Source organism: Paenarthrobacter nitroguajacolicus (assembly GCF_051027655.1).
Classification (GTDB): Bacteria; Actinomycetota; Actinomycetes; order Actinomycetales; family Micrococcaceae; genus Arthrobacter; species Arthrobacter nitroguajacolicus.
The window spans coordinates 2,448,089-2,505,588 of record NZ_CP073234.1 but is presented as its reverse complement, the minus strand read 5'-3'; the positions used below and the strand labels follow the sequence as shown (position 1 = coordinate 2,505,588).

The following is a 57,500-nucleotide window of genomic DNA, read 5'->3' as shown; positions in this document are numbered from 1 at the left end:
GCTTCTTGTCCGAGACGGAACGCTCCCCCACTGCTGCAGGGGTCCAGGCGTTGAGGTCCTCTTCGCTGAATTCGGTCTTGGAAGGGCGGCGCTTCACGGAAATTCCCGTGACGCCCTCAGCAAGACGGCGAGTGACCAGCAGGAATCCGGTGTGGGCGACCATCCGGTGGTCCGGACGGACAGCAAGGCCCTCGAGGTGCCAGCCACGAACCATCGATTCCCACGCGTCCGGCTCGGTGAAGCGGCCGTCAGCGCGGATGGCTTCGGCAGTGCGGGACAACTGGGTGACTGTTGCTACGTAGTTGATCCAGACACCGCCTGGAGCCAGGACAGTAGCAACCGAGTCCAAGCACTCCCACGGCGCAAGCATGTCCAGCACGACCCGGTCCACGGACCCCGGGGCCTCGGCCTTGACTACCTCTTCCTGGAAATCTCCCAGGGAGATCTGCCACGCGGGGTGCGGTCCACCGAAGATGGTCTCAACGTTTCCCCTGGCGATGTCCGCGAACTCTTCGCGACGCTCGAAGGAGTGGAGGTAGCCGCCGTCGCCGACTGCGCGCAGCAGGGAGATGGAGAGTGCGCCGGAGCCAACGCCGGCTTCCACAACCCGCGCGCCCGGGAAGATATCGGCCATGGTGACGATCTGGCCTGCATCTTTGGGATAAACCACAGCGGCACCACGGGGCATGGACAGAACGAAGTCAGAGAGCAGCGGCCGCAAGGTCTGATACTGCTGGCCGACGTTGTTGCTAACCACCGAGCCATCCACCTTGCCGATGATTTCATCGTGGTTCAAGAAGCCGCGGTGCGTATGGAAGGCGCCGCCCACTTCCAAGGTGATGGTGTTCATGCGCCCACGCTCGTCCGTGAGCTGGACCCGCTCGCCCACACGGAAAGGCCCGCGGCGTCGTGCAGCGCCCGTCGGCTGGACTGTTGAGCCGGTACCGGGCTCGTCAGTGCCTGTGGTTGCTGCGGGGGCGGCGGTTTCGCTGCTCATGTGGTGTTCCTCGCTCCTGTACGGCTGGGCCGCGGTGTGTAACCGGCTGGTGGGCGCCAAAAATTCAATGGGTCTGTTTTGTATAACCGCCGGCATGTAACTCTACCGGCAAGGCAGTCAGGCGCGCCCGCTCTTGCGTGCTTCCTTACCTGTTATGGCCGTCACTACGGCCTGCTGGCGGAGCAGCCCGGTGACGATTCCGTTGTGATCAACCACAGCGTATTCGCCGCCCTCCAGGCGCGCCAAGTACTGGATCAGTTCCTGCCCCTTGGACCATTCGGGGACGTACGCCCCGGCGGCCAGGGCATGCGCCACTGCGGTGACAGGCGTCGTCGTGGCAGCTGCGGCTGGAACAGCGAGCGTTGCGCCGAAATCCACAACTCCCTGCGGTTTACCGTCGGGACCGCAAATCACGACGGCGGGACTTCCGGCGGGTGAAATGTCCAGGACGTCTGCCACTGAGGCCGAGTTCGGCACGCCCACTGCGGGCTCAGCCAACCCCGCGGCACTTACCAGGTACAGACGACTGCGGAGCTTTGCATGGTGGATGGAGCTCGAGGCGCCCATCCAGAGGAAGCCGCACACCAACACGGTAATCACAATGAAGGTGAGGTCCGGCCAAGCGCCGCTGATCAAGGGCAGGCCAATAAACCAAATGACCAGCACCACAACGATGATGCGCCCGGACCACCCTGCGGCAATGGTGCCCTTGTCCTGGCTGCCGGTCGCTTTCCATACAGCAGACTCCACCAAACGCCCGCCATCCAGTGGCATCCCAGGAAGTATGTTGAAGATGCCGATCAAGAGGTTTGCCCTCATCAGGATGTCACCCAGGGTCGCCGACACTCCGCTGAGCAAGTCGGCGGACATTACTGCCCACATGACCCCGGCGACGACGAAGTTGGAAACAGGCCCAGCCAGGGCGACGATGACGGACTTCCCCGGCGAAGCTGTGAAGTTCTCGAATTGAGTGTGTCCACCCCAAAGATTCAGAACGATCTTCTCGGTTGGCCATTTGAAGGCCTTTGCGCTGAGCGCATGTGCAAGTTCATGGATCAGGACGGAAATGGCGAGCAGCAGGGCAATGCACAGCGCCACAAGGTAGGCCCAGTTATTCAGATAGGGCATGTAGTCCATCAACACCGGCCCGTAAACGAACACCGTAAAGGCCGCGATGACAAACCACGAATATGCAAGGTAGACGGGAATGCCGGCGATTCGTCCGAGGGGAATGCCGTCCCTCTTTTTGGTTTGCGGGTGTTGCTGTATCGAGGGGCTGCTCACCTAGTTGGCCCCTTCAAACAGGTTGGCTGCGGCGAAACGGTCCGCCACGAGCTGCTGTAGATCGATTGCGGTACGGCCCACCAACGTGGGCCACGTGATCATCCGGGGGTCTTCCGGGAGGGGAACCTGATGGGGAATTCCCACTGTGACCACACCCGAAGCGATAGCGGCAGTGGCACCTGGGATGGAATCCTCCAAGGCGACGCAGTGGTCGATGGTGACGGACGGGTCGTTCAACCTGAGGCGTTCCACGGCGGTGAGGTAGGCCTCCGGGTGCGGCTTCCCGTTGGTGACGGTGTCACCTGTCACCATGAACTCGAAGTAGGGCTTGGGAAGGCTCTCCACCACCACTCCGGCCAAAGGACCCTCCGACATGGTCACCAGGGCGCAGCGGATGCCCGCCAAGTGGAGTTCATCCAGCAGTTCGCGTGCCCCGGGCCGCCATGGGACTTCTTTGCGGACCTGCTCGATGACTTGTTCGCTCAGCGTGTCCACGATGTCACGGGCTTCGAGCCTGACGCCCGCGGCCTGCAGGACGGCTGCCGAGTGAAGCAGGGACTGTCCCACCAATTGCATTGCCTGCTGGTGGGACCATGTGCCGCCGTGGGATTCCACCAGCGCGCGCTCCGCAGCGATCCAGTAGGGTTCCGTGTCCACGAGTGTGCCATCCATATCCCAGAGCACGGCTTTGAGGAGGGGCTGGCTGGGTAACGAATGCATGGTTTCCAGTCTACGTGGAACCTGGCGGGCGGCCGTTCGTCCGTTGCGCTGTGGGCGAATCCCGGACACGCTTCGGCGTGAAATGCCATGCATCCACGAGGGTCTTGGACGTAGGGTGAGTGGATGAACAGTGTGGACGGGACCCCCGAAGGACAGGACATCACCGCGGAGCCCGAGCGTTTCCTTAAGGAACCCGCGGACGGCCAACGTGTCACGGTGATGCTCGCCGCGTTTGAGGGCTGGAATGACGCCGGAGAGGCCGCTAGCGATGCCCTGCACTACTTGAACAAGCTCTGGGATGGCAAGAAGGTTGCCACTGTGGATGCCGAGGAGTACTACGACTTCCAGTTCACGCGGCCCACCGTGCGTCGCACGTCCTCAGGTGCCCGGAAGGTGAAATGGCCGTCGACCCGGATTTACAAGGCTGAAGTTCCGGACAGCAACGTTGACGTGGTCCTCGTGCTCGGTACCGAACCTTCATACCGCTGGCGCGCCTACACCACCGAATTACTGGTCCATGCCGAAGCGCTCAAGGTGGACTCCGTGATTTTGGTGGGCGCGCTGCTGGCCGATGTGCCCCACAGCCGTCCAATACCGGTCAGCACCACCACCGAGGACAGTTCCCTGCGGGAGCGCCTCAACCTGGAGGCCTCCCAGTACGAGGGGCCGGTGGGCATCGTGGGTGTGCTCGCAGAGTTCGCAATGCTGGCAGGGCTGCCCACGGTCTCCCTGTGGGCAGCAGTTCCGCATTACGTCGCCCAGCCGCCCTCCCCCAAGGCACAGCTCGCGATCCTGCACCGGATCGAGGATCTGCTGCAGGTTCCTTTGGACAGCCAGGCGTTGGCTGAAGAATCGGAGGCTTGGGAGCGTGGAGTGGATGAGCTCGCCACGGAGGACCCTGAAATTGCTGCCTATGTGCGGCAACTGGAAGAAGCGAAGGACACCGCTGATCTCCCGGAGGCGTCCGGTGAGTCAATCGCCCGCGAGTTTGAGCGGTACCTGAAGCGACGCGGTAAAGAGCGCCCCTAAGGGATCAGTGCCGGCAAAAACCAACAACGGCCCTGACCAGAGGTCAGGGCCGTTGATTGTCTTCTTGGGTAGCTTAGAGCTCAACGCCGAGCAAAGCATCAATGGCGTCGGTAACAAGGGCGGTATCCTGCTCCGACTTCTCAGCGGCAGTGCGAATCGCTTCCTTCGCCCAAGAGTCGACGGCTGTGATTGCGCCAGGAGCGTTGAGGTCGTTGGCAAGTTCATCGCGCATGGCCGATATCAGTCCTGCAGCGGATCCGGCCGGCGCGCAGTCCAAGGCAGCACGCCACTGTGTGAGCCGGTCCTTGGCTTCGGCGAACTCCGCATCGGTCCAGGACCAGTCCGAGCGGTAGTGGTGGGCAAGGATGGCAAGGCGGATGGCCGCCGGCTCCTCCCCTGCAGCGCGCAGCTTTGAGACAAGTACCAGGTTGCCCTTTGACTTGCTCATCTTCTCGCCGTCCAAGCCCACCATGCCGGCGTGTGAATAGTGGCGCGCCAGCGGAACGCCGGACAAGGAGTAGGCATGGCCTGCGCCCATTTCATGGTGCGGGAAGACCAGATCAGAGCCGCCGCCCTGAACAGTGAAGGGGGCGGGAAGGTACTTTTGCGCGATCACCGTACATTCGATGTGCCAACCCGGCCGGCCATCGCCCAAGGTAGCTCCGGGCCAGCTCGGTTCGCCGTCCCGTGCAACGCGCCAGAGCAAGGGATCGAGGGCATGGCGCTTGCCCGCCCTGGCGGGGTCGCCACCGCGCTCTGCGAACAGTTCCAGCATTTCCTTTTCGCCGAGGCCGGAGACATCGCCCAGTGTCCAGGCGTCTGTGGCGTCGGAGCGCTTGCCCGCCGTCTCGACGTCGTAGTAGACATCGCCGTCGGGCTCTTCTTCAGAACCGGCAACGCGATAAGCAATGCCGTCGGCAATAAGCTGCTCGATGGCGGGCACGATGTCCGGGATCGCCTCGACTGCGCCGACGTAGTGGTTCGGCGCGAGGACATTCAGGGCGTCCATGTCTGTCTGGAAAAGGTCGATCTGGCTCTGGGCCAAGTCACGCCAGTCCACGCCTGTTGCCGTGGCGCGCTCCAGGAGCGGATCATCGATGTCCGTGACGTTCTGGACGTAGGAGACCCGGACGCCGGCATCGCGCCAGGCACGGTTCAGGAGGTCGAATGCCACATAGCTGGCCGCGTGTCCCATGTGGGTAGCGTCATACGGCGTGATGCCACAGACGTACATTGACTGTTCCGGCTGTCTCTCGACGTCCACCACTCGGCCGATGGCTGTGTCGTACAGCCGTAGTTGCGGCATGCTGCCGGGCAGCTCAGGAACAGGGCGGGAGGTCCACGATTTCACGACTCAACCTTAGTGCTAGGCACTGATGACATTGAAACCGAGCAGGACATACAAAGCCAGGCCCAGGAGGATGCGGTACCAAACGAAGAGCCTGTAACTGCGGGTGGAGACAAACTTCAGGAACCAGCCAATGATGATGTAACCCACCACGAAAGCGATCACCGTGGCCAAGGCAGTCTCCGGGAGACCGTAGGGGCCAGCAAGGCCCTCGTTCGTCACCGTCTTATAAAGCTGGTAAAGGCCGCTGCCGAACACCGCGGGTATGGCCAGGAGGAAGGAGTACCGGGCAGCTGCTTCACGGGTGTAACCCATGAGGAGGCCGGCTGTGATGGTGCCGCCGGAGCGGGAAACGCCCGGGATCAACGCCATGGCTTGCGCGAAGCCGTAGAGGATACCGTGCTTATAGCTCAGTTGCGTGAGGTCCCTCTCTTGCCGGCCGATGGCATCGGCGACAGCGAGAATCATGCCGAAGACGATCAGCATGGTGGCAACGATCCACATACTACGTAACACTGACTCAATCTGGTCCTGGAACAGCAGGCCCAGGATGATGATGGGCAAGCTGCCCAGGATGACCAGCCAACCCATGCGGGCATCCGGATTGTTGCGCTCGACTTTGCCCGTGAGGGAGCCGAACCAAGCCCCGACGATCCGGACGATGTCCCGCCAGAAGTAGACGATCACAGCGGTTTCAGTTCCCAGCTGCGTAATGGCCGTGAAGGCTGCACCCGGATCTGCGGCATTCGGAAGGAACGAGCCGACAATGCGCAGGTGTGCGCTCGAGGAAATCGGGAGGAATTCGGTGAGGCCCTGCACCAGGCCCAGCAAGGCTGCTTCTATCCAGTTCACGTGAATAGACCCTACGTCATGAAGTCCGCAAACTCCCCGTAAGCTAACTGCTATGCAGCAGCGTTATGTCGGAAACAGTGGGTTCCGCGTGTCCTCTTTATCCCTTGGCACCATGTCCTGGGCCCAGGAAACCGACGAGCAGGACGCGGCTGAACTGCTCCATGAATTCGTTGCCGCTGGCGGCACTGTTGTAGACACGGCAGCGTCCTACGCGCAAGGCCGGGCAGAAGCCATGTTGGGATCCATGCTGGGCGACGTCGTGGCCCGTTCCGAAATTGTGATTTCCACTAAAGCCGGCGTGTCGTCCTCGGACTCCAGGCGCAGCGTCAACGCTTCCCGCGGCGCAATGCTCTCCGCACTTGATGCCAGCCTCGCCAGGCTTGGCACCGACTACATTGACATTTGGTTCGCCCACGAGTGGGATCCGAATGTTCCCTTGGACGAGACTCTTTCGGCTTTGGAACTTGCCCAGCGGAGCGGACGTGCCCGCTATGTGGGTATCTCCAATTACAACGGTTGGCAGACGGCCAAGGCAGCGGCCGTGGCCGGCTTCACCCTCGTGGCCAACCAGTCCGAATACTCCCTCGTCCACCGTAAAGCCGAGCAAGAACTCATCCCTGCGGTGGAAGACGCCGGCCTGGGGCTGATGGCGTGGGCGCCTCTGGGCCGTGGAGTACTCAGCGGCAAATACCGTGGCCAGATTCCTGCCGATTCCCGTGCCGCACAGAGTCGGTTGGCCGGTTATGTCGAGCCGTATCTCGAGTCGCGGCCATCCCGTGTGGTGGAGGCCGTGGCCATGGCCGCCCGCGGACTTGGCCGGACACCGATGGACGTGTCCCTCAGCTGGTTGCTCTCCCGGCCTGGCGTTGCCACAGCAATCGTCGGCCCCAGGAACTCCGTTCAGCTGAAGGAAGTACTGGACGCCCAATTGACGGCGCTGCCGGCTGAAATTGCGCGCGCTCTCGAGGACGTTTCAGCAGCGTGATTTCGGCCTATTGGCGGTCCAGAATGTCCAAAAGGTAACTGCCGTAGCCGCTCTTGGAGAGCTTGGCAGCCTGCTGGCGGAGCTCGTCATCCGTCAGGTAGCCCATCCGCCAAGCCACCTCCTCTGGAGCACCAATCTTCAATCCCTGTCGGTTTTCAGTGGTACGGACATAGTTTGAGGCGTCATTCAGGTCGCTGAAGGTACCGGTGTCCAGCCAAGCGGTTCCCCGCGGAAATTTCTGCACATGCAACCGGCCAAGCTCCATATATTTCCTGTTGATGTCCGTGATCTCCAGTTCCCCCCGTAGAGACGGTTGCAGCTCCTTGGCCATGGCCACCACGTTGTTGTCATAAAAGTAAAGCCCGGGAACGGCGAAATTGCTTTTGGGCACTGCGGGCTTTTCTTCGATGGAAACGGCCATGCCTTGGTCGTCGAACTCCACCACACCGTAGGCGGACGGGTCCTTGACCCAGTACCCGAAGATGGCTCCACCGTCCACATCGGCATAATGTCGTAGCTGGTTGCCCATGCCGGGGCCGTTGAAAATGTTGTCGCCAAGGATCAGCGCCACTTTGCCGCTACCGATATGCTGCTCCCCCAGAATGAATGCCTGGGCAAGCCCGTCCGGCGTCGGCTGCCGGGCATAGCTCAAATTAATGCCGAATTGGGAACCATTGCCCAACAGGTTTTCGAATTGAGGGCCATCCGTTGGTGTCGTGATGATTAGGATGTCGCGGATGCCGGCAAGCATCAAGGTGCACAGTGGGTAGTAGATCATTGGCTTGTCGAAGACGGGTACCAATTGCTTGCTTATTCCGAGCGTAATGGGATGGAGCCGGGATCCTGTTCCACCGGCCAGAATAATTCCGCGCATCTAACTGTCCTCTCCCGCTGCACATCGCCGTATTCGACGGTTACGCTATGGCCATGCAGAGAATCCTTGTCACCGGCGGGGCCGGATTCATCGGATGCAATTTCGTTCACTTCATCATGGAGCACACCCGTCTCCATGTCACTGTCTTGGACAAACTGACTTACGCGGGCAGCATTGAATCGCTGTCGGGACTACCCACAGACCGTTTTGAATTTTTCGAGGGTGACATTTGCGATGCTGCCGTGGTGGACGTATTGACATCCTCGGTGGATGCGGTTGTCCACTTTGCTGCCGAGTCGCACAACGACAACTCGTTGGACGAGCCCCGGCCTTTCCTGGACACTAACCTGCTCGGCACATTCACCCTCATCGAAGCGGCGCGAAAGCACGGTACCCGGTTCCATCACATCTCCACGGACGAGGTGTACGGAGATCTGGCCTTGGACGATCCTCAGCGGTTCACGGAAGACTCCACATACCGACCCACAAGTCCGTATTCCGCAACGAAAGCGGGCTCGGACATGTTGGTGCGCGCCTGGGTTCGCTCGTTCGGCCTCAAAGCGACCATCAGTAATTGTTCCAACAACTACGGTCCTTACCAGCATGTGGAGAAGTTCATTCCACGGCAGATCACGAACATCCTTGACGGTTTCCGACCCCGCCTCTACGGCAACGGGCGGAACGTCCGGGACTGGATCCACGTGGAGGACCACTCGTCCGCAATCTTGGCGATATTGGAAGGTGGCCGCTTGGGCGAAACCTACTTAATCGGCGCCGACGGCGAACGTTCCAACCGCGAGGTAGTTGAGATGTTGCTTACCCTCGTGGGGCAGCCCCGCGATGCTTATGACCTGGTGACCGACCGGCCCGGTCACGATCTCCGTTACGCCATCGATTCAAGCAAACTTCGACGCGAGCTCGGTTGGTCGCCCCGTTATTCGGACTTCGACGCCGGGCTGGCTGACACATTGCAGTGGTACAGGGACAACGAACACTGGTGGCGGCCGCAGAAGGCAGCCACGGAGTCCAAATACGCTGGACAGGGGCACTAAGGCGTGGAGCCGGGACGGCAGCTACGTTCGAGGACCACGCCCATCCCAGGCCTGCTGCTGTTTGAGCTGCCTGTTCACGGGGATGACAGGGGGTGGTTCAAAGAGAACTGGCACAGGACCAAGATGCTGGATGCCGGGCTGCCCGACTTCGGTCCGGTGCAGAACAACATTTCCTTCAACGCAGCGCGCGGTACGGTTCGGGGCATTCATGCTGAACCGTGGGACAAGTTCGTTTCCTTGGCCTCCGGTCGGATCTTCGGCGCGTGGGTTGACCTCCGCGTGGGCCAGACTTTTGGGACACTGTTTACCGCAGAGCTGACGCCTCAGGACGCCGTTTTTGTCCCCCGTGGCGTGGGCAACGCCTTCCAAACGCTGGATGACGACACGGCGTACACGTACCTGGTCAACGATCACTGGAGCGCGGAGGCACAGAAGGAGTACACGTTCCTCAACCTCGCCGATGAGGAAGTAGCCGTGCGGTGGCCAATCCCCTTGGAGAAGTCCATTGTGTCTGCACAGGACAGGAAGCATCCGCGGTTGGGTGACGTTGTTCCCATGCAGGAGCGGCGGACGCTGGTCCTTGGCGCGGACGGCCAGTTGGGTACAGCCCTCCGGCATGCTTTCTCCGGCGACGCCACGGCGGAGTTCGCCAGCCGGGCGCAATTCGACATCACCGTAGAGGACTCCTATGAGGCACTCAACTGGCGCAATTACTCCACGATCATCAACGCAGCCGCTTTCACCGCCGTCGATGCCGCCGAGACTCCGGAAGGCCGCGCAGCTGCCTGGAGCATCAACTCCGCTGCCGTTTCCCGCTTGGCGCGTACCGCCGTCGAGCATTCACTGACTCTGGTCCATGTATCCAGCGACTACGTTTTCGACGGAACAACAGAAGTGCATCACGAAGATGAAGTTCCCACCCCCCTGAGTGTCTATGGCCAAAGCAAGGCCGCCGGTGATCTTGCTGTGAGCACCGTACCGAAGCACTACACCGTGAGGACAAGCTGGGTAGTGGGCGACGGAAAGAACTTTGTTCGAACCATGGCTTCGTTGGCCGTCAAGGGGGCCGCGCCATCGGTGGTGGATGACCAACGGGGACGGTTGAGCTTCGCAGCTGACATCGCGGCGGGCATTCATCACCTGCTCCGAAGCAAGGCGCCCTACGGGACGTACAACCTCAGCAACAGCGGCGAAGCCAAGTCCTGGTATGAGGTGGCCCGCGACATCTACGGCTTACAGGGCGTCGATCCAGATCTTGTGCAACCCATCAGTACATCCGACTACGCGAAGCCAATCACTGCGCCGAGGCCACCAAGCAGCGTCCTGGACCTGAGCAGAATCCGCGCCACCGGTTTTGATCCGCCCGATGCGAGGGAGCGTCTGGTTGAGTACCTCCGACACTTGTACCCTCAGACACTGTCCTAAGCCCGCCGCAATGGTCCAAGGGTTTGGCGGGTTACGAATTCCTGATGCTGGTGCCATCCTTTAGGTACTCGTTATTGGGTTGCGGAAGAAGATGAAGCTATGAGGGTTCGCTACTTCACTACTGTGGCTGCGACGCTTGGTGCGCTGGTATTGGCAAGCACAATACCAGGCACTGTACGAGTGACGGCGATGCCTTCTCAGCCGAGTACGGTGATCAGGTCCGGGCAAACTGCCCTCTCTGAGCTTCCCAGGATCCCATGGGACGGCGGGCCGGCATACTGGAAGCAATTTGGCAAAGCAGCCGCAGCCGGATGGGACGACCCTTCCTTCTTCCCTATTGCAGTTTGGTATGGATCTCCAGGTAGCGACGCGCAACTGAAGTACGACAAGTCTCTGGGCATCAACACGTATGTTCAAGGCAACCCCGACGCATCCAGCGCTGACATCGCTGCCAACGGCATGTTCACCCTCTTCGCTCCGGATGATGCACCGGCCGACTGGGACCGACAGGTGGGTACTGTGGTGGACGATGAAGTGGACGGGAGGTACGACCCCGTCCCAGGGCTTGCTCGTATGAGGCAACTTGCATCCCAGCACGATCCGGCCAAGACGGGTAGGTTTACCTACGCAAACTGGACCGCAGGCATCATCACGTACGACGTGTCCATGCAGTACTCCACGGACTACTACAACACCGTGAATGTGAACTCGGTTGATCAATATTTCTACGCTGTCCCCCAGTGCGACTGGGGGGAAGGAGCGCTGAGGTGGCGGACTCCGAATGGGCAGAACCCGATCAATCCTTCAAACTGCCGCACTGCTTCAAGCTATGGGAAGATCATGTCCCTTCAGCAAGAGGTTAATGCAGCCCGTGGTGTGCAGGCCCCCTTGTGGGCACTTCCCACCGTTATCAGCACCGGTGGTTCGAAGGGCGGGTATCGGCAATTGAGCCCGGAACAGGTCGAGGCACAGGTGTGGGCCTCCATAATTCACGAGGCGCGTGGCATCGTGTGGTTCAGCCAGTCTCCGGACCAGCAAAACGTCAACGATTGCATCAGCGGGGATGCTTTCCAAGACGCCAGGATTCACAGTGCCGTCTGCCTGAGAGAACAAGTGGCCGCCGTTGGTGCCGTGAACAATGCGGTCAGATCCTACGCGCCGATCCTCAATACCCAGTCTTACGCCTGGGACTTCGGTACCGGCACGGACACCATGTTGAAAGTCAAGGATGCGCATGCCTTCATATTCGCCATGACCGATGACGGTGGTGTTGGCACTAGAGTGTTTACGCTTCCCGCCGGACTGTCCGGATCCACGGTTGAGGTGGTAAACGAAAACCGGTCAATACCCGTCCAACATGGACAATTCACGGATGCATTCCCGAACGAATACACCCATCATGTTTACCGCATAGCACTTTAGGGGAAAGCCGGGCGGGACCTGCCGGGTAGATGCATTCGAGACTCTGGCGGAGACCGAAAAAACGGCCTAAAGTAGGCCTACGGCAGCCTCTGGCAGGAGGCCGGGAGACAACTCAAGAAAACATGTCGCCGTGGCGGAGCTATTCCGCCACCCACGATCCTGGCAGTGCAGCAGCCACGGATCGTGGGCCACATGGTTATGTCTTGAGCTGGACCCGAGCCTGGAGCCGAGAATGCTGCTACCTAAGACCACGCCCACCCGAAACGCACTTCACCGGGTACTCCCCCAAACCTCGACTACACGTACCCTCGCTGGTGGCAGTCTCGTTTTCCACCGTCCTGCGAACACGTCTGAACGGAGTGGGGAGGCTGTCCCCGCCGCGTCACTTGTAAACCTGGGCGGCGTACCGGTGAAACTCATTGAGTTCGACACCGCGGTTCAACAAATCCTGGGCAGGGCAGTCGAGGCTGGTGCACCGCCCCTGGGTGTCTGCTCCGCAAACCTCGACCACATTCGCCATTTCGGGTCAGGAGGCCGCTGGACGAACACCCTGGACCATGCGGCGACCGTCGAATGGCTCACCCTCATAGACGGAGCGCCGTTGGCAACGGAGGCCCGTCGTCTAACGGGCAGGACGTGGCCGAGGCTGGCTGGCAGCGACCTCGTGGGACCGTTGCTGGATGAAGCGGGGCGGCGGGGGCTTAGCGTTGGTTTCCTTGGCGGGTCAGCAGAAGCCCACAACCTTATTCGAGAGAAGTTCGCTGTGGACCGGCCGAACCTTGCGGTGGCTGGTTGGTGGGCTCCAGCGCGGATCACGCTAACCGACGATGCGGCGTCCCGCCAACTTGCCATCGCGATTTCCGAGGCAGCTCCGGACATTCTGATCGTTGGATTGGGAAAACCCCGTCAGGAACTGTGGATTTCGGAGTACGGCCATTTGACCGGCGCCAAAGTACTGCTGGCCTTCGGTGCGGTAGTCGATTTTCTGGCTGGGCACGTACGGCGGGCTCCGTCCTGGGTCAGTTCCAACAGCCTGGAGTGGGCCTGGAGGCTGGCAATGGAACCGCGTAGGCTGTCCCGCCGATACCTCGTGGACGGGCCCGAAGCATATTTTCGGTTGCGCAGGGACAGTAGCTTGTCCGCCCCACCATGGACGCCGTCCAACCATCTTGCCCCCGTCGTCCCGGAGCGCGAGCCCAGCAGCGCTCCGGGTACCTTTGTGCCTGCAAGTGCCACCGCTGATGTCGCCATCGTCATTGTCACTTACAACAATGCAGACGACGTAGGACCGTTGATCCTGGGCCTGCGGAAAGAAGCCGTGAACCAGTCCATCAAAGTGGTAGTAGCCGATAACTCCCCCAACGACCTCACGCGCACCGAACTCGCCCGCTGTCCCGATGTCACGGTAGTTGCAACCGGAGGAAACCTGGGCTATGCCGGCGGTATCAACGTCGCACTTGCGCGAGCTGGAGAAGCTGGCGCATACCTCATTTTGAACCCGGACCTCCGTGTCGAAACCGGGGCGATCAGGGCAATGCTCAAGCGCATGAACGAATCCGGCGCTGGAATGGTGGTGCCGATGTTGTTGGACGATGACGGCAGCGTATACCCCTCCTTGCGTCGCGAGCCGGGCATTCTGCGAGCGCTGGGTGACGCGGCCTTGGGCAGTCATCTTAAAGCCCGTCCCGGTTGGTTGTCCGAGATGGACTTTGATGAAGAGAGCTACCGTCACGGGCACCAGGTGGATTGGGCTACGGGTGCTGCGCTGTTGGTAAGCGCCGAGGCAGCGAAGGTGGTGGGCACTTGGGACGAAAGGTTCTTCCTCTACTCGGAAGAGACGGACTATTGTCATCGTCTGAGGGCGTCGGGATATGCCATTTGGTTTGAGCCGGCGGCCAGGATGTGGCACACGCGTGGTGGTTCCGGGGCGTCGCCGCAATTGACAGCGCTCATGTCTGTGAACAGGGTCCGCTATGCAGAGAAGTATTTCAAGCGAAGCCGGGTGCTGGCATTTCGCTGCGCCGTACTTGTCGCGGAGGTCGTTCGCCTGAATAAGCCTGGTCACCTCGTCGCTGTACGGGCTCTGGCCAGCAAGCGGCGGAGGGATCTCCTCCCCCACGCAATGCGGAGAGCGGATGGAGGCCTCTGAATGCCCTCGGCGTTTCCCTCGGGCGCTGTCATAATCCCTGCGCACAATGAGGCAGCAGTGATCGAACGGACACTTCAGTCCCTCAGTGAAGTCATTGGGTGGGGCACAGTTGATGTGGTCGTGGCCTGCAACGGGTGCACGGATGGCACGGATGCGATTGTGTCCCGGTGGGAGGGTGTTTCTGTCCTTCAAGTGCCGGAGGCGTCGAAGGCTGCTGCGCTGAATGCCGGCGACCAGTGCACCTGCTTGTGGCCGCGTCTCTACTTGGATGCAGACATCGAGGTGAACACGAAGGCGCTCAGGGCCGTTTTTACGGCGTTGGAGGATGGCGCTCTTCTGGCGGCACGACCGGCGTTCCGTTACGACACCCAGGGCGCTTCTGCGCCCGTACGCGCATACTATCGGGCCCGGAGCCGGATCCCAGGCAACGCTCAGGGCCTGTGGGGCGCAGGTGTTTATGCGTTGAGCAGGCCCGGGCATGATCGCTTGGGTATGTTTCCTGACCTTACGGGCGACGACTACTTTGTGGACAGGCTGTTTGATGAACGGGAGAAAGCTGTACTTCCTACTGAGCCGGTAATTGTTCGAACGCCTCGGACCACGGCTGCGTTGTTGGCGGTCTTGCGGCGTACGTATCGTGGAAATAGCGAGCAGGACGTTGCGACTGGTGGTGCTTCCTTGACCCGGACGATGCGGGAGTTGCTCGCTTCAGTGCGGGGGCCGTGGACGGCTTTTGACGCTTTTATCTACGCCACGTTCGCGATTGTGGGTCGCCGTCGTGCGTCGTTGTCAGCCATGTCTTCCCCCGTTTGGGAAAGGGACGAGAGCCGCCGCTAGCAGATCAACCCGACCTGGACCTTGCTCAGTCGTTTCCGGCAGGGGCGGCCTCTTCCTTCAGGTGCTCTTTTAGCTGCGCGTCAGCGCTTTCACGCTGGGAAATCCGCCACAGCGCTCCAGCAATTCCAAGCATGAGGAATAAAACGCTGGCCGCCATGGGAAAGGCAAAAGCGTCAAAGAATCCAAATGCCAGGGCGGCTGCCGCGATGGAGGCCAGTACTGATTGACTCGTTTGACGCTGTTCATTATCGTTTGCCAGCCTGCGTGCTCGCCAGGCGCAGAACATTCCGGCGGAGACCAATAGCAGGAAGGCAAGAAGTCCTGCTATGCCGAGCTCGACCAAAAGCCCAAGGTATTGGTTGTCAACGATCACGTACGCGGGTAGGAAGGTTCCGAAGCCCCGGCCCAGCACCAGTTGTTGGCCTGCCATTCCGAATGCAGTGGAGTAGCCATTCGTTCGAGAGCTGATGCTGGGGTCATCGGTGCCCACGGTAAACAGGCCAAAGAGCGTCCCGATCATGCCGGGGGTAACTACGTATATGACTCCGACTAGTAACGCCGAAACAACCACAGCCCGTCGTCGGAGTTGTTTGGGCCACATCGGTAAAAGAATGAGGAAAGCCAAAGCCATGCAGATCAGCGCGGCTCTTGAGACTGACAACATGGCCGCCACTGCAATCAGGCCCACCGGGATCCACCATAGGAGTCGGCGCTTCGTGACGTCGTTGAGGGCGAGTGTAATGGCGATTGGTAGGGAGGCGGACAGGACTACTCCGTACTCGAGAGGGTGCATCGACATGCCTGCTGCCCGAACAAATCCGCCGCGGGAGTCGATGTTTGCCAGCTCGGAACTGACGCTGAGGCCCGGTATTCTGATCCATTCGATAAGCGACGATCCAGTGGCAAACTGGAGTAATCCCAGAGTTGCGGTCAATCCGCCGACTAGGGCGAATCGGCGGAGCACCTTCCTGACTCCTTCACGGGTAGTCAGGCCATCTGCTGCGATCAGCAGAATTCCGGCCCAGCCCGCCAACCTCAACAAGCCGGCGTCTGCGGGGCTGGCTTCGCTTTCGGGCAGTCCTCGCACCATTGCGTAGGCATAGCTGGCCAGGGCGACAATGAGGAACGCTGATATGGCAATGCGTAAGGGGTGGAAGCTCCGGGTGGATGATGTAGTGCGTAGTAATTGGTGAAGAATCCACCATGCTAATCCCAGCAGCGCAAACAATGTGTTTGGTCGGCCGATGGAACCCAGGGATGCGACGACCAGGTTCGATGGCAGCGCAAAGGTCAGTACCAAGTACACGGTGAGGAATATGGGGGCATCGGATTTCCGGGCCGCCCCCTGGGTACCTTCGCTGTGGAGCAAACCATTAACCCGGTACATGGGACTTTTCCTCTGTTTGCTGCACACGCGTAGTTTTTTTATTTGCGGTCCTGCGTCGACGCGGCCTTGTATCGATGATCACGGCGGCTAGCGTTGAAAGCGTGGCTGCTATGCCTACCCAGAAAACGGCGCCCTTGACGCGGTTGATTTGGGTTCCTCCGCCGAAAACGATCTCCGGGCTTGACGGCGAAGTGAGCGTGGTTATGAGGTCCTGTTGGACCCCGGCCTCAGCTTGCAGGGCGAGTGATGCAGCGTTGATTTGGTCAATGACACCGTTCAGGACTTCTTTCACTTTTTGAGCGCTGGAGTCAACGACTTGTACGGAGAGGACCGGCCATCGGAAGCTCTTGGCCCACTGACCACCACTGTTCAGTAGATTCACCGAGTAACCATGCCGTACGCCGGCGCCGTAGAGGGTTCCGCTTGACAGGGTGAGGTCCACCGAAGGCGAGTTATAGTTCACGCGCCGTTCCACCATGGCAGCGAAATCGACCAGCGAGGCGTAGTCGTCGCCGGGAATCCAGTACGCGGGCTTGCGATCTGGAGCCACAAAAGTGACTTCAGCCTTTGTCCAGTACACAGGTTCAGACGACCGGACGGCGCCTAGGGACGCGAGACCAATGACGATTCCGACGGCCAGTATGTACCAGCGCCTGGCAATGATGCGTAAGAGGATGGCCGCGGTCATGACTATCCCGGCCTGGACGAGCTGGGAACGACGGTGACTGTTTCACCTGCGAGGTAAGCCGGATCGTCAGCTTTGGGCCGATTACGTACAGGGCGACCGACTGATGACGGCTTGTGAACTTGGTGCGAGTTCAGGATGTGGTCTGCAGGTTCATTGACTGTGCCGCTGGCAGAGGTACGCGACGCGGACTTTTGCCGACGGCGTGCCGGGTTTGGCGGCTTTGGTCCCGTGTGATTGGCGGATCCTTGTGTACTCCTCCGGCTCTTTCTCGTCAGAAGCAAGCCATCGAGGAGCACAGTGATGATGACAGTGAAGGCTGTCCCTCCGGCAGCGGTTACAAGGATGAGCTGAGTCCGCGCCTTGACCTCAGGAACAGCCTTGCTGTCCTCCAACAGGTTCATTGTGGAAATGCGGGAGGCGTTAGGGACGTTGAGCACGTCTTGCAATTCGGTTAGAGCCACCGGGGCCTGATTCATGACCGTGTCCAGGACCTTGAGTGCTTGGTCGGCGTCGTGGGAAGTAGCCGTGATGAGGAGGATGGCACCGCTCGTTCCACGGTCGGCTTCGGCTGTGAACGTGGCTGCCCCGCTCTGCTCGCGGATGTTCTCCTTGAACTCTTCGGAGGACATCTTGCGCGTGAGGATGTCAAGAGCCTCGCTCATGCCGCCCAGCCCCAAATATGGGTTGCCTGTCTCTCCAACGCTTTGGGTTGAGGGCAGCAAAACCAAACTTGCCTGGGCTTTGTAGTTGTCGGGGGTGCTCCGTTGAAGGACGAAGCAGGCACCTGCGGTCAGGGCAAGCCCAAGCACAACAATGAACCATCGGCGTCCCAGACTCTTCAATATCTTCTGTACCTGCATGTCCCGCACTTACCTCTCATTCGATGACTTGGGGTTGGACGACCACATGGCTCACGGCCCTGACATGGTGCTTTTCCTACTTGCGACGGCCGTTTTGATCCGATCTATCCCTTGGCGTCCCAGCAGTGCAATGGTGACTGCCTTGGCAGTGGTCCGAATCAACTCCCGTAGAACCCTCAGGGGCGACTCAAAAACTCGGTCCACAAATATCGTCTGCAAGCCGGGGTTGGGAACATCGTCCAAAAGGCTGTGAAAGAGGCCCCGGTATGGCTCGGGGGCTACACGGCGGCCCCGAATCCGGTTGCTCACATTGTGGTCATGCACCACCTGCAGCCACGCCGGCGAGCCATGGAGCGTCCTGACGTTCATGGAGTGTCCCAGCATGGTGTGCCATGCGGCCCAACATGTTACGGGTGTGGACCAGTGTGTGCTGACGGAGCAAAAAGCGTTGTGGGGGTCGTGCCTGAGGAAAACGGAGCCATTTCCCTTCACAAGGCCGGAAGCAAGGTAGATGGCTGTGCTGCCTTGGCCACCGGCAGCCTTTTGTAGTCGCTCAACGAAATCGACGGCCAACCCGTCGTCGTTATCCAGGTTGGTTGTGAGGAGCAGTTGGCGATCGCCTCGAATTGCTGACCGAATGTCTTGGAGCAGTTCGGAAGGACTGACAGCCGTCCTGAACAGGGGTAGAAAGGTCCGGTCCCGGTTCAATTGCTGGATGCGATCCAGCAGCCATGCCGGGCTCTCCGGATCGAAGTAAATGATCCAGTGAAAGTCTTGGTTGGTCTGGGCTTTCACGGAGGGAAGGCAGTAGCGCTCGAACAGCACCATTCGTTCTCTCAGCCACCCGTCCTGGGCCCTTACAAAGCTCTCGAAGCCTTGCGAGGGAAGATTGAAACGCGTCAGGAAGACGTGGTCAAGCGAATCCACCGAGGTTGTCCGGTTGTCATCGATCATGGTGTCCTCCTCGAACGGACTCAGTGACGGCGTCCTGAGGTATGTGTTGTCCGCAGAGGTCCCGGATGGTTGAAGCCCGCACTTCCCAGGAGTTTGCCTCCGCGACTCGCCGCATGTCTTCGCGTTGCTGTTGATCCGGATGATGGGTCAAGGCTCCCTTGACCAAATCCACGAACTCTGCGCGGTCTCCGGCAACGAACAAAGCGCTGCACTCCAGCAAGCTGACTGATGGCAGGTCCGTTGCTACAACGGGCAGTCCGGCAGAAAGATACTCCAGCGTCTTCAGGGGGAAGCTGGACCTGTTGAATTCAGTGTTGGCATACGGAGTGATCCCTACCGATGCTGTCTCCAGGAGCCGGCGAACCTCGCTGGGCCGAACGTATCCACGCCAGTCCACATTTCCCCTACTCAAAAAGGCATCCAGCCTTAGCCTGGCTACGGGGTTGGACTCAGTCCGTGGGCCAAGGACCAGGATGTCGAGTTCGGTGTCAGCCAACGACTCAAGCACATCCAGGTCCAAGCGCTCATTGAGCTGTCCAACCAGGGCCGTGATGGGCCGTCGGCGATTATCGGTAGCGCGCCTGGTGGGTGGACGACAGCCGTTGGGGACAACGCCCACGGGCCGCCCTGCGAAACTGGACATTTTCGCAGCCAGTCCTGGCGAAACAGCAGTAACAACGTCTGCCGCCGCTAGGTTGCGTTCAAGTGAACGACGCAGGTAGTTCGAAGGGAAGCCAATCAAGTCAGCTGCGGCCAACCAGTCATCTGTCAAATGGAGCAACCGTGTCCCTGCAAAATTCGCCGGAAATGCCACAACGGGAGATGCGTTGATGACGGCCGCTGGCGGACGGCCGGAGAGTCGGATGGCCTTGTCCATGCAGTGTGTTGAGATCGCATGAGTAATGGGACGGCCGACACTGGAACTGAAAAGCGGGGGCGCTGGAAGCCGGAGACGCTTGAGGTGCGGGGTCAGGTGTTCCGGAACGCCGCGGAGACTTCTCATCATGTATTTCCGTACATCCCCATAACGGAAAACCGGGGCAGGTTGATCAACCCACAGCACAGGACCTGTTACCGCAAGCGACTCCACCAGAAGGCGGTCAGTGCCGGGCAGGTCATCCCACCGCCCGCCGGAGATATACATGATGGTTTCCATCAGACCCCCTTGGCAAGGTGTAGCTCCGGTCCTGCAGCGTGGCTGGCAACAGGGCGGGCATTAAAGTCGTCCCTGGGCAGTCGTCGCAGCACACGCTGAGCACGTCGTTTGCCCACATAGCCGGCGTATCGGCCCATGGCTGCCACTTCCGATGCCAAGGTCGTGGCCAGGCCGGGGCGGGCAGCGGCAAAATCCTGGTAAAGGCCTACCTGACGTTGAGCCGCGGAGTCCAATGAGTACCTCTCCTCGACGAGCTGCCGACCAAAACCACCCAAGTCCCGGCGAAGGTGCTCATCTTCCATGAGCGCTCGCAGGATGGCGAGCAAGGCGGTTTGTCCTTCACCGGCTGTACCCGGACCGGATCCGTACCATCCTTGCCACAGGAAGGTAGGTAGGGAGTCGGGGGTGAGAAGTTCCCAAAACCCGCGCTCACCTTGGACCACAAGGGGCTTCCCGAAGGAAAGCCCGCGCAACGCTGAACCGCCCATCCCCAGCACGACATCAGCGGCAGCATAGACAGGCCGCGGGTCCGCGAGTTCACCCGTGAGGGTCACCGTCTCGCGCCCGGTGGCTGCATTGATAAGCGCAGCCCGGCTAGCGACTGCATCCGAGGCCGGACCGGTTCCCGTAATGATCAGCGTCACCGGATGTTCAAGGGCCAACAGGCGGATGGCGTCCATGGCGCTCAGAAGGCCCTCAAGTTTCAGTTCCTGTGCCAGGCGTGAAACACAGACAACGGTGAGGGAACGGTCACTCAGTGCAAACTTGCGGCTAAATGCGTCCAAACCCACCGTCGCCGAAGCCTGGTTGGCGTACGTATCCACCGGCGGCTCCATGACGTGCACTTCTCCCCTGCCCCGGGAAGACTCCCATTGATGGATCTGCTCAGTACCCACCATGAGCGGCATGGACTTTGGAATGAACGGAGCGACAGCCATGGACATGACGGTGGCGACCGCCGTGGTGCCACCCACCACTTTGGAAGCAGCCAGGCACTCCAAGGCCGGTGGCCACTCGTATCCGTGAAGAACCTCCACACCGCGCTCGCGGACAGTGCAGACCAGGGCCCTGATGACATTTGGCGAAGGACGCTTTCCTGGACGTGGTGCAGGAACGTACTCCAGTCCTAACTCGACAGCCGTTTGCGCCAGCGGACCTGGTTGCCCAAAGAGCAGGACGTCGTGCCCCAGTCGCTGTACGGCTGCGCCCAATTCAATGGCATTCAGCTGGCTGCCGCCCAGGCGGAGGTCGTGTGGATAGACGAGGATCTTCATGTCCAGGCCTCCTCGGGGGCACGGCCACGGCCCCAACGCCGGACATCGGCAATGTCCCGCTTGCCAAACGCAAGCGTGAGGCCCATCGCCAGGACGCCCACACCCGCAGACAAGAGAACGGCCTCCATCGGTGACCGCACAGATTGGCTCAGCAGCGAGCAACCAACACCGGCAGCAACAGCCACCATGAATGGCCGGAAAAGTCGAACGGCCACCGCCCGCAGTGAAACGTTCGCCCGCTTCATGGCCCTGAGGTACATCGGCGAGGTCACCACAACAGCAACGGCCACCGGCGCTGCAGCCAGTCCAGACATCCCGCCATAAATCGCCCCGACAATCAGGGCGGGGACCAGAGCTGCGAGCGCCATCAGTTGGACCGTGAAAATCGGCCCGGACAAACCGAGAATGACCAGGTAGTCGTAGAACAGCTCGTGGAGGACTCGCACGGCGGTCAGCGGAGCCAACCAAAAGAGGGCGAGGCCGGCCGGAGCCCAGGCATCGCCATAAACCAGCATGACCAGTGGGACAGCGCATCCCATCATTACCGCGCAGACCGGCAAAAGGACCGCTGCCAGCGCCCCGGTAAGGGACAACAGGGCCGACTGCATGTCCCCCGGCCTGTCCTGCAACCTGGCAAAGGTTGCCGGTGCCACGCTCCGAAGGGGCGGGGACAACAAACTGGAAGGCCAGCCAGCCATGTTGAACGCCATAACATACAGGCCCAAGGCGACCGGCCCCAGCATCTTCCCCGCAACGAGTTGATCAACGTAGCCAACCGCAAAGACCACCATACTGGCGCCGGCCAGGGGCAGCCCGAACGCCAGCAACTGCCTGGCACCTTTCAACGAGAATCCAAAGCGATAAGGCAAAGGCGAATAGATCAGGAACAGGACGCCGGCTACCAGGCTGGCCAAGACCCGCCCAATGCCAAGGCTCATGGCGCCCATCCCGGCGATCACCATGATCAGTGAGGCGCCTGCCCCCAGCCAAACATTGACTTGGTCAATGACCATGCGCTGGCCTTGACGGAAGTTCCGTTGCAGCAGGGCTGCAGGGGTGGCTACCAAGCCGTTCAGCACGATGCAGACCGCCATGACCCGGACCACGTCCGTGGCTGCTTCATTTCCCATGGCGGCCGTGAAGTAGGGTGCAGCTGCATAGGAAACCCCGAACAGCAGGACGCTGCATGTTGCCGAAATAGTGGTGACGGTTGCCGCTATGTCCTTTGGGTCACCGGGCCAGCGAACGATCGCGAGACTGACTCCCAATTCGTTGAAGCTCAAGACCGCAACCAAAGCTACAAATGCTACGGCGTAGGTTCCGAATTCTTCGGGCCCCAGCAGGCGTGCCAGTGCGATTCCGATTCCGATCGTGCCCAGCTTCGTGATGAAAGCGTTGACCACGCTGATCACGAATGCCCTGGTGGGCGTTGGTGTCCGCCGGGGAGTCACCGGGCTCCGAAGTGTCACAGGACGCCCTCCAGCTCCGGGGTATTTCCCCGCCGGATCACCCTTGCCGGCACCCCGGCCCACGTTTCGTCCTCGGGAACATCGGCAAGGACAGCGGCGCCCATGCCGATCATCGCTTTCGCGCCGATGGTCAGGCGCTCGCGGACACTGGCATTCATGCCGATGTAGGCGGCCCGGCCAACGTGGACGTTGCCGCCGAGGGACACTCCGGAGGCCAAGGTGGCGTAATCGCCGATGACGTCATCATGTGTGAACGTGACCCCTGGCATTGCGACCACGTGGTCGCCGATGGTCACCGAAGCTGTCATGCTCACGTGGGCGAGGAGGATACTCCCCCGGCCAATCATGCAGCCCTCTGGAACGCGCACGGAAGGATCGATCGCTGTAGCGTAGCGGTCTTCGCCCAGCCCCAAGGCGCGTAGCCGCATCACCACGCTTTCCCGGCCGCTGCCGGATCCAATGCAGATCAGCAGCAGGGCGTGGGGGTAGTTCATAGCTTCCCGGACGGGACCGAGGACATGTGCCCCGTCCACCACGCGGCCTACCTTGTCTTCGTCGTCGTCGAGGATCCCAATGACGTCGAAAGGCCCGCTGCTGCGGACCATGGCAAGGACCTCCCGGGCGAGGCCGCTTGCCGCGATGAGGAGTAGCTCGCTCATGGCTGACCCGCGGCTCGTAATACTGAGTCGATGACGCGGACTTGGTCGCCCAGCGCCAGTTGGTGGAAGAGGGGCAGTATGAGTGTGTGATCCGTCAACCACTCCGTGGCGTCCAGCCCGGCCGTGCCTGTGTCCGTGCCTGCGTACGCAGGCTGCCGGTGCGCTGCCATGATCCCGCGGCGGGCAGAGATACCATCCGCAGCCAAACGTGCCATGAGGGCGTCCCGGCCCAGCGGGAACGCCGGGCCGACCTCCAGCCAGCATGACTGGAAGTTGCTGATGCCATACTCCGGATCGCTTACCAGGCGTAGGCCCTCCACTCCGGCGAAGGCGTTCGCGTAGGTAGCGGCCAGTTCGCGCCGTCGCTGGACGGCGGCATTGAGGCGGCCAAGTTGGACAATTCCGACGGCGGCCTGAAGGTCGGTCATGCGGTAGTTGAACCCGATTTCGAGGTACTCCTCCGCGGGGGCGAGCAGGCTGGCGTGGCGATCAGCGGCTGAAACACTCATGGCATGTTCGCGGAGGCGCCGTGCCCTGTCGCCGTAGTCTTGGCGCGGTGTAGTGATCATGCCGCCCTCACCCGTCGTGAGGATCTTGCGCGGGTGGAACGACCAAGCAGCCAAATCGGCGTTTGAACCTACGGGCTGTCCCCGATATCTGGAGCCAATAGCACACGCGGCGTCTTCCACCACGATGATTCCCAGAGGATCACACAGCGCCCGGATAGGTTCCAGGTCAACCGGGACTCCACCTTGGTCAACGGCGATGACCGCTGTAGTAGCGGGAGTCAGGGCAGCCTTGACGGTTTCTGCAGTAACGCAGCCAGTGAGGATATCGACGTCGGCGAAAACGGGCCGCGCACCCACGTACGTTGCGGCGTTGGCAGTAGCAATAAAGGAGAACGATGGCACCACCACGTCATCACCGGCTGCGACGCCGGCAACGACGAGGGCCAAGTGGAGTGCAGAGGTGCAGCTCGACGTTGCGACCGCGAATCCAGCATGTTGCTCGGCTGCAAACGCGTCCTCGAATTGGCGAACCTTGGGACCCTGGGCCACCCAACCGGAGGCGATGACCTCTGCGACAGCCTGGGCTTCTTCTTCGCCGAGCCACGGCTTCATGACGTCAACGCGGCCCAAGCGGGTTTCGGAGATGGTCATCGCGCACCGACTGTCGGTGCAGGGCGGCTCATAGTGCGGGCGGCAGCAATCTCAGCACGAAGCGGACGCCACCACGAGACCAGCGAGCGCAAGCCGTCTTCCAGGCCAACGACTGCCTCGAAGCCCAGGTCTTCGCGTGCTGCCGTGACGTCGGCAAGCCGTCGGGCAACTCCGTTGACGGCACGCTCCGGACCATGTTCCAGGTGGAGGGGTGAAGCCATGACCTTGAGCAGTGTTTGCGCCAGCTCCGCCAGACTGGTCTCCGTACCGCTGGCCACGTTATAGACGCCCTCGCGTACATTGCTGACGGCGGCAAGGACATTGGCCCTGGCGACGTCCGCGGTGTGGATGAAGTCCATGGTTTGCTGCCCGTTGCCGAAAATCAGTGGGGGCTGGCCATCCACTATGCGCTCCATCCAACGAACAAGGACTTCGGTGTAGAGCCCGTGCACGTCCATGCGGGGTCCATAAACGTTGAAGTACCTCAGGAGGACGTAGTCCAGGCCTGACATTGCGCGAAAGCTCCTCGCCATTCCTTCGTTGAAGGACTTCGCCGCGCCGTAAAAGGTGTCGTTGTTGTGGTGGTGGTGGCTTTCCTTCGTGGGAAATTCCTCGGCCATGCCATAAACGGAGGCACTTGAGGCTGAGATGAGTCGGTCTATTTTGTGCGCCGCAGCTGCCTCGTAGACGTTGAAGGTCCCATCTACCAACACTTCGAGGGCCAGCCGTGGTTCTTCCGCGCACTGGGTGATGCGGATGGCGGCTTGATGGAAAACCAGGTCCTTGCCATGGGTCAGGTCGTGGACGAGGTCGCGGTCACGGAGGTCGCCTTCGACCAGCCGTACCCTTTCGGTGGAGAGAGCTTCGTCGAGGTTTGCGCGGCGGCCGCGGACGAGGTTGTCCAGCACGTCTACGTGCGCCGCACCGGCGTCGAGCAGTTGGTCGACCAGCGTCGAACCAATGGTGCCGGCGCCTCCGGTGACCAGGACACTGGCCCCTAGAAGCTTTTTCACCGCGCAACCTGGAAAGAGACTTCATTCCCGGCGACGATTGTTGATTGACCGTCAGTGCTGAGGCTTTGCGTGACGGCTTCGAGAACGGACAAGACACGGAGCCCGGATTCGCCGCTGGTCCGTGGCATGGTCCGGTTGCGGATGGAGGAGGCAAGTTCGCAGACCACCTGGCCAAGGGGCTCGCGTTCCTGCAATGCCGGCGACCAGGTGTCGCCCAAACGGTAGGAGATGGCGGAGGTCCGTTTGTCAGCTGCAGATCTGGGCTGATGCTCCAGGCTGACTCCACGGTCGTACACGCTGAGGCGTTGCTGGGGATTGAGGTCGTCCCACACCAGGGTCCTCTTTGACCCCCCGATGATCATTTGCCGGATCTTTGTGGGGCTGAGCCAATTCACGTGGATATGGACCATCGCATCGTTGGGCAGGCCGAAAGTGAGGTGTCCGACGCAGTCCCTGCCGGTTCCCAGGGGATCCGCGCCGTGAGCGGATATTTCCGTGGGATGCAAGCCACCTGGCAGGACGAAGTCCAGGATGGAAAGGTCGTGGGGCGCCAGGTCCCAGAAAACGTTGACGTCCGGTTGGACAAGTCCAAGATTGATGCGGACGGAATCAACATACAAAATGTCGCCCAGGGCACCGCTGGCTACCAGTTCCTGGATCTTGAGGACCGCTGGTGTGAAGCAGTAGGTGTGGTCTGCCATGAGGACCAATCCTCTGGCCTTCGCTTCCTCCACCATCTCCAGGCCCTTCGCACGGCTGTCAGCCAACGGCTTCTCCACCAGGACATGTTTGCCGGCGCGCAGGGCAGTCATCACCACTCCGTGGTGGGTATGCGCCGGGGTAGCTACTGCAACGGCGTCCAGGTTGTACGTGTCAAGCAGTTCGTCCAAGGATTCGACGACGGCCACTCCGCCAACCGTCTCGGCGAGCCTTAGCCCTCGTTCGACGTCGAGGTCGCAGATGGCAACGAGATCCCAGTCAGGGCTGGCTTTGAGGTTCCGGGCAAGATTGGGGCCCCAGTATCCTGCCCCCACTACCGCAATGCGGAGCCTGGGCTGTGGGCCGTGGCCGTTGAGTTGTCCTGATGGAATCGTTCGTATGCTCATTTCCCACTCTGCTTCTGTGTTGACAGCGCGATTCGCTTGGTTTGTTGCAGTTATTGGCTAATAGGCCCCGGAAGGTTGAATCATTGCCCTGAACGTCCGCCACATGATCATCAGGTCTCCAGCTATGGACCAGTTCTCCACGTAATAGAGGTCCAGCCGTACGGCCTCGTCCCATGGAAGGTCCGACCGGCCATTGATTTGCCATAGGCCCGTGATGCCGGGCTTGATGAGCAGCCGACGATGCGTATGGCGTTCGTAGCCGCTGACTTCACGGGCCAACGGCGGCCGCGGTCCCACGAGGCTCATGTTGCCCACCAGGACATTCCAGAACTGGGGCAATTCATCGAGGGAGTACTTACGCATCCATCGGCCGCACTTGGTAACGCGGGGGTCGCCGCGGATCTTGAACAGGACACCGGCGCCTTCATCCTGGGTGCTAAGTTCCTCCAGGCGGGATTCGGCGTCCACCACCATGGAACGGAACTTCAGCATGTGGAAGGTAGTGCCCCTCCTGCCGACCCGTTCCTGGCGAAAAAGTACAGGCCCGGGGCTGTCCTGGTGAACTATGGCTGCCAGGAGCAGCAGGATCGGTGAGAGGACCAGCAATGCCGACGCCGAGACCGTAATGTCCATCAGACGCTTGAGTGTGTGCTTGCCCCCGGAGTAGTGCGGGATGTCCACGTGCATCAGGGGAAGTCCCTCGACCGGCCGCCAGTGGATCCGCGGACCGGCCACGTTCGTTAGGGCGGCCGCGAGGACAAGTTCCGCGGAATTTTCCTCCAGCCGCCACCCGAGCTCCTGGATGAACTGGTTTCCACCGGGCACGGGGCCGGCCACAATCACCGCGTTGGCGCCCGTTTGCCGGACGGTGAGGGCGATCCCGTAGATCGAAGAAAGAACAGGGACACGGAGGTGGTCCACCTTCAGGACCGCACCTCGCCGTGCCCCTGGAAGGCAGGCTCCGAGGATGTCGTACGCGGTGCCGGATTTTCGGTTGATCTGCTTGATGACGTACCGAACGTCTTGGGGCTCACCTACAACGATCGCCCGGGAGAGGCAGCGGCCGCGGGACTTTTCGTGGCTCAGCCACCGGCGGAAACTCCACCTGCTGCTGGTGAGCGCCACCAAGCCAAGCGGCAGGGAGACGAGTACGAATGAGCTGACAGCATCAACCCGGAAAACCACGGCAACGATGCCCAGAAAACCAAAGACACGAAAACTTGCCGACAGGACGCGCTTGTACTCCTCGGGACCTACGCCCAGGACTTTCGGATCGCGGGTGCGGTAGACCTCCAACGAACCCAACCAAACCAGTCCAAGAATCAGTGCCATCACCAGATGGCGTGTGTAGGCAGGACTCTCCGCAGCCAGGGTCAGGCCTTCGGTGTTCACAACGAAACCGGCGAAAACAGCGGCAGCAACGAGGGCCATGTCCGTCATGCGAAGACTGTTGGTCAGTGAATGCGCCCAGTCGGTCCTGCCCCGGCGGGGGAACGTGATCCGAGGGGTCCTGCGGGTGACTGGCGGCACGAAGTCCAGGGTGACCTCGGAGCTCGGTGCCGCCAGTCCCGCCTTCTCAGTCCGTTGTGCAGCAACGGACTTGTCAATCCAGGGAGACACCGGCGGATTGACGTCGGCGATGGCAGCTTTTGCGGGAAAGACTGAACCCGCCGAGGCACGGTCCGCACCGGTGGGTGCCGCTACCTTGCCCGTACGCAAGACTGGAACTTTCACCATGTCAGCCTTCTTTGCAGTCCTGCCATTGCCTACTTATCAGTGAAGCGGCGGCGGTCAGGAGGCGCACCAGTAGTCGGTACTCAAGTTTGCGCAGGTTTACCCATTGCACCTACGTGCGAGTACCTAGCCGGCGACGGCGGCACTACGTGCTTTCGTGGCGCGCAGGAGCGCAAAAACCGCGGAAATCCGGTCTGGAACCAGCACAAAAGCTGCCGGAAGGGAGCACAAAAAAACCGGCCACCCCAAGGTGGCCGGTTCGTTAGGTCAGTTAGTCCTCCACGATTTCCATGTCTTCGTCCAGGACGTCCTCGTCTTCTTCATCTTCGTCGTCGAAGACTTGGAGCGGAGTAACCTCGGAGTACGCCTCGTACAGCGCATCTTCATAAACTTCGAAGGCATCGGCGACGGCGAAAAAAGCCGCTTCGACATTGGGGTCACCTTCGCCCCTGCGCGCTGATGCGGCGGCCAGATGTTCTTCCAGGGCGGCGGTCAGTGATTGAAGCGCGACACGCGGATCGATGCTCATGACTTCACGTTAGCCGGAAAAGGACGAAAATGGAGAGGGATGAAAGAACAATTTCCGGGCAGCTCCGTTGAGCGCCAACGAGACTACGCACGTCAGTACGAATACCTCGTACTGACGGTGGGACCTGACGATTCACTGCCGGAAGCCCGACGCCGACTCGCCGAGCATTCCGAATACGGCAAGTGGGAACTCGAGCGCAGCGTGCTCTACCTCGGAGGCGGGCGCCGCTTCTGGTTGCGCCGCAAAGTCTATTCCGTGCAGCGAACCGTCTGAACGCAGCGGCATCACGCATTCAGGTATTACCGCTGGTCCTCCAACGGACCCAACCATGCGTTCGCCACAGTGTTATGGGCGGATTCATCGTTGGAAGGATGGAAGATGCCTGCCAGGACGTCCCTGTAGAGCCGCTCCATCTCAGACCCACGGAAGTAGCTGGATCCTCCTGTGACACGGATCGCCAAGTCCACTACGTGGCGTGCGTTCTCCGTTGCCCGGGACTTTAGTCCCACAAGTTTGGGGAACCATTGGGCTCCGTGGTCCACCAGGTTGTCCACATCGCGGGCCAGGGAAGAGATTTGAGGTGCGATTCCGTCCATGGCCAAGGCAGCGTCTGCCACCTTCCACCGGATATCCGGGTCTTGGGCGTAGCTCCGGCCACCGTGTTTGGCTGAAACCCTTCGCTTGACGTTCGCTACGCCAAGGGTGAATGCACGCTCGGCAACGCCCGTGTACACGGCGGCGAGCAAAGTCTCGAAGCACGCGAAGATCGCGAAGATCAACAGGTCCTTGTTGGGTCCCACGGGGAGCTTGCGGAAGATCCGTTCTGCCGGAATCACGGCTCCGTGCAGGAGAGTGGTGTTGGACGCACTGGCACGCATACCCAGGGTGTCCCAGTCGCTCAGGGTTTCGTGGCCCGGCTCATCGCGGCGGAGAAAGCCAAAGACGAGCTCCCCCTCACGGTCCCTGGCGTCGGCATCCTTGCCGAATGTTCCCAGCCGGGTCCAGCCGCGTGAGAGGCTGGTGAAGATTTTCCGGCCAGTGAACCGGTAGCTCCCGTCAGGTAGCGGCTCGGCAACCGTGCCGGAATCGAACAACATGGAATCATTGCCGGCCTCGGAAATGCCGAAGGCAAAGACCTCACCCTGCCCCGCCTCCTTCAACACGAAATCCAAGGATCTGTCCCCTCGGGCCGTCAGGACCTGCGCGACGCCGGTCCACACCAAGTGCATATTCACCGCCAGCGCTGTGGCCGGGGCAGCCGTGGCGAGACGTTGCTGCAACGCAGCCACCGATTCGAGCCCGAGCCCGAAACCGCCGTCGGCCTCCGGCACGAACAGCTTCAGGTAGCCGGCGGCTGCCAGGTCCTCCAGGTCCTCGTGGAAGAACTGGTTGTTCTGGTCGTAACCTGCGGCGCGGCCACGCAGCCGTTCAAGCAGTTCGTCGGGCAGAATTTCTTCGGGAGTCATGATGGTCCTTCGGGTGCTTGCCTTAGTAGTTGCTGAACCCTTTAGTAGTTGCTGAGCAGGGTGTTCAGGACCCGTGCGCCGAACTGGAGGGACTCGGCCGGCACGCGCTCATCGACGCCGTGGAACATCCCTGTGAAGTCGAGTTCGTCGGGCAGCATCAGCGGAGCGAAACCGTATCCGGTGATGCCGATCTTGCTCAACGATTTATTGTCGGTGCCCCCGGAAAGCGTGTAAGGGAGGACCTTGGCGCCCGGGTCCTCGGAGTGCAGGGCATCAATCATGGAGTCCACCAGGTTCCCTGCAAAGGGCACCTCCAAGGAAACATCCTTGTTGACGTAGCTGATTTCAACGCCGTCCCCGGCTAGTTCCTTGATGGTCTCGAACACCAGCTCCTGCTGCCCCGGAAGTGTTCGGCAGTCAACGAACGCCTCGGCCGACTCGGGAATGACGTTGTGCTTGTAGCCGGAGCGCAGGAACGTCGGGTTGGAAGTGTTCTGTAGTGTGGCACCGACGAACCGGGCCACAGTACCAAGTTCCTTGAGGAGGATGTCCGGGTTGTCGGCGTCGAACTCGACTCCCGTCAGTTCGGTGACGCCGTCCAGGAACTGCCGCGTGGTTGGCGTCAGTTCCACAGGCCACTTGTATTCGCCGATCCTGGTCACAGCGGCGGCAAGCCGCGTAACGGCGTTGTCAGTATTGATCTGGGAACCGTGGCCTGCCCGGCCGTGCGCTACCAGCCGCAACCAGGACAATCCCTTCTCGGCGGTCTGCAGCAAATAGGTCCGTTGTCCGCCAATAGTGGCGGAGAATCCGCCGACTTCCGAGATCGCCTCAGTGGCGCCGTCGAAAAGTTCACGTCGGTGCTCGACGGCGTACCTGGCCCCATAGGTGCCGCCGGCCTCCTCATCTGCGAAGAAAGCGAAGATGATGTCGCGTTTTGGCTTCCGGCCCGTCCTGGCAAAGTTACGCATGACTGAAAGAATCATGGCGTCCATGTCCTTCATGTCCACGGCGCCGCGGCCCCAGACCAGGCCATCTTTCAGTTCGCCGCTGAACGGGTCCACACTCCATTGGTCCTTGAGGGCGGGGACAACATCCAAGTGCCCATGTACTACCAGGGCGTCCGCCGAGGGGTCTTCGCCGGTCATGCGGGTTACTACGTTGGCGCGGCCCGGGGCGGACTCGAAGATCTCGGCATCAAGTCCGACTTCGGTGATCAGCCCGGCCGTGTACTCTGCTGCGGCGCGCTCCCCCGGACCCGAGTCGTCTCCAAAGTTGGAGGAGTCGATGCGGATGAGCTCCTGGCAGATCCGGACAACTTCGTCTTCGGGGCGGATGACAGACATGGAAACTCTCCTTGCGTGGCTGGGCTGCAGGTTCCGGTGACGCAAACTGCGGCTCCGCAGCTCGTCCCGTGTTCCCTCAGCCTACTCACCAGCAGCCGCCACAGTCAGGAATTCGTTTCGTCGTGGGTCCTTGGTCAAGTGTAGAAACGGCTTGACCAGCGCCGATTTTTCAGCGAAACGAAACCGTGTTAGAGTTTTTCTCGCTGCTTCGGAGGAAAGTGAAGCACCGCAAGGTGCAAAATGGACCATCTGAACACCACCTGCGCGGGTGGCGGAATGGCAGACGCGCTAGCTTGAGGTGCTAGTCCTCGAAAGGGGGTGGGGGTTCAAGTCCCCCTCCGCGCACAATCACAAGGCCTGAAATCCACGGATTTTGGGCCTTGTTTGTTTTGCTTCCCTTTATTTGGGCAATACGATGCGAGCTTGATCACAACTGTTTCTTCCCTGCACATCGAAGGAAAACATGGACAGCTCCGAAGATATCCTCGGCCCGGATTACAAGGCCCGGATCCTCACTCTCCAGCCCGACGCCGAGGGCGATGTGGTAGCGACGCTGGTCTCCAGGAACGCTCCTACCGGCACCGGGCGCGCCGTGCTCTATGTTCATGGATTTGTGGACTACTTCTTTCAGACGCACCTGGCTGATGAGTGGATCAACGCCGGATACAACTTCTACGCACTGGACCTCCGGAAGTACGGCCGTTCCCTCCGCTCTCACCAGACACCCAACTACGTCGAATCCCTGCAGAGCTACGATGAGGAACTCAACGAGGCGGCCCGTATCATCAGGGAAGAGGACGGGCATGACGTCATGGTTGTCATGGGCCATTCAACCGGCGGTCTGGTGACCAGTCTGTGGGCCCACCGCCGCCGCTTCGATGGCATCGTGGACGCCCTGGTCCTCAACAGTCCATGGTTCGACCTCAACAAGCCCTTCTTCCAGCGCACGGTGGGGACCGTCGTCGTCGACCGTCTTGCAACTTACCAGCCGCGGCGGCAGGTGGGCGTCCTCGGTGAGCAATACGGACGAAGCCTGCATGCAACCACCGGCGGCAAGTGGGACTTTAACCTCAGCTGGAAGCCACTGGAAGGATTTCCCGTTCTGGCCGGCTGGCTTCGTGCCATCAGGCGCGGACACGCCGAACTAGCAAGAGGCTTGGATATCCGTTGCCCGGTCTTGGTATGCGCCTCTACCGCCAGTGCGGCAGTGACGGCCCCGCTGGAGACCATCACCTCATCGGACATCGTCCTGAACGTCCGGCATATAACCGAGCGCAGCACGCAACTGGGCCGTTTGATCACGCTGGCACGGATCGATGGTGGTATCCATGACCTCGCCTTGTCTGCCGAACCCGCGCGAAGCAGGTTCTTCGACGAAGTCTTCCGCTGGGCGGGAGCGTACGTTCCCGAAAGTGCTGTATCACCAAGAAATTAACGACGACGGCGGCAGCCACCTTGAGGGGGACCGCCGCCGTCCGCTGCCCTGTCTTAGACCAGGGCCGAAACGCTGCCAGCGAAGTGTCGCCTGCCGCTGCGGGGATTCCACGCAACGTAGTCCGAGCGCTCCCAGCTTCCCGAGTCGGCCTGCACAGTGGTGATGTCCAAGGCAACACGCGCTGGAAGGAACACAGGGGCTTCGAAGGCAACGTCCCAGGTAAAGGAATCCGACTTCACGGCCCCGACGTCGGCAAGTGCACGCGAGGCCAGATACATTCCGTGCGCGATTGATCCCCGCAGTCCCAAGGCTTTGGCCGAAAGGACGCTCAAGTGGATCGGATTGAAATCGCCCGACACGGTAGCGTAGCTCCTTCCGGTATCCAGGCCGAGTTGCCACAGCGCAGTGGGATCAGGCGGCGAAAAGTCTCCGGCAAATGCGCCATTCGGGCTGCCTGGCTTGTCGATACCCGGCAGGAAGACACCTTTGGCTAAGTACGTGGACACGCCGCGCCACAATATGTCACCGCTGGAACCGGAACGGACCTCGGCCACTACATCCAGCTGGGTTCCGGCCCTGTGGCCGGCAAGGTTCTCCGCCCAGGAGCGGATGTCCAGTTGCTCGGAGAACTGGATGGGTACCAGTTGTTCGATACGGTTCTTCAGATGAATCATGCCAAGGAGCGGCAGCGGAAAGTCTTCACGGTTCATGACGCTCATGGATACGGGAAAAGCCAAAGCATGAACGTAGCCGGCAGGGAGGGTGTCGCTGGCGGTCTCACCCACCAAATGTTGGTAGGCGGTCAGATTTTCGACGTCGGCCCGCACCCCCCTGACCTCGTGGCTGACCGCAGGAAGCCGCTTCTTCCCGGAGGATGCTCCCAGAACCCGACGGCGGGCTGCTGCGGTAGCGGCGTTGACATACAACTTGGAGAGCGACGGAAGCTCGCCAAGGACAACCGGCTGGGGATGGTTCATGCTCCCACCAGTTGTTGCCCGCACACGCGCAGTACCTCACCGGAGATTCCACCGGCAGCATCGCTGGAAAGGAACGCGATGGCCTCTGCCACATCCTGGGGCTGGCCGCCCTGCTTGAGGGAGTTGAGCCTGCGAGCCGCCTCGCGGATCGCGAAGGGCATCTTGGCCGTCATCTCAGTTTCGATGAAACCAGGAGCTACCGCGTTGATGGTCCCACCGAAAGGTTCCATCAGGGCAGCCGTGGATCTCACCATGCCTATGACACCACCCTTGGATGCGCCGTAGTTGGTCTGGCCCCTGTTTCCGGCAATGCCACTTGTGGATGCGACTGACACAATGTGCGGCGATTCTTTGAAATGCTCCGACGCCAGAAGTGCCTCGTTGATTCTCAGCTGGGCCGCGATGTTGACAGCAATGACTGATTGCCAGCGGCCCTCGTCCATGTTGGCAAGCAGTCGATCACGGGTAATCCCTGCGTTGTGCACCACGATGTCGAGCCGCCCGTTGCGTTCCACGGCATGTTCGATAATGCGGTGTCCGGCGTCATCCCTGCTGATATCAAGCTGCAGGGCCGTCCCGCGTACCTCGTTGGCTACAACTGCCAGGTGGTCCCCTGCAGCCGGGATGTCCACGGCCACGATCTTGGCCCCGTCGCGGTGCAGGGTACGGGCGATGGCTGCACCGATCCCCCGCGCTGCGCCGGTAACAACTGCTACTTTTCCGGCGAGGGGCTTGTCGGCGTCGTTCGGCAAGCTGCCTGACGTTGAGCGGACGGTCAGGAACTGTCCATCGACATAAGCGGAGCGGCCCGAGAGGAAGAACCTCAGGGCCCCCAGTGCCGAAGGGCTGGTGGTCGCGAGCTGGCCATCCAGGAGAATGCCGTTGGCCGTGGCCCCCGCGCGTAGTTCCTTGGCGAGAGACCGCAGGAATCCATCAATGCCCTGCCGCGCAGCAGCAGACGCCGGAGTCGGGGCTGACTGCGAAGTCCGCGACATGGTGATGACACGGCCGTTGGGCGAGAGGTCCCGCAGGGATGCGCCAGCGGTAAGGACTGATTTTCCCAAGTCCCCGGGGTGCTGGACTGCATCAAGTACCAGGATGATTGCCCCAAGTTTCTCCTTGGGCAGCGCGTTGCGGCGGACGTCCAAACCCCAACCAAGCAGGGTTGTGGCAATGTCATCTGCCCCTGCACTGTCGCCACTGACCAAGACCGGGCCCGTGATGAGCGGTGCGCCGGGTTGGTGGCGTCGAAGCACCACGGGCTGGGGCAGGCCCAGCTTCTTGGCTACGTCCTTCCCCAGTCCCTGACTTACCAGCTGTGTGTACCTATCTGTCATCGCACTCCCCCTATGCTGCTTCGAGAATCGCAACAACGCCCTGACCGCCGGCGGCGCACACGGAAATCAGGCCCCGCGCAGGGCGGCCATTAACGGTGCCCTTCTCATGCAGCATCTTCGCAAGTGAAGCTACGATCCTGCCACCCGTAGCCGCAAACGGGTGGCCGGCAGCCAACGATGAGCCATTGACGTTGAGCTTGGCACGGTCCACCTTTCCCAGCGCGCCGTCAAGTCCCAAGCGCGTCCGGCCGAACTCTTCGTCTTCCCACGCGGCCAAGGTACTGAGGACGGTTCCGGCGAAGGCCTCGTGGATTTCGAAGAAGTCGATGTCCTCGAAAGTGAGGCCGTGCCGAGCCAGCAAGCGGGGAACCGCGAAGACCGGCGCCATGAGGAGGCCGTCCTTGCCGTGAACGAAGTCGACGGCGGCCGCTTCGCCGTCCAGGACTGTGGCGAGCTTCGGCAGCCCGTGGGCGTCTGCCCATTCTCCGGTAGCCAGGAGGACGGTGGATGCACCGTCTGTCAGGGGTGTGGAGTTGCCCGCGGTCATGGTTGCTTCGGAGCCAAGGTTCTTGCCGAAGACGGGCTTGAGGGTGGCGAGCTTCTCCAGCGTGGTGTCTGCACGCAGGTTGGAGTCCCGGTTAAGCCCGCGGTACGGGGTGATCAGGTCATCGAAGAAACCCCGTTCGTAGGCGGCAGCCAGGTTGCGGTGGCTGTTAAAAGCAAGCTCGTCCTGCGCTTCCCGGGAGATTTTCCACTGCGCAGTAGTGAGGGCCTGATGTTCGCCCATGGACAGCCCTGTGCGGGGCTCACCGGTGTTGGGAGCATCGGGGGCCAGATCCTTGGGGCGGATCCGGCCGATGATCTTCAGCTTTTGCACGGTGGTCTTTGCCCGGTTCAGGTCAAGCAGTATTTCGCGCAATCCCTCACTGACGGCGATCGGGGCATCAGAGGCCGAGTCCACACCGCCGGCGATCCCTGAGTCAATTTGCCCCAACTTGATCTTGTTGGACAACCCAAGAACGGTCTCCAATCCGGTTGCGCAGGCTTGTTGGAGGTCGTATGCAGGGGTTTCGGGCGACAAAGCCGAGCCGAGGACAGCTTCCCGTGTGAGGTTGAAGTCCCTTGAGTGCTTAAGCACTGCCCCGGCTGCGACCTCTCCGATGCGTTCGTCCTGGAGTCCGAACCTGGCCACCAGCCCCTCCAGGGCCGCGGTCAGCATGTCCTGGTTGGAGGACTTTACGTAGGCGCCGCCGGTTCTTGCGAACGGAATGCGGTTGCCGCCCACGATGACCGCCGAGCGTGTTGATTGCGGGCCAGTGGTCGGTTCCAGGGGCCCGTCCGTAGTCACGTCTGCTGTAGCCATGCTTGTCTCCTTCGATCAATGCCAGTTACTGATACCCAGCGTACCTGATACGCTGGGTATCGTGAACAGTCGCGAAGAAGAATCCGCCGGTGCCGCCGGCTCGGCACGGGTTGAAATTGAAGTCCCCTTGGCCGGCGAAGCCGAAGCCATGGTTGATGGACGTGCGGCCCGATGGCAGTCCCATCGTGAGGAGCGCCGGCGTGAACTCATCAAAGCCGCGCGAAAGGCTGTTCATAGGCTCGGAAGTGAAGCCTCCATGGAGGACATAGCCGGCTCCGCGGGGACATCCAAATCGGTCTTCTATCGCTATTTCGGGGACAAAGCAGGTCTTCAGCAAGCCATGGGTGAAGTGGTGCTGGGGCAGATGCAACGCCGCATGCAGGAGGCCGCCCAATTGGCGCAAACCCCGCGGGAGGGACTCTTCGCCATGGTTTCCGCCTATCTGCAGATGGCCGAATCCAGCCCCAACGTATACGCCTTCATCACCCGGCTTACCCCCGGGGAGGCCTCGGCGCAGGACGCTATCGCGGCCTCGGGTGCCTTGGGTAACTTCTTCGAACAAATTACGGACATGATCGCGACTCCCATGCGGGAACACCTGGGCGAAGAGAAGGAAGCGGTCATCGTTTACTGGCCTACGGCCGCTATCGGACTCGTGAGGAACGCCGGAGAAATGTGGCTGGGAAGTCCTGCCGGCAGCACTAAGCCCGATCAGGCAACCATGGCCGGGCAGATTACGGATTGGCTGTGCCTCGGCATCGCCCCGGAGCTCAAAAGCAGCACGTGAGACCAGCAATGACTCATCAGTTGTCGGAACCAAAGAAGGAAGCAACATGACTGAAGTAGTGGATCGGGCCTCATCCGCCCAGCAACCCGCCGGCCGCAAAGAGGCTGCCTCTGGCGCAGACCCGGTGGTCGATGTCGCCGCCCTCGGGGAGCAGCTCCTTGGAAAATGGGCCCATATCCGCCACGAAGCCCGCAAGGTGGCAGGCAATCCAGTGGTGCAAAAGATCGAGGGCCTGCACCACACCGAGCATCGTGCACGGGTGTTTGAGCAATTGAAGTTCCTGGTGGATAACAACACCGTCCACCGCGCCTTCCCAACCAGGCTGGGCGGCTCCGACGATCACGGCGGCAACATCGCCGGTTTCGAAGAGATCGTTACAGCCGACCCCTCCCTTCAGATCAAGGCCGGCGTCCAGTGGGGCCTCTTCGGCTCCGCTGTCATGCACCTCGGCACGGCGGAACATCAGGACAAGTGGCTCCCCGGCATCATGAGCCTGGAGATCCCGGGCTGCTTTGCCATGACGGAAACCGGCCACGGCTCCGACGTCGCCAGCATTGCCACCACGGCTACTTACGACGAAGCGAGCCAGGAATTCGTCATCACCACACCCTTCCGTGCGGCATGGAAGGACTACATCGGCAATGCAGCCAAAGACGGCCTGGCCGCCGTGGTGTTCGCCCAGCTGATCACCAAGAACGTCAATCACGGCGTCCACGCCTTCTATGTGGAACTCCGCGATCCTGTCACCAAGGAATTTCTCCCGGGCATCGGCGGTGAAGATGACGGCATCAAGGGTGGACTGAACGGCATTGACAACGGCCGATTGCACTTCACGGACGTACGCATTCCCCGGACCAACCTCCTGAACCGCTACGGCGACGTCGCTCAGGACGGCACGTACTCCTCCACCATTGAGAGCCCGGGACGCCGCTTCTTCACCATGCTCGGCACTCTGGTCCAAGGCCGTGTTTCCCTCGACGGAGCCGCTGTGGCTGCGAGCAAGGTGGCCCTCAAGACAGCTATTCAGTACGCCACCGAGCGCCGGCAGTTCAATGCTTCGTCCAGCACCGATGAAGAGGTCCTGCTGGACTATCAGCGGCACCAGCGCCGGTTGTTCACCCGCTTGGCCACCACCTACGCGGCCAGCTTCGCCCACGAACAGCTCCTGCAGAAATTCGACGACGTCTTCTCCGGCGCACACGACACAGATGCCGACCGACAGGACCTGGAAACGCTGGCGGCCGCGCTCAAGCCCCTCAGCACCTGGCATGCCTTGGACACTTTGCAGGAGTGCCGCGAAGCGTGCGGCGGAGCCGGCTTCCTGATCGAGAACCGCTTTGCCTCCTTGCGTGCGGACCTCGACGTGTATGTCACGTTTGAAGGTGATAACACCGTGCTGCTGCAGCTGGTAGCCAAGCGGCTCCTGGCTGACTACGCCAAGGAATTCCGTAGCGCCGACTTTGGTGTTCTTGCCCGTTATGTAGTTGATCAGGCCGCCGGTGTGGCTCTGCACCGGACGGGCCTCCGGCAGGTTGCCCAGTTCGTGGCTGATACCGGCTCGGTCCAGAAGGCGGCTTTGGCATTGCGGGACGAAGAAGGTCAGCGCACTCTCTTGGCTGACCGCGTTCAGTCGATGGTTGCCGAAGTCGGTGCTGCACTGAAGGGAGCCAATAAACTTCCACAGCACCAGGCTGCGGCCCTGTTCAACCAGCACCAACACGAGCTCATTGAAGCCGCCCAGGCCCATGCGGAACTTCTTCAATGGGAGGCCTTCACAGAGGCCCTCACCCATGTAACGGATGAGGGAACCAAGCGCGTCTTGACCTGGCTGCGCGACCTGTTCGGCTTGTCCCTGATCGAGAAGCATCTCTCCTGGTACCTGATGAACGGAAGGCTCTCGATGCAGCGTGGCCGGACCGTGGGCACCTACATCAACCGACTCCTGGTCAAGATCCGTCCGCACGCCGTAGACCTCGTGGACGCCTTCGGCTACGGCCCGGAGCACCTTCGCGCCTCCATCGCTACCGGCGCAGAAGCTGTCCGGCAGGATGAGGCGCGCGAGCACTTCCGCGAGCTGCGGGCCAACGGCAACGCCCCCGCGGACGAGAAAACGCTCCTGGCGCTGAAGGCATCCAAGGCCCGCTAGCAGGAGTTCGCTGCCATGCGGTGAACAATTGCGGAACTCTTGAAAACCTCGACGGCGCCGTCCCCACCAAAGGGGGCGGCGCCGTCGTGGTTTGGCCTGCTACCGGGAGGCTAGGGATCTAGCGCAGGACTGACCGGTAGACCTCAAGGGTTGTTTCGGTGATGGACTCCCAGGAGAAGTGTTCTTCCGCACGGCGTCGTCCAGCAATGCCCATCTCACGGGCGCGCGCAGGATCGGCCACTACCTCGTTCAGGGCTGCAGCGAAGTCGCTGACGAACTTCTCGGGATCCAACGGCGTCCCGGTCCCGTCAGTGACCTGCTCCAGTTGGACGAGGAGCCCGGTTTCGCCATGCTGGACCACTTCCGGAATGCCGCCTGTGGCACTAGCCACCACTGCGGCACCGCAGGCCATGGCTTCGAGGTTCACGATGCCCAGGGGCTCGTAAATCGAGGGGCAGGCAAACGCGGTGGCATGGCTGAGGACCTGGATAAGCTCCTTCCGGGGCAGCATCCGCTCGATGAGGATGACACCCTCCCGCTTTGCCTGCAGTTCCTCAATAAGGCGTGCAGTTTCAGCGGCAAGTTCGGGAGTGTCCGCAGCCCCGAGACACAGCACCAATTGGACACCTTCGGGCAGGCTTGACGCGGCACGGAGCAGGTACGGCACACCCTTCTGGCGGGTGTTGCGGCCCACGAAGACCACGCTGGGCTTGGCGGGATCGATGCCAAGCGCGCGGATCGCATCATCCTCCTCATCACGCTCCCATAGGGAGACATCGATGCCGTTGTGGACCACGCGAACCTTGTCCGGATCCACGTTGGGGTAGCTGCGGAGGATGTCCTGCCGCATGCCATCGGAGACGGCAATGATAGCGGCGGCCGCCTCGTACGCTGTCTTCTCCACCCAGGAGGACAGGGCATAGCCGCCCCCAAGCTGCTCGGCCTTCCATGGACGCAGGGGCTCCAGGCTGTGGGCGCTGAGCACGTGCGGAATGCCGTGCAGCAGAGACGCGAGGTGGCCGGCCATGTTGGCGTACCAGGTGTGCGAGTGGACAACGTCCGCTCCCGCAATGTCCGGAACTATCCTCAGGTCCACGCCGAGGGTCTGGATGGCGGCGTTGGCTTCGCCGAGGTCTTCGGGCGTGGCGTAGGACGCCACGGAAGCCCCATGATAGTCGGCATCACGGGGCGCGCCGAACGCCCTGACATGAAGGTCGACGTGCTTTGCCAGCACCCGGCTGAGCTCGGCAACGTGGACACCGGCACCGCCATAAATTTCCGGAGGGAATTCTTTAGTCACAATGTCTATTCGCACGCTAACCAACGTAGTCGTTCCGGCGTATGTGTTCTAGTGTGAAAGAGTCCGGAAAATCGGACTTTTGGGGGATACGAAGACGTACGGGGAGCTGTGACCATGGCGTTGAAGAAAGTTTTGGCAATCGTATTGGCAGGCGGAGAAGGCAACCGACTCATGCCGCTGACGGCGGATCGGGCCAAGCCCGCGGTACCGTTCGCAGGCGGCTACAGGTTAATTGACTTTGCACTATCCAATCTCGTTAATTCGGGATATTTGAAAATCGTCGTGCTGACGCAGTACAAATCGCACAGCCTTGACCGGCACATCTCTGAAACCTGGCGTATGTCCACGCAACTGGGCCGCTATGTGGCTTCTGTTCCGGCGCAGCAGCGCGTGGGCAAGAGCTGGTTCCTTGGCAGTGCCAACGCAATTTATCAATCGCTGAACCTCATCCATGACGACGCCCCGGACATCGTGGTAGTGGTCGGCGCTGATCACGTGTACCGCATGGACTTCTCCCAAATGGTGGAGCAGCACATTGCCAGCGGGGCCAAAGCGACAGTTGCTGCAGTGCGGCAGCCACTGAACATGGCCAACCAGTTCGGTGTGATCGAGGTAGACCAGAACGATCCCCAAAAAATTGCGGCCTTCGTGGAAAAGCCGGCCAGCACCCCCGGACTGGCAGCCGACCCCACGCAGTTCCTCGCCTCCATGGGCAACTACGTCTTTAATGCAGACGCCCTCGTTGAAGCCTTGCACGTGGACGCGGAAAGACTTGATACCAAACACGATATGGGCGGGGACATCATTCCCTACTTCGTGGACCAAGGCGAAGCCGGCGTGTACGACTTCACGCTCAACGACATCCCAGGCGCCACCGAGCGCGACCGGACCTACTGGCGCGACGTCGGTACCATCGACTCGTTCTACGACGCACACATGGACCTCATCTCCCCCGTGCCGATCTTCAACCTCTACAACTCCGAGTGGCCGATCTACACCCGCCAGAGCATCTCGCCCCCTGCAAAGTTTGTCCGTGGCGAGAACAACACGGTGGGAACGGCCCTCGATTCCATTGTTGCCAGCGGCGTGGTGGTTTCCGGTGGCATCGTTGAAGGGTCCGTAATCTCCAACGACGCCTATGTGGCGGCCGGCAGCCGTGTCCAGGACTCTGTGTTGATGGATAAGGTCCGTGTCGGCGAAGGTGCCGTGATCAAGCGGGCAATCCTGGACAAGAACGTCAAGGTCCCCGCCGGCGCGGCCATCGGTTTGGACCCTGCCTTGGATAAGGCGCGGGGCTACAAGGTCACTGAGTCGGGCATTACCGTGCTTGCGAAGGGCCAGGTTGTTCCGGAACCCGGCGAGGCAGAGCTGGCGCTTTCGGCGCAACATCGCCGTGGGCTGCCGGAAGCTGTCAAGGCGGCCACCCACGATGATCCCTACATCCGTGACTCCGCCGAAAAGGTAGCGGCGGGCATCCAGTCACGCGTAGCCGATGCCGCAGCCCAGGGTGCCTCACATTAGCCCGAACGTACCCGGCTGACGTTGGCAGAACCCGAGGCAGGCCTCAGGCTCCCAAGGCTGTAAAATCAGGTCAATGAGCTCCACCGATCTGACGCCTGAAGAGATCCAGGCCTGCCTCAAGGTTCTGACCACGATCCACGTCTACGACGAAGAGCACCCGGACTACGTTGCTGTCCGCCGTGCCACCGGCAAGATGTTCAAAGCCGTCAAACGCCACCGCCGTGTCACCAAACGCGACTCCATTGCCGAGGCTGACCGGGCGGTCCTCGCTCTGACGGCTACCGCCGCGCCGGATCGCATTGACGACGAAACCCGCGGCAACAAGCTGGAGCCTTCAGCCACTGGCGAGATCGCCGGGCACCTCATCCGGTCGCGTCCCTGCTATATCTGCAAGAAGCACTACACGCAGGTTGACGCCTTCTACCACCAACTCTGCCCTGAATGCGCGGCCTTCAGCCACAGCAAGCGTGATGCGCGCACGGACCTCACGGGACGCAGGGCATTGCTGACCGGCGGACGCGCCAAGATCGGCATGTACATTGCGTTGCGCCTGCTCAGGGATGGCGCCCACACCACCATCACTACCCGTTTCCCCAAGGACGCCGCGCGGCGCTTTGCTGCCATGGAAGACAGCGGAGAGTGGCTCCACCGGCTAAGGATTGTTGGCATAGACCTCCGTGACCCGGCACAAGTCATGGCGTTGACCGACTCGCTCAACGAGGCCGGCCCGTTGGACATCATCATCAACAACGCAGCTCAGACCGTCCGGCGCTCCGGCAACGCTTACAAGCCCTTGGTCGACGCAGAGGACGAGCCGCTGCCTGCGGCCCTTGAAGCTGCCAACGGGGGCCCCGAGCTGGTGACCTTTGGTCATGCGCATGACAAGCACCCGCTTGCCCTCGCCAGCAGCGTCACCGAGCACCCGGTCCTGGCGGGCGACGCGATCACCTCGCTGGCGCTCTCCACCGGCTCGGCATCATTGGAGCGTATTGAGTCAGGAACGGCGATCGACGCCGGTGGCTTGGTTCCGGACCTCGCGTCCATCAACAGCTGGACGCAGGTGGTGGACGAGGTGGATCCCTTGGAGATGCTCGAAGTTCAGCTCTGCAACGTCACGGCACCCTTCCTGCTGGTAAGCCGCCTTCGCGATGCCATGAAGCGATCCACGGCCCACAGGAAGTACATAGTCAACGTCTCAGCCATGGAAGGGCAGTTCTCCCGTGCCTACAAGGGCCCCGGACACCCCCACACCAACATGGCCAAGGCCGCGCTTAACATGATGACCCGGACCAGCGCACAGGAAATGCTGGATTCCGATGGCATTCTCATGACCGCAGTTGATACCGGATGGATCACCGACGAACGGCCGCACTACACCAAAGTCCGGCTCATGGAAGAAGGATTTCATGCTCCGTTGGACTTGGTGGACGGCGCCGCGCGTGTCTACGACCCCATTGTGATGGGCGAAAAGGGCGAGGACCAGTACGGTGTCTTCCTCAAGGACTACAAGCCCTCCCCCTGGTAGAAAGTTTGAGTACAGATAAGGCCCTTAAGATCGACTCTTAAGGGCCTTATCTGCACAAAAATACTTATGCGAGGCGGGTGATCTCCACTGAAACGGAGAGCCCCGAGCCGCCTCCACCGGACAGTATTCCCTTCAGCGGGGGAACATCGCGATAGTCGCGGCCCCGAGCCACGGTGACATGGTAGTCACCTGCCGGCTTGTGGTTGGTGGGGTCCCAGCTTCGCCATTCGCCGTCCCACCATTCCAGCCAGGCGTGGGATTGTCCGGCAACAGTTTCGCCGATGTCCGCCGAGGAGCGGGGGTGGATGTATCCCGAAACGTAACGGGCAGGAATGCCACTGCAGCGTAATGCGCCGATGGCCAGGTGGGCCAGGTCCTGGCATACTCCCTGACGCTGGGACCAGGCCTGTTCGGCATTCGTGGTGACCCCCGTGGTGCCCTTCATGTAGGTCATCTCGCCGGCCATCCACGCAAAGACTGCCATTGCGGCCTCGTGGGGGTTCTTTCCCTTGACGATATCCGGGATGATCTCCAGGACTTCCTCACCAGGCCCGCTGAGCCGGGATTGGGGCAACCAGTCGCTGAATTCGTCCTGGACCTTCTCCGAAGCTATGACGTCCCATCCCACAATGTCGTCCTCGGTTGCCACCCGTTCGGTGCGGTGCACTTCAACGGTGGCCGTCGCAAGGACCTCAAGGCTCTCGTGTGGCATCTGCATATCGAACGCAGTGACCCGCGTTCCCCAATAATCACGGTAGTTACTGACAGAGGCTTGGTTGGGTGAGACCTTCAGCGAGGCCTCGAGGACAACTTGCTGACCGTCAGTCAGCGGCGTCATCCGGGCCTCGTTGTAGGACAAGGTCACGCGGCGATTGTACTTATAGGCAGTCTTGTGAACGATGCTCAGCCGGGTCATGAAACTTCTCCCACCCAGGCGTGCTCATCAGCCTGATTGAAGTACTTACGGGAAATTGCGTCCGAGGCCTGCGTCACGGCCTTCTGCACACGTTCCATGTGTTCAGGCAATTCGGACATGAGGTCGTCTGTGCGGTGGAACTCAAGGAAGGTTCGGGCCTGGCCCACAATTCGGCGGGCGTCGTTGATGAATCCCACGCGCTGCGCCGACGGATCCAGCTTGGCGAGGCACTCGTCGGCGTCGCGCAACGCATAGACAATCGAGCGCGGGAACAACCGGTCCAACAGCAGGAATTCCGCCGCGTGCTGGTCCCCGAACGCTGCCCTGCGGGTGCGGATGAAGGACTCATAAGCTCCCGCACACCGCAGCATGTTGACCCACGACATTCCAGCGGACTGAACGTCGCGTGTGGACAACATGCGGGCAGTCATATCGGCCCTTTCCAAGGAGCGGCCGAGCACCATGAACAACCAGCTCTCGTCGTGGCTGACCGTGGTGTCCGCGAGACCGCGGACCATGGCGGTCCGCTCCAAAACCCAGTTGCAGAAACGGTAGGTTCCCACAACGTCCTTGCGGTGTTGGTTGAGGCCGTAATACGTGGTGTTGAGGCTTTCCCAGAGGGACTGGGAGACAGTTTCGCGCGCCCGTCGGGCATTCTCGCGGGCTGCACCCAATGAACCTGCTATGGATGACGCGCTGTGCTTGTCATAGGCCAGGGCGTGCAGGAGCTCGGGAAGGCCGAAGTCTTCGCTTTGCGGCTTCGCGCCCATCACGGCGAGGAGCTCCCGGGCGACGCTGCGCTGTTCCTCCAGGGGCAGGTGGTTCAGGCGCTCAAGGTGCACATCCAAAATCCTGGAAGTACCGTCGGCGCGCTCTACGTAGCGTCCAATCCAGAAGAGTGACTCAGCAATGCGGCTCAGCATGGAACTGCCTCCTTCGCGTGGTGCATATCGAAGTTCAAGTGTTGGTGGAGCGTGTTCACTGCTGCTGCTCCGTTTGGCGGTCCCGCCAGTTGCTTTCAACCGGCCACACGGATACTTGCTCGCGGACCGTCACGGATTGGCGTGGAATCACTTCGGCCGGCAGTTGCGGGGAATCGGCCAAAACCCAGGTGTCCTTGGAACCGCCGCCTTGGCTGGAGTTCACTATCAAGGACCCTTCCTTGAGCGCCACCCGGGTGAGGCCTCCGGGCAGGACCCAGACGTCGTCGCCGTCGTTGACTGCGAAAGGACGCAGGTCCACGTGGCGGGGGCCAAACTTGTCTCCGGAGAGTGTCGGCACCGTGGAGAGCTGCAGGACCGGCTGTGCGATCCATCCACGGGGATCGGCGATGACCCGTTTGCGCAGGGCGTCGAGTTCGTCCTTCGTGGCGTCCGGCCCGATGACCAATCCCTTACCACCCGACCCGTCCACGGGCTTGACCACCAGCTCTTCGAGGCGGTCCAGAACATGCTCCCGGGCTTCCTTTTCCTCAAGCCGGAAAGTGTCGACGTTGGCGATGATCGGCTCTTCGTGGAGGTAGTACCGGATGAGGTCAGGCACGTAACTGTACACGAGCTTGTCGTCGGCTACGCCGTTGCCCACAGCGTTGGCGATGGTCACTCCCCCGGCGCGGGCGGCGTTGACCAATCCCGGGCAGCCGAGCATGGAGTCCGAACGGAACTGCAGTGGATCCAGGAAGTCGTCATCGATGCGTTTGTAGATGACATCCACGCGCTGTTCACCCGCTGTGGTTCGCATGTACACGCGGTTGCCACGGCAGATGAGGTCCCGGCCTTCCACCAACTCCACGCCCATAAGCCCTGCAAGGAGGGTGTGCTCAAAGTAAGCGCTGTTGAAGACGCCCGGCGTCAGGACAACAACGGTGGGATCGTCCACGCCTGAGGGAGCGGTCTTGCGCAGTGCAGAGAGGAGCCGGCGGGGGTACTCCTCCACAGGCCGGATGTGCTGCTGGCCGAAAGCCTCAGGCAAACCCTTGGCCATGGCCCGGCGGTTCTCCAAAACGTAGCTGACACCCGAAGGTACGCGGACGTTGTCTTCCAGCACGCGGAAGGTTCCAGCTGCATCCCGGACGACGTCAATGCCCGAAACATGGACACGAACACCACCTGAGGGCTCGAAACCGTGGACCGCGCGGTGGAAATGTGCACTGGTGGTCACAAGCTGCCGCGGAATCACGCCATCGGTGACTACGGCCATCCGCCCATAGACATCGTTCAGGAATGCTTCAAGGGCTTTGACGCGCTGGGCAACGCCGCGCTCCAGTACATCCCACTCGTCGGCGGGGATGACGCGCGGGACAATGTCCAGGGGAAATGGCCGCTCCTCCCCCGCGTAGTCGAACGTCACGCCGCGGTCCAGGAAGGTTCGGGCCATGGAATCCGCCCGGGCGGTGACATCCGCCAGGGAAAGCTCGCGGAGAGCCCCGGAAACCTGACCATAGGATCTTCTGGCAACGTGGCCCTGGGCAAACATCTCGTCATAGGCACCGCTGCGCGCGGCGGCCTCGGAGTAATCCTGAAATAGGTCAGACATGGGATTCAGGTAATCACCTTTTTGAGTCGAGCGCATTTCGCGCTGGTTGTGTGGCCGTTTCCGGGCACTCCCGGTTCGCCTTCCGTGCCCCCATCCGGCAGGGTTGAGGCATGCCCTTCAACAGTCTTGTGCCCCAGTTGTCCCGGCTGGGGCCCGGGTTGGTCCTGAGCATCGTCGCAACGGGTCTTGCCTTCGCCATCCACACTGTCTTTCCGGTGGTTCCGGCCATGACACTTGCTGTTGCCTTGGGCCTGCTTTCAGCCAATATACCGGGCACTGCCGTGTTGACCGCGGGGCGCGCCCGGCCAGGCCTGGACTTCGCTGGAAAGCACCTCATGCGTGCCGGCATCGTGCTTTTGGGCCTCAAGGTCAGCATCGGCGACGTCCTTGGCCTGGGTTGGCTATCCCTGCTGCTGATCGCAGGTGTTGTCCTGGTGAGCTTCGCGGGAACTTATGGGCTGGCGCGTCTGTTGCGCCTCCCCGGAGAAGCCGCCCTCCTTATCGCCACGGGCTTTTCCATCTGCGGAGCCTCCGCGATTGGCGCAATGGCAGCTGTGCGCCGTATCAAGCATCAAGACACCGTGCTCCCCGTAGCGCTGGTGACACTGTGCGGAACCCTTGCCATTGGTGTACTCCCACTTCTCATGCACCCGTTGAACCTTAATCCCGAACAGTTCGGGGCCTGGACCGGCGCATCAGTGCATGACGTCGGCCAGGTGGTGGCCACGGCACAAACCGCAGGTACCTCGGCGCTGGCGATCGCCGTCGTCGTGAAATTGACCCGGGTGGTCCTGCTGGCGCCTGTTGCAGCAGCAGCCGGGGTGCACCAGCGGATTCTCCAAGTGAGGGAACGCAGCAACGGGACGGGCGGCGCCGCCAACGGCGTCGACGGGCGGTTCCCGCCGATTGTCCCGCTGTTCGTCATCGGCTTCCTGTCCATGGTGGCCGTCCGATCCTTGGGTTGGGCACCGGCGGCGGGACTGGAGATCGCGGCGGCTATTCAGGACATCCTCTTGGCGACGGCGCTGTTCGGGCTTGGTTCGGCGGTGCGGGTCCGCACCCTGATTCACACGGGAGGGCGAGCAATTCTGGTGGCCTTGGGGTCCTGGCTCCTCATCGCATCGTTGGGCCTGGGGGCCGCGTGGATCATGATTAGATAGCTGTGTGTCGAATCACAATCTGTCGCGCGATGAAGCCGCTACCCGTTCAGCCCTGATCACCACCCACAGCTACGACGTCACCCTCGATGTCCGCGACGCAGCAGATCCTGCCGTCGCCGGATACGCGAGCACCAGTACCATCACCTTCTCAGCGGACTCCGGCTCCGCCACTTTCCTGGATTTCATCAGCGGCGGCGTCGATTCCGTGGTGTTGAACGGCCGGTTGCTCGACGTTGGATCGGTGGTGGACCGCGACAGGATCATCCTGGAAGGACTCGAAGCCGAAAACACGGTGACTGTGACCGGGACGGCGCTCTACAGCCGCTCCGGGGAGGGCATGCACCGCTTTGTGGATCCCGCCGATGGTGAATGCTATCTCTACACGCAATATGAACCGGCGGACAGCCGCCGCGTCTTCGCCAATTTCGAGCAGCCCGACCTCAAAGCTGAATTTACGTTCCACGTGATCGCTCCCGCTGCCTGGGAAGTCGCCTCCAACGGAGTGGAAGAGGCCCGCACGCCTGTGCCGGGCGATCCTCGTGCCGCGCAATGGGATTTCGCCACCACCAAGCGAATGTCCACTTACATCACTACTGTGCTCGCCGGCCCTTACTTCAAGGCCGAAGATCACTGGGGAGCAAAGCTCGACGACGGCACCCGCCTTGACGTCCCGCTGGCACTTTTCTGCCGAGCCTCCTTGGCAGGCTCTTTCGACGCCGACGAGTTGTTCCGGCTGACCAAGAGTGGATTGGCATTCTTCAACGAACTCTTCGCCTACGCCTACCCATGGGGCAAGTATGATCAGGCGTTTGTGCCTGAGTACAACCTCGGTGCCATGGAGAATCCAGGGCTGGTGACGTTCACGGAGAAGTACGTCTATGCTTCCCGCGCTACGGATGCCCAGTATCAAGCCCGAGCCAATACGCTGATGCACGAGATGGCGCACATGTGGTTCGGCGACCTCGTGACCATGAACTGGTGGGATGATCTCTGGCTCAAGGAGTCATTCGCGGACTACATGGGAACCCTGGGTGTAGACCGGGCTACGGATTGGGACACTGCATGGGTGAATTTCGCCAGCAAGCGCAAAGCCTGGGCTTATGTGCAGGACCAACTGCCCACAACGCACCCGATCGTCGCGGACATTCCTGACCTCGAGGCCGCTAAGCAGAACTTTGACGGCATCACCTATGCCAAGGGCGCCTCTGTTTTGAAGCAGTTGGTCGCCTATGTTGGCTTTGATGCTTTCATTGCGGGGTCCCGTCAGTATTTTCGGGATCACGAATTTGCCAATACATCCCTTCAGGACCTCCTCCAGGCGCTCAGCGTTGCCTCGGGCAGGGACCTCGCCGACTGGGCACGCCAATGGTTGCAAACGTCGGGCATCTCCACGGTCGCCGCTGAGATCGTGGAAGACGATGGGGTCCTCGGCGCCGTCACCCTCCAACAAGAGGCCATCGATCCCCTGACCGGCCATCAGGAGCTCCGTCCGCACCGCATGCGGTTGGGCTTGTATGACACCGACTCCACCGGTGCCTTGGTGAGGACTGAAAACATCGACGTGGACGTTGCCGGCCCAAGCACGCTGGTGACTGCTTTGAACGGAAAGCGCCGGCCAGCGCTGCTGCTGGTCAATGATGACGATCTGAGCTACGTCAAAGTGCGGCTGGACCCCGAGTCCGAACACACAGTGCGGACGTCCCTGGATAAGATTTCGGATCCCATGGCCCGCGCCCTCTGCTGGACCGCGCTCTGGGATTCTGCCCGGGACGGAGTTACCCCAGCGGCCCGCTACGTGTCCGCCGTCGAGCAGTTCGCGACTTCCGAAACGGGCATAGGTGTCCTGCTGAACGTGTTGGGCAATGCTGCCAGCGCCATCGAGCGTTATGTAGCCTCGGAGACACGCGAAGCCGTGCGAAAAGAGTTCCTGGCGGTGGCCGCTGAGCAGTTGATGGCTGCTGCTCCCGGCTCAGACTCCCAGCTCGCCTGGGCCAGGACCTTGGCCGACGTCTCCAGGCATGGTGACAGCCAGCTGAACCTCGTTCGGGGAGTCCTGGAGGGCAGCACCGTGGTGGAGGGCCTTGCCGTGGACGCCGAACTACGATGGAGCCTCTGGCAGGCGCTGGCGGCCCACGGGCAAGCGACCCTGGCCGAGCTGGACCACGAGCTTGAGGCTGATAAGACAGCATCAGGCAGGGAGGGGCATGCCCTTGCATCAGCAGCCCGACCGGACGCATCAGTCAAGGCAGCTGCCTGGGATTCCGCGGTCAACAGCACAGGCCTTTCCAACGAGATCCTCAGTGCCACGATCGCCGGCTTTGTTACGGCTCCCGGAGACCTACTGGAACGCTACGTCGAGCCCTACTTCGAGTGCCTTGAGCGTGTTTGGTCCGAACGCAGTATTGAAATCGCGGGCCGGATAGTCCGTGGCCTCTTCCCCGGAGCCCAGGACCTGCCAGAAGGCGTGCGGCCTGCTGATCACCCGGTACTAGTGCGTGCCGACCATTGGCTTCGTGACCACGATGGAGCTCCCCGCGCCCTGCGCCGCATCATCATCGAGCAACGGAGCCACCTGTTGCGGGCGTTGACGGCGCAAGCGGCCGGCTGACCGCGAACCACAGCCGACCGGACAGAACCTAGGGAACCCGGTTCAACCATTCCCCGGTGCCGAACTTCGCGTCCACGCGCCGCCTTGCTTCGGCGAGTTCGTTGTCCGTAAGCCGGGTTTCCACAGCGCCGTAACGTTCTGTGAAGACGTCCTGCATGGCCTGGAGGATTGCAGAGCGCGCAAGGCCTGTCTGGCGCCGCAACGGGTCCACGCGCTTCTTGGCACTCCGGGTTCCCTTGTCAGAGAGTTTCTCCTTGCCGATGCGCAGGACCTCTACCATCTTGTCCGCGTCAATGTCGTAGCTCATGGTGACGTGATGGAGCATGCCGCCACTTGCGAGCCGCTTTTGTGCTGCACCACCGATCTTGCCCTGATCGGTGGCAATGTCATTGAGGGGCACGTAGAAGGCGGTAATGCCCAGCTTCTCGAGCGCGGCCATGACCCAGGCATCCAGGAATGCGTACGAGTCAGCGAAGCTGATTCCATCCACCAGCGTCTGCGGGAGGTAGAGCGAATAGGTGATGCAGTTGCCTGCTTCCATGAACATGGCGCCGCCACCACTGATGCGGCGCACCACCGTGATGCCGTGCTTGGAGACGCCGTCCGGATCCACCTCGTTTCGTACCGACTGGAAACTGCCAATGACAACGGACGGCTCTTCCCAATCCCAGAACCGCAAGGTGGGATTGCGCCGCCCTGCTCCCACTGCCTCCGTGAGGACCTCATCCAACGCCACGTTCACCTGCGTGGGCAGTATCGAAGGTGGAATGACTTCCCATTGGTGGTCCGCCCAGCCCGTCGCCTTGGAGAGCGCACGGCGGACGGTAACAGCCACCGCCTCTGCGGAGAACCCGAACAGTACGGCCTCCGGGGGCAATCCGGCATTGACGGCTGCGGTGATGTCTGCCGCTGTTGAATTCTCCTGGAGGCCGGTGAGTGCCCGATTGATGTCCTCAAGGGCTTCGTCGGGCTCCAGGAAAAAGTCGCCGCTCAGGGATACGTTGGAAAACCGGCCATTGGCCACTTCCAGGTCCACCACCACAAGTTTGCCGCCGGGGACTTTATATTCGCCGTGAAGTCGCGCGTCGTCGTCGTGGGTGTGCGGTTCCTGAGCCGGGTGGGTAGTCATGGTGTCCATCTTGCCGGAAAACACAAAGGCCCGCATTGCCGGAAATCCAGCAATACGGGCCTCGAAAAGCCTTGGGGTGAAGTGGGTTACTTCTTGCCGCCGAAGCCCTTGAAGCGAGCGTTGAAGCGCTCGACGCGGCCAGCGGAGTCCATAATGCGCTGCTTGCCCGTGTAGAACGGGTGGGACTCCGAAGAGATTTCGACGTCGATAACCGGGTAGGTGTTTCCGTCTTCCCACTCGATGGTCTTCGAGGAAGACACGGTGGACTTGGTCAGGAACTGCGTACCGGAAGCCAGGTCGTTGAAAACAACAGCTTCGTACTTCGGGTGGATATCAGACTTCATAATGGGACCTTTTGTTCGCGCAACTGGATTTTGCCAGCTGCCAGGTATGAATGGAGGTGGACCTTTGCTGCAATGCGAACATTTCAGCGGCCGGGCCAACAACCAATCATAGCCGAAACGGCCATCCCGTACGAACTCCGCTCAATCGCGTGGACGGAGTTCCCAAAACGCCACTGCCGAGGCCGCTGCGACGTTGAGTGAATCGACGCCTGCACGCATGGGAATCTTGACGGCGAGATCGACGGCGGTCAACGTCTCCAGGCTCATGCCTGCCCCTTCGGTTCCAAGAACCAGAGCCAGTTTGGGGATGTTCCGTGCCGCGAGATCGTCCAGGTCCAAGGCGTCATCGGTCAGCTCCATGGCTGCCACTGTGAAGCCCTGTTTCTTCAGTTGCGCCAGGTCGCCCGGCCAGCTCTCCAGGCGCGCCCATGGAACCTGGAACACCGTGCCCATACTGACGCGAACACTGCGCCTGTACAGCGGGTCCCCGCACCGTGGCGACACGAGGACCGCGTCCACTCCAAGTGCAGCGGCAGAGCGGAAGATGGCACCCACGTTGGTATGGTCCACGATGTCCTCCAGGACGGCGATCCGCTGCGCGTTGGCCAAGAGGTCCGACAACGGGACGGGAGCCGGCCGGTGCATTGCAGCCATGGCTCCGCGGTGCAGGTGGAACCCCGTGATTTCTTCCAGCAAGGAGGCCTTGCCAATGAAGACCGGAACATCAGGATGAGCCCGGAAGACGTCGTCGAGGTCCTCCAGCCACTTCTCAGCAAGGAAGAAGGAACGTGGCTGGTGGCCTGCAGCGAGTGCCCTGCGGAGGACCTTGGAGGATTCGGCGATGTACATGCCCTCCCGGGGCTCGCGCAGCTTCCTCAGGTGTACATCGGTGAGCGTGGTGTAGTCCGTGACGCGGGGATCGTTGGCGGACTCAAGATAATGGAATGTCACCGGGTGATTATTTCAGCAGGTTGGCGACCATGAAGCCCAAGGCCACGATGCCGAGGGTGAAGATCACTGCCCGGAGGACCCTGGGAGACAGCTTCCGGCCTACCTTGGAACCGACGAGTCCGCCAATGGTGGAGCTGACTGCGATGAGGAGGACAACCAGCCAGTTGATGCGGTCGAAGGCGAAGATCAGGTAAGAGATTGCCGCCACCATGTTGACGCCCAGAACCAGGATGTTCTTCATGGCATTGGCATTTTGCATGGTTCCGCTGAGGAATACCCCGAGGATGCCTACCAGGAGAATTCCCTGCGCAGCGACGAAGTAGCCGCCATACACACCCGCCAAATACACAAGGACCACCAGCAGGAATCCGTGGCTGCGGTCCCGGATGGCATGTTCCGGATTCTCTTCCCTGCTGCGGACCCATGCCTGCAGTTTGGGCTGGAACACCACCATGAGGAGGGCAAGGACCAGAAGGACGGGGGCTACGTAGTGGAAGACCTTCTCCGGCAGGTGCAGCAGCAGCCACGCGCCGGTGATTCCACCGAGCAAGGAGGCCGGCAGGAGTTTCATCAGCTGCCTGCCACGGCCTGCCAGTTCGCGTCGGTAGCCCCAGGCACCCGCGGCCGTGCCGGCCACGAGTCCCATAGCGTTGCTCATGGAAGCCACCACCGGTGTGACGCCAAGGGCTATGAGCACGGGGAAGGTTACCAGCGTGCCGGAACCGACTACCGCGTTGATGGTGCCGGCCCACAGGCCCGCGAAAAAGACCAGGATGCTGCTAAGGATCTCCATTGTTGACTACGCGACCGGGCTAGCGGCGGGCCGTGGCCGTGTAGCGGCCGGCGTTTTCCGAAACGTCCAGCGCCAGGCCGAAGGTTTTGCTGAGGTGTTCGTCCGTAAGGACTTCCTTGATGGGACCAGCAGCCACCACTCCGCCTTCGCGGAGCAGCATGGCGTGCGTGAATCCAGGCGGTACTTCCTCAAGGTGATGAGTGACAAGGACCATCGCCGGAGCGGCTTCGTCGCTGGCGAGCTCACCGAGCTTGTGGACCAGTTCTTCACGCCCGCCGAGGTCAAGGCCTGCGGCAGGCTCGTCCAGCAGCAGAAGTTCCGGGTCGGTCATCAGCGCACGGGCAATCTGGACGCGCTTGCGCTCCCCCTCGGACAGGGTGGCAAAGGTGCGGTTCAACAACGGACCCATCCCCCAGTCATTGAGCAAGCCGAAGGCGCGGCGTTCGTCGTCGCGTTCGTATCCCTCACTCCAACGACCGGTGACGCCATAAGCTGCCGTGACCACGACGTTCAGGACGTTCTCGTGTTCTGGAATCTGGGTAGCGAGTGCTGCCGAAGAAAGGCCGATGCGGGGACGGAGTTCAAAAACATCAACGCGCCCCAAGGTTTCGTCCAGGATCCCGGCCTTGCCGCTGCTTGGGTGCATGCGGGCGGCAGCTATCTGGAGCAGGGTGGTCTTGCCCGCGCCGTTCGGTCCCAGGATGACCCAGCGTTCGCCTTCGTTGACTTCCCAGTCGACCTTGTCCAGCAGGGTCTTCTTGCCTCGGACAACGCTGACGGAAGCCAATTCCAGAACATCACTCATAGCAGTAGACACTAGGACAAAAGTAGGTGTGACTGATAACCGGGGTATCTCCTGGTTTACGAGGGGAAACGAATTCGGATGGATGTAGCGCCCTCAGTAGGATTGAGGCCATGACTTCGAACTTGGCTGCAGTCAGCTACGGCGTGAACTTGTCCCCCGAATCGCTGGAAAATGTGCTCAAAGTTCTGGCTGACGCCGGAGCCTCAGTGTCGTCGGAATCACAGGGCGGCGACGAGCGCTTCGGTGTGCACACGGCCGATCTTGTGGTGGACGCCGACACGGAAGCGGGCATTTTGACAGTGAGGCGGCTGGTGGCCGAAGCTGCCGAGGCAGGAGTGGACACAGCCATTGTTTCCGGGAGCCTGCGCCAAGCCCCCCGGAAGTTCCTGATCATGGATGTGGATTCAACCCTGATCCAGCAGGAGGTCATTGAGCTGCTGGCAGCGCACGCCGGCAAACGGGAGGAAGTCGCTGCCGTCACAGAGGCTGCCATGCGCGGTGAATTGGACTTCGCCCAGAGCTTGCATGCCCGCGTTGCCGTCCTTGCCGGACTTCCTGCCGCCGTCGTTGATGCTGTTCGCCAAGAGGTGCGCCTAAGCCTTGGTGCGGCAGAACTGGTGGCCGCATTCAAGGAGGCGGGGCATGTGGTGGCTGTTGTATCCGGAGGATTCAACCAGATTTTGGGACCCATTGCTGAAGAGCTTGGCTTGGACTATTGGATTGCCAATGAGCTCGAGATCGTCGACGGCGTGTTGACCGGCAAGGTTCTCGGCTCAGTCATCGATCGGGCTGCCAAGGAGAAGTACTTGCGTGAGTGGGCGGCCGCGGAAGGCATCAGTCTTGAGCACACCATAGCGGTGGGCGACGGCGCCAACGACCTGGACATGCTGAGTGCGGCCGGCCTCGGCGTCGCCTTCAACGCCAAACCAGCAGTGCGCGCAGTGGCGGACGCTGTCATCACCATGCCGTACCTTGACGCAGTTCGGCATATCGCCAACGTCTGAAGGCTGGGCGTCGCTTGCGCGACGCCGTTTCGTGTTATCCCGACCCGCACCGGTGGAGTTTCTCCACCGGTGCTTTAGTTTGCCCGGAAAGGCACGCTTGAAGGATAAGCGCGTCAGTCGAAGAGAAGCATTCGGAGCGAAACAGCAGAACCAATTTCGTGACGCAGAAAACGTCACTATTTATCAAACTGTCATTCTGTTGCGTAATCAATAGCACTTTTCGGCTAATGCGTAAATCTTGTGCTTTGGTGCATAAGTTGTTGTGTAAAGTGAAGACTTCCATCAATATCTCCGCAAAGCAGGCGGCAGGCTGGAACGAGGAAAGTGCGGGGGCAGGAAGTGAACCGTTCGGAGCGCACGTGGAAGTGGTGGAAACGCGACTACGTATTCGAATTGAGTGAACCTGATGACAAAATTCCGGACGAGCGTTTAACACCCCTCCACGAGATTTTGCAGGCGAATCACTACGACGTCAACGTCACCCGAACTACCAACTTCATGGGCACTGCCGATGACACAACAGAACAGGAACAACCCGATATGAGAACACTTGATGAATCCATAAAGCAACTGCTGGCTATCGAAGGAGCCACTGGCGCGGCCGTGGTGGACTATTCCAGTGGAATGGCCTTGGCCCAGGGTGGAAACCCGGGCTTCGACCTCGGCGTTGCTGCTGCGGGGAACTCAAATGTGGTGAGCGCCAAACTGCGCACTATGGCTGAGCTAAGCGTTGACGGCGACATTGAAGACATCCTCATCACGCTCGGGACCCAGTACCACCTGATCAACGTCCTGAATTCAAGCGGTTCCAAGGGCCTCTTCGTCTACCTCGTACTCGATCGCACGTACGCGAACCTGGCACTGGCCAGGCACAAGCTCAAAAACCTTGCCAAGGACATCACCATCTGATTTCCGGCGGAAGACGAAGACGAAGGGGACGGTGGCGTACGCGGCACCGTCCCCTTCATTGTCTTGCACGCCGAATCGTTCTTTCGCAGAAGGAAGAAACAGCGTCAATTTCTCACACGGCGTGCGTCGTAGCCACCGGATTCAAACTTCACACCCAACATGTGGTGCACCAAAACATCC

At 61.1% G+C, this 57,500-nt stretch carries 51 protein-coding genes and 1 tRNA gene (2 of these 52 running past the window's edge); 18 read left to right on the top strand and 34 right to left on the bottom strand.

Going from position 1 to position 57,500, the window contains the following annotated elements:
* The 3 genes from KCX59_RS11910 to KCX59_RS11900 form a co-directional block, all read right to left on the bottom strand.
* On the bottom strand, positions 1-997 hold the 5' portion of the coding sequence (locus KCX59_RS11910; RefSeq protein WP_370629147.1) for a tRNA (adenine-N1)-methyltransferase. Its footprint begins 68 nt before the window's first position; 997 of the gene's 1,065 nt are visible here — the first part of the coding sequence; its start codon is at positions 995-997; its stop codon lies off the left edge, out of view.
* Between the two features lie 117 nt (positions 998-1,114).
* Positions 1,115-2,281 carry a site-2 protease family protein gene (locus tag KCX59_RS11905; protein ID WP_178992748.1) on the bottom strand — a complete coding sequence of 389 codons (1,167 nt, stop codon included), beginning with the start codon at positions 2,279-2,281 and terminating at the stop codon, positions 1,115-1,117.
* Positions 2,282-3,094, bottom strand: coding sequence for an HAD family hydrolase (locus KCX59_RS11900; protein ID WP_179016586.1), 813 nt, complete (start codon positions 3,092-3,094; stop codon positions 2,282-2,284).
* Between the two features lie 30 nt (positions 3,095-3,124).
* Between KCX59_RS11900 and KCX59_RS11895 the strand changes: the two genes are divergently transcribed.
* Positions 3,125-4,030 carry a PAC2 family protein gene (locus KCX59_RS11895; RefSeq protein WP_054808090.1) on the top strand — a complete coding sequence of 302 codons (906 nt, stop codon included), beginning with the start codon at positions 3,125-3,127 and terminating at the stop codon, positions 4,028-4,030.
* A gap of 73 nt (positions 4,031-4,103) precedes the next feature.
* On the opposite strand, the gene mshC is transcribed toward KCX59_RS11895, so the two are convergent.
* Positions 4,104-5,381, bottom strand: coding sequence for a cysteine--1-D-myo-inosityl 2-amino-2-deoxy-alpha-D-glucopyranoside ligase (mshC, locus tag KCX59_RS11890; protein WP_179016587.1), 1,278 nt, complete (start codon positions 5,379-5,381; stop codon positions 4,104-4,106).
* Positions 5,382-5,396: 15 nt separating this feature from the next.
* Entirely contained in the window at positions 5,397-6,230 is an 834-nt protein-coding gene (locus tag KCX59_RS11885; RefSeq protein ID WP_091470731.1) for an undecaprenyl-diphosphate phosphatase, read from the bottom strand.
* 52 nt (positions 6,231-6,282) lie between these two features.
* Between KCX59_RS11885 and KCX59_RS11880 the strand changes: the two genes are divergently transcribed.
* Positions 6,283-7,215, top strand: a complete 933-nt coding sequence (locus KCX59_RS11880; protein ID WP_179016588.1) for an aldo/keto reductase — start codon at positions 6,283-6,285, stop codon at positions 7,213-7,215.
* 7 nt (positions 7,216-7,222) lie between these two features.
* Here the strand turns inward: KCX59_RS11880 and rfbA are convergent, their stop codons facing one another.
* On the bottom strand, positions 7,223-8,089 hold the full coding sequence (rfbA, locus tag KCX59_RS11875; RefSeq protein WP_179016589.1) for a glucose-1-phosphate thymidylyltransferase RfbA: 867 nt from the start codon (positions 8,087-8,089) through the stop codon (positions 7,223-7,225).
* 53 nt (positions 8,090-8,142) lie between these two features.
* Here rfbA and rfbB point away from each other — a divergent pair, with 53 nt between their 5' ends.
* From rfbB to KCX59_RS11850, 5 genes are all read left to right on the top strand, one after another.
* Complete coding sequence (gene rfbB, locus KCX59_RS11870) at positions 8,143-9,141, top strand: dTDP-glucose 4,6-dehydratase (protein ID WP_179016590.1); 999 nt, start codon at positions 8,143-8,145, stop codon at positions 9,139-9,141.
* 3 nt (positions 9,142-9,144) lie between these two features.
* Complete coding sequence (locus KCX59_RS11865) at positions 9,145-10,566, top strand: sugar nucleotide-binding protein (RefSeq protein WP_179016591.1); 1,422 nt, start codon at positions 9,145-9,147, stop codon at positions 10,564-10,566.
* A gap of 189 nt (positions 10,567-10,755) precedes the next feature.
* Entirely contained in the window at positions 10,756-11,988 is a 1,233-nt protein-coding gene (locus KCX59_RS11860) for a hypothetical protein (RefSeq protein WP_179016592.1), read from the top strand.
* A gap of 409 nt (positions 11,989-12,397) precedes the next feature.
* On the top strand, positions 12,398-14,137 hold the full coding sequence (locus tag KCX59_RS11855; protein ID WP_370629148.1) for a WecB/TagA/CpsF family glycosyltransferase: 1,740 nt from the start codon (positions 12,398-12,400) through the stop codon (positions 14,135-14,137).
* Positions 14,138-14,194: 57 nt separating this feature from the next.
* Complete coding sequence (locus tag KCX59_RS11850; protein ID WP_434122450.1) at positions 14,195-14,974, top strand: glycosyltransferase; 780 nt, start codon at positions 14,195-14,197, stop codon at positions 14,972-14,974.
* A gap of 25 nt (positions 14,975-14,999) precedes the next feature.
* Here the strand turns inward: KCX59_RS11850 and KCX59_RS11845 are convergent, their stop codons facing one another.
* The 13 genes from KCX59_RS11845 to KCX59_RS11785 form a co-directional block, all read right to left on the bottom strand.
* Positions 15,000-16,361, bottom strand: a complete 1,362-nt coding sequence (locus KCX59_RS11845; RefSeq protein WP_179016595.1) for an O-antigen ligase family protein — start codon at positions 16,359-16,361, stop codon at positions 15,000-15,002.
* Positions 16,348-17,049, bottom strand: a complete 702-nt coding sequence (locus tag KCX59_RS11840) for a hypothetical protein (RefSeq protein WP_179016596.1) — start codon at positions 17,047-17,049, stop codon at positions 16,348-16,350. Before KCX59_RS11840 ends, KCX59_RS11845 begins: the two co-directional genes overlap by 14 nt.
* A 2-nt stretch (positions 17,050-17,051) precedes the next feature.
* The gene (locus tag KCX59_RS11835) at positions 17,052-17,909 is read right to left on the bottom strand and encodes a hypothetical protein (RefSeq protein ID WP_179016597.1); all 858 of its coding nucleotides are present in this window, start codon (positions 17,907-17,909) and stop codon (positions 17,052-17,054) included.
* A 51-nt stretch (positions 17,910-17,960) separates the two neighbouring features.
* Positions 17,961-18,863 carry a glycosyltransferase gene (locus KCX59_RS11830; RefSeq protein ID WP_179016598.1) on the bottom strand — a complete coding sequence of 301 codons (903 nt, stop codon included), beginning with the start codon at positions 18,861-18,863 and terminating at the stop codon, positions 17,961-17,963.
* The gene (locus tag KCX59_RS11825; RefSeq protein ID WP_179016599.1) at positions 18,853-20,019 is read right to left on the bottom strand and encodes a glycosyltransferase; all 1,167 of its coding nucleotides are present in this window, start codon (positions 20,017-20,019) and stop codon (positions 18,853-18,855) included. The genes KCX59_RS11830 and KCX59_RS11825 overlap by 11 nt, the downstream gene beginning before the upstream one ends.
* Positions 20,019-21,293 carry a glycosyltransferase gene (locus KCX59_RS11820; RefSeq protein WP_179016600.1) on the bottom strand — a complete coding sequence of 425 codons (1,275 nt, stop codon included), beginning with the start codon at positions 21,291-21,293 and terminating at the stop codon, positions 20,019-20,021. Before KCX59_RS11820 ends, KCX59_RS11825 begins: the two co-directional genes overlap by 1 nt.
* The gene (locus KCX59_RS11815; protein WP_179016601.1) at positions 21,290-22,762 is read right to left on the bottom strand and encodes an oligosaccharide flippase family protein; all 1,473 of its coding nucleotides are present in this window, start codon (positions 22,760-22,762) and stop codon (positions 21,290-21,292) included. Before KCX59_RS11815 ends, KCX59_RS11820 begins: the two co-directional genes overlap by 4 nt.
* The gene (locus KCX59_RS11810) at positions 22,759-23,421 is read right to left on the bottom strand and encodes an acetyltransferase (RefSeq protein WP_179016602.1); all 663 of its coding nucleotides are present in this window, start codon (positions 23,419-23,421) and stop codon (positions 22,759-22,761) included. Before KCX59_RS11810 ends, KCX59_RS11815 begins: the two co-directional genes overlap by 4 nt.
* Positions 23,418-24,581 (bottom strand): DegT/DnrJ/EryC1/StrS family aminotransferase, encoded by a 1,164-nt coding sequence (locus KCX59_RS11805; protein ID WP_179016603.1) that lies wholly within the window; start codon positions 24,579-24,581, stop codon positions 23,418-23,420. The genes KCX59_RS11810 and KCX59_RS11805 overlap by 4 nt, the downstream gene beginning before the upstream one ends.
* Positions 24,578-25,594 (bottom strand): NAD-dependent epimerase/dehydratase family protein, encoded by a 1,017-nt coding sequence (locus tag KCX59_RS11800; protein WP_179016604.1) that lies wholly within the window; start codon positions 25,592-25,594, stop codon positions 24,578-24,580. Before KCX59_RS11800 ends, KCX59_RS11805 begins: the two co-directional genes overlap by 4 nt.
* Positions 25,591-26,700, bottom strand: a complete 1,110-nt coding sequence (locus tag KCX59_RS11795) for a Gfo/Idh/MocA family protein (protein WP_178992765.1) — start codon at positions 26,698-26,700, stop codon at positions 25,591-25,593. Before KCX59_RS11795 ends, KCX59_RS11800 begins: the two co-directional genes overlap by 4 nt.
* Before the next feature lie 57 nt (positions 26,701-26,757).
* Positions 26,758-28,437, bottom strand: coding sequence for a sugar transferase (locus KCX59_RS11790; protein ID WP_179016605.1), 1,680 nt, complete (start codon positions 28,435-28,437; stop codon positions 26,758-26,760).
* A gap of 268 nt (positions 28,438-28,705) precedes the next feature.
* Positions 28,706-28,963, bottom strand: a complete 258-nt coding sequence (locus KCX59_RS11785) for a hypothetical protein (RefSeq protein WP_091470707.1) — start codon at positions 28,961-28,963, stop codon at positions 28,706-28,708.
* Positions 28,964-29,002: 39 nt separating this feature from the next.
* Here KCX59_RS11785 and KCX59_RS11780 point away from each other — a divergent pair, with 39 nt between their 5' ends.
* Positions 29,003-29,236: a DUF5703 family protein gene (locus tag KCX59_RS11780; protein WP_179016606.1), complete on the top strand. Its 234-nt coding sequence runs from the start codon at positions 29,003-29,005 to the stop codon at positions 29,234-29,236.
* A 26-nt stretch (positions 29,237-29,262) separates the two neighbouring features.
* Here the strand turns inward: KCX59_RS11780 and KCX59_RS11775 are convergent, their stop codons facing one another.
* Together KCX59_RS11775 and KCX59_RS11770 are read right to left on the bottom strand one after the other, a co-directional pair.
* A complete protein-coding gene (locus KCX59_RS11775) occupies positions 29,263-30,429 on the bottom strand; it encodes an acyl-CoA dehydrogenase family protein (RefSeq protein ID WP_179016607.1) in 1,167 nt (388 codons plus the stop codon).
* 41 nt (positions 30,430-30,470) lie between these two features.
* Positions 30,471-31,775 (bottom strand): M20/M25/M40 family metallo-hydrolase, encoded by a 1,305-nt coding sequence (locus KCX59_RS11770; protein ID WP_178992767.1) that lies wholly within the window; start codon positions 31,773-31,775, stop codon positions 30,471-30,473.
* 262 nt (positions 31,776-32,037) lie between these two features.
* On the opposite strand from KCX59_RS11770, the gene KCX59_RS11765 reads away from it, so the two are divergent.
* Positions 32,038-32,120, top strand: a tRNA-Leu gene (locus tag KCX59_RS11765).
* Between the two features lie 118 nt (positions 32,121-32,238).
* Positions 32,239-33,210: an alpha/beta hydrolase gene (locus KCX59_RS11760; protein WP_179016608.1), complete on the top strand. Its 972-nt coding sequence runs from the start codon at positions 32,239-32,241 to the stop codon at positions 33,208-33,210.
* Between the two features lie 53 nt (positions 33,211-33,263).
* On the opposite strand, the gene KCX59_RS11755 is transcribed toward KCX59_RS11760, so the two are convergent.
* Genes KCX59_RS11755 through KCX59_RS11745 form a run of 3 tightly spaced genes read right to left on the bottom strand, consistent with a single transcriptional unit; the run spans position 33,264 to position 36,887 of the window.
* Positions 33,264-34,187 (bottom strand): MaoC/PaaZ C-terminal domain-containing protein, encoded by a 924-nt coding sequence (locus tag KCX59_RS11755; RefSeq protein WP_178992769.1) that lies wholly within the window; start codon positions 34,185-34,187, stop codon positions 33,264-33,266.
* Entirely contained in the window at positions 34,184-35,524 is a 1,341-nt protein-coding gene (locus KCX59_RS11750; protein ID WP_179016609.1) for a 3-oxoacyl-ACP reductase, read from the bottom strand. Before KCX59_RS11750 ends, KCX59_RS11755 begins: the two co-directional genes overlap by 4 nt.
* A 10-nt stretch (positions 35,525-35,534) precedes the next feature.
* Positions 35,535-36,887: an acetyl-CoA C-acetyltransferase gene (locus tag KCX59_RS11745; protein WP_179016610.1), complete on the bottom strand. Its 1,353-nt coding sequence runs from the start codon at positions 36,885-36,887 to the stop codon at positions 35,535-35,537.
* A gap of 148 nt (positions 36,888-37,035) precedes the next feature.
* Here KCX59_RS11745 and KCX59_RS11740 point away from each other — a divergent pair, with 148 nt between their 5' ends.
* Together KCX59_RS11740 and KCX59_RS11735 are read left to right on the top strand one after the other, a co-directional pair.
* Positions 37,036-37,674: a TetR family transcriptional regulator gene (locus KCX59_RS11740; RefSeq protein WP_370629151.1), complete on the top strand. Its 639-nt coding sequence runs from the start codon at positions 37,036-37,038 to the stop codon at positions 37,672-37,674.
* A 46-nt stretch (positions 37,675-37,720) separates the two neighbouring features.
* On the top strand, positions 37,721-39,820 hold the full coding sequence (locus KCX59_RS11735) for an acyl-CoA dehydrogenase family protein (RefSeq protein ID WP_179016612.1): 2,100 nt from the start codon (positions 37,721-37,723) through the stop codon (positions 39,818-39,820).
* Positions 39,821-39,938: 118 nt separating this feature from the next.
* On the opposite strand, the gene glgA is transcribed toward KCX59_RS11735, so the two are convergent.
* Entirely contained in the window at positions 39,939-41,135 is a 1,197-nt protein-coding gene (gene glgA / locus KCX59_RS11730; protein WP_370629149.1) for a glycogen synthase, read from the bottom strand.
* A gap of 93 nt (positions 41,136-41,228) precedes the next feature.
* On the opposite strand from glgA, the gene glgC reads away from it, so the two are divergent.
* Both glgC and KCX59_RS11720 read left to right on the top strand, forming a co-directional pair.
* Positions 41,229-42,641, top strand: a complete 1,413-nt coding sequence (gene glgC, locus KCX59_RS11725; protein ID WP_179016613.1) for a glucose-1-phosphate adenylyltransferase — start codon at positions 41,229-41,231, stop codon at positions 42,639-42,641.
* A gap of 73 nt (positions 42,642-42,714) precedes the next feature.
* Positions 42,715-44,166, top strand: coding sequence for an SDR family NAD(P)-dependent oxidoreductase (locus tag KCX59_RS11720; RefSeq protein WP_179016614.1), 1,452 nt, complete (start codon positions 42,715-42,717; stop codon positions 44,164-44,166).
* A 64-nt stretch (positions 44,167-44,230) separates the two neighbouring features.
* Here KCX59_RS11720 and KCX59_RS11715 read toward each other — a convergent pair whose 3' ends face one another.
* From KCX59_RS11715 to KCX59_RS11705, 3 genes are read right to left on the bottom strand one after another with little or no spacing between them, the layout of a single operon-like run.
* The gene (locus tag KCX59_RS11715) at positions 44,231-45,082 is read right to left on the bottom strand and encodes a transglutaminase family protein (RefSeq protein WP_091470691.1); all 852 of its coding nucleotides are present in this window, start codon (positions 45,080-45,082) and stop codon (positions 44,231-44,233) included.
* The gene (locus KCX59_RS11710; protein ID WP_014921898.1) at positions 45,079-46,005 is read right to left on the bottom strand and encodes an alpha-E domain-containing protein; all 927 of its coding nucleotides are present in this window, start codon (positions 46,003-46,005) and stop codon (positions 45,079-45,081) included. The genes KCX59_RS11715 and KCX59_RS11710 overlap by 4 nt, the downstream gene beginning before the upstream one ends.
* A gap of 55 nt (positions 46,006-46,060) precedes the next feature.
* Positions 46,061-47,617, bottom strand: coding sequence for a circularly permuted type 2 ATP-grasp protein (locus KCX59_RS11705; protein ID WP_179016615.1), 1,557 nt, complete (start codon positions 47,615-47,617; stop codon positions 46,061-46,063).
* A gap of 110 nt (positions 47,618-47,727) precedes the next feature.
* Between KCX59_RS11705 and KCX59_RS11700 the strand changes: the two genes are divergently transcribed.
* A complete protein-coding gene (locus tag KCX59_RS11700) occupies positions 47,728-48,777 on the top strand; it encodes a YeiH family protein (protein ID WP_178992778.1) in 1,050 nt (349 codons plus the stop codon).
* A 4-nt stretch (positions 48,778-48,781) separates the two neighbouring features.
* The gene (gene pepN / locus KCX59_RS11695) at positions 48,782-51,385 is read left to right on the top strand and encodes an aminopeptidase N (protein ID WP_179016616.1); all 2,604 of its coding nucleotides are present in this window, start codon (positions 48,782-48,784) and stop codon (positions 51,383-51,385) included.
* A 28-nt stretch (positions 51,386-51,413) separates the two neighbouring features.
* On the opposite strand, the gene KCX59_RS11690 is transcribed toward pepN, so the two are convergent.
* From KCX59_RS11690 to KCX59_RS11670, 5 genes are all read right to left on the bottom strand, one after another.
* Positions 51,414-52,514, bottom strand: coding sequence for a lipoate--protein ligase family protein (locus KCX59_RS11690; RefSeq protein WP_256871291.1), 1,101 nt, complete (start codon positions 52,512-52,514; stop codon positions 51,414-51,416).
* 86 nt (positions 52,515-52,600) lie between these two features.
* Positions 52,601-52,858 carry a type B 50S ribosomal protein L31 gene (locus KCX59_RS11685; protein WP_017200906.1) on the bottom strand — a complete coding sequence of 86 codons (258 nt, stop codon included), beginning with the start codon at positions 52,856-52,858 and terminating at the stop codon, positions 52,601-52,603.
* Between the two features lie 141 nt (positions 52,859-52,999).
* Positions 53,000-53,809: a TrmH family RNA methyltransferase gene (locus tag KCX59_RS11680; protein ID WP_179016617.1), complete on the bottom strand. Its 810-nt coding sequence runs from the start codon at positions 53,807-53,809 to the stop codon at positions 53,000-53,002.
* A 7-nt stretch (positions 53,810-53,816) separates the two neighbouring features.
* The gene (locus tag KCX59_RS11675) at positions 53,817-54,602 is read right to left on the bottom strand and encodes a sulfite exporter TauE/SafE family protein (RefSeq protein ID WP_179016618.1); all 786 of its coding nucleotides are present in this window, start codon (positions 54,600-54,602) and stop codon (positions 53,817-53,819) included.
* 19 nt (positions 54,603-54,621) lie between these two features.
* Positions 54,622-55,407, bottom strand: a complete 786-nt coding sequence (locus tag KCX59_RS11670) for an ABC transporter ATP-binding protein (protein ID WP_179016619.1) — start codon at positions 55,405-55,407, stop codon at positions 54,622-54,624.
* 110 nt (positions 55,408-55,517) lie between these two features.
* Between KCX59_RS11670 and serB the strand changes: the two genes are divergently transcribed.
* The gene (gene serB, locus KCX59_RS11665; RefSeq protein WP_179016620.1) at positions 55,518-56,411 is read left to right on the top strand and encodes a phosphoserine phosphatase SerB; all 894 of its coding nucleotides are present in this window, start codon (positions 55,518-55,520) and stop codon (positions 56,409-56,411) included.
* 393 nt (positions 56,412-56,804) lie between these two features.
* Positions 56,805-57,320: a hypothetical protein gene (locus tag KCX59_RS11660; RefSeq protein ID WP_256871292.1), complete on the top strand. Its 516-nt coding sequence runs from the start codon at positions 56,805-56,807 to the stop codon at positions 57,318-57,320.
* Between the two features lie 104 nt (positions 57,321-57,424).
* On the opposite strand, the gene KCX59_RS11655 is transcribed toward KCX59_RS11660, so the two are convergent.
* Positions 57,425-57,500, bottom strand: the 3' end of a protein-coding gene (locus tag KCX59_RS11655) for an ATP-binding cassette domain-containing protein (protein WP_256871293.1). 1,412 nt of this gene lie beyond the right edge of the window; only the last 76 of its 1,488 coding nucleotides appear in the window; the start codon falls outside the window, past its right edge; its stop codon occupies positions 57,425-57,427.

What these genes read in the sequence shown, in the direction of transcription:
- KCX59_RS11900 (WP_179016586.1), bottom strand. Translation starts at nt 3,094, where the DNA reads ATGCATGGCATTTCACGCCGAAGCGTGTCCGGGATTCGCCCACAGCGC.
- KCX59_RS11895 (WP_054808090.1), top strand. Translation starts at nt 3,125, where the DNA reads ATGAACAGTGTGGACGGGACCCCCGAAGGACAGGACATCACCGCGGAG.
- KCX59_RS11880 (WP_179016588.1), top strand. Translation starts at nt 6,283, where the DNA reads ATGCAGCAGCGTTATGTCGGAAACAGTGGGTTCCGCGTGTCCTCTTTA.
- rfbA (WP_179016589.1), bottom strand. Translation starts at nt 8,089, where the DNA reads ATGCGCGGAATTATTCTGGCCGGTGGAACAGGATCCCGGCTCCATCCC.
- rfbB (WP_179016590.1), top strand. Translation starts at nt 8,143, where the DNA reads ATGCAGAGAATCCTTGTCACCGGCGGGGCCGGATTCATCGGATGCAAT.
- KCX59_RS11860 (WP_179016592.1), top strand. Translation starts at nt 10,756, where the DNA reads ATGCCTTCTCAGCCGAGTACGGTGATCAGGTCCGGGCAAACTGCCCTC.
- KCX59_RS11845 (WP_179016595.1), bottom strand. Translation starts at nt 16,361, where the DNA reads ATGTACCGGGTTAATGGTTTGCTCCACAGCGAAGGTACCCAGGGGGCG.
- KCX59_RS11840 (WP_179016596.1), bottom strand. Translation starts at nt 17,049, where the DNA reads ATGACCGCGGCCATCCTCTTACGCATCATTGCCAGGCGCTGGTACATA.
- KCX59_RS11835 (WP_179016597.1), bottom strand. Translation starts at nt 17,909, where the DNA reads ATGCAGGTACAGAAGATATTGAAGAGTCTGGGACGCCGATGGTTCATT.
- KCX59_RS11830 (WP_179016598.1), bottom strand. Translation starts at nt 18,863, where the DNA reads ATGATCGATGACAACCGGACAACCTCGGTGGATTCGCTTGACCACGTC.
- KCX59_RS11825 (WP_179016599.1), bottom strand. Translation starts at nt 20,019, where the DNA reads ATGGAAACCATCATGTATATCTCCGGCGGGCGGTGGGATGACCTGCCC.
- KCX59_RS11820 (WP_179016600.1), bottom strand. Translation starts at nt 21,293, where the DNA reads ATGAAGATCCTCGTCTATCCACACGACCTCCGCCTGGGCGGCAGCCAG.
- KCX59_RS11810 (WP_179016602.1), bottom strand. Translation starts at nt 23,421, where the DNA reads ATGAGCGAGCTACTCCTCATCGCGGCAAGCGGCCTCGCCCGGGAGGTC.
- KCX59_RS11805 (WP_179016603.1), bottom strand. Translation starts at nt 24,581, where the DNA reads ATGACCATCTCCGAAACCCGCTTGGGCCGCGTTGACGTCATGAAGCCG.
- KCX59_RS11795 (WP_178992765.1), bottom strand. Translation starts at nt 26,700, where the DNA reads ATGAGCATACGAACGATTCCATCAGGACAACTCAACGGCCACGGCCCA.
- KCX59_RS11790 (WP_179016605.1), bottom strand. Translation starts at nt 28,437, where the DNA reads ATGGTGAAAGTTCCAGTCTTGCGTACGGGCAAGGTAGCGGCACCCACC.
- KCX59_RS11785 (WP_091470707.1), bottom strand. Translation starts at nt 28,963, where the DNA reads ATGAGCATCGATCCGCGTGTCGCGCTTCAATCACTGACCGCCGCCCTG.
- KCX59_RS11780 (WP_179016606.1), top strand. Translation starts at nt 29,003, where the DNA reads ATGAAAGAACAATTTCCGGGCAGCTCCGTTGAGCGCCAACGAGACTAC.
- KCX59_RS11775 (WP_179016607.1), bottom strand. Translation starts at nt 30,429, where the DNA reads ATGACTCCCGAAGAAATTCTGCCCGACGAACTGCTTGAACGGCTGCGT.
- KCX59_RS11770 (WP_178992767.1), bottom strand. Translation starts at nt 31,775, where the DNA reads ATGTCTGTCATCCGCCCCGAAGACGAAGTTGTCCGGATCTGCCAGGAG.
- KCX59_RS11760 (WP_179016608.1), top strand. Translation starts at nt 32,239, where the DNA reads ATGGACAGCTCCGAAGATATCCTCGGCCCGGATTACAAGGCCCGGATC.
- KCX59_RS11755 (WP_178992769.1), bottom strand. Translation starts at nt 34,187, where the DNA reads ATGAACCATCCCCAGCCGGTTGTCCTTGGCGAGCTTCCGTCGCTCTCC.
- KCX59_RS11750 (WP_179016609.1), bottom strand. Translation starts at nt 35,524, where the DNA reads ATGACAGATAGGTACACACAGCTGGTAAGTCAGGGACTGGGGAAGGAC.
- KCX59_RS11745 (WP_179016610.1), bottom strand. Translation starts at nt 36,887, where the DNA reads ATGGCTACAGCAGACGTGACTACGGACGGGCCCCTGGAACCGACCACT.
- KCX59_RS11740 (WP_370629151.1), top strand. Translation starts at nt 37,036, where the DNA reads ATGGTTGATGGACGTGCGGCCCGATGGCAGTCCCATCGTGAGGAGCGC.
- KCX59_RS11735 (WP_179016612.1), top strand. Translation starts at nt 37,721, where the DNA reads ATGACTGAAGTAGTGGATCGGGCCTCATCCGCCCAGCAACCCGCCGGC.
- KCX59_RS11720 (WP_179016614.1), top strand. Translation starts at nt 42,715, where the DNA reads ATGAGCTCCACCGATCTGACGCCTGAAGAGATCCAGGCCTGCCTCAAG.
- KCX59_RS11715 (WP_091470691.1), bottom strand. Translation starts at nt 45,082, where the DNA reads ATGACCCGGCTGAGCATCGTTCACAAGACTGCCTATAAGTACAATCGC.
- KCX59_RS11710 (WP_014921898.1), bottom strand. Translation starts at nt 46,005, where the DNA reads ATGCTGAGCCGCATTGCTGAGTCACTCTTCTGGATTGGACGCTACGTA.
- KCX59_RS11705 (WP_179016615.1), bottom strand. Translation starts at nt 47,617, where the DNA reads ATGTCTGACCTATTTCAGGATTACTCCGAGGCCGCCGCGCGCAGCGGT.
- KCX59_RS11700 (WP_178992778.1), top strand. Translation starts at nt 47,728, where the DNA reads ATGCCCTTCAACAGTCTTGTGCCCCAGTTGTCCCGGCTGGGGCCCGGG.
- KCX59_RS11690 (WP_256871291.1), bottom strand. Translation starts at nt 52,514, where the DNA reads ATGACTACCCACCCGGCTCAGGAACCGCACACCCACGACGACGACGCG.
- KCX59_RS11685 (WP_017200906.1), bottom strand. Translation starts at nt 52,858, where the DNA reads ATGAAGTCTGATATCCACCCGAAGTACGAAGCTGTTGTTTTCAACGAC.
- KCX59_RS11675 (WP_179016618.1), bottom strand. Translation starts at nt 54,602, where the DNA reads ATGGAGATCCTTAGCAGCATCCTGGTCTTTTTCGCGGGCCTGTGGGCC.
- KCX59_RS11670 (WP_179016619.1), bottom strand. Translation starts at nt 55,407, where the DNA reads ATGAGTGATGTTCTGGAATTGGCTTCCGTCAGCGTTGTCCGAGGCAAG.
- serB (WP_179016620.1), top strand. Translation starts at nt 55,518, where the DNA reads ATGACTTCGAACTTGGCTGCAGTCAGCTACGGCGTGAACTTGTCCCCC.